The following is a 57,671-nucleotide window of genomic DNA, read 5'->3' on the forward strand; positions in this document are numbered from 1 at the left end:
CCGGTGCAACCCTTTGTTTCCCCCTCCCCGGCGACTTCTCTTGCCTGGCGCCAGGCTTTACGGGGCGTCTTCTCCCCTAGTCTGGCTTTCAGGTTCTATCCGCTCAACTTCTTCACTCACTTCATCTACTCACTCATTTCAATCACCGTATAAATTTTGTAGATGGGATTATGATGTCTTCATTCTTCGCCCCACGAGGTGCCCCGCACCATTCTGAAACCCCGCGCCACCCGGCGAGCGCACGCGTGCTCAGCCTGTCGCTGCTGCTGGGTTTGAGTCCGCTTGCGGGTATTACTCCCGCTGCGCTGGCTGCGCCTCAAGAAGCACCCGTGCAGAACGCGCCCGTGCAGCAGAACGAACCCGCTCAGAACAAACCTGCGCAGAATAAACCTGCACAGGGTGATCAGCAGGATGCTTCCCTGCCGACCCTGCGCGTGTCCAGCGGTTCCCTCGACATTCTTCACGGCGGTACCGTGCACGTGGAGGGTACCGGGCTGAGCCCCGAGTTCTTGGCGCATCACGAACTGCGTAGCCTCACAATTGCCCCGAAGGGCTCTTCAACCTACGCCAACCCCTACCAGAAAGTCGATCACCGCGGCCTCGTCTTTGACGCCCCGAAACCAGCTGCTGACGGCAGTTTCAGCGCCGACCTGACGGTTCCGGCGAATAGCCTGCCGGCAAACCTGGAGTACGAGGTCATTCTCACCTACCGCCCCGTAGACGATGCGCACCCCTATGCGTGGAACACTGAGGATCGTGTCCGTACGGCGCTGCCGGTGGAGCATAACGTGCCGGAGGGTGTGCTTCCCTCCATCACCTATGATGTTTCGGCTATTTCTGAGGAGCAGATTGCTTCCGGCCAGCCGGTCGAGGTGACGTTGACGGGTACCGGTTTTCAGGATGTCAGTTCTGTAAAATTCACCCTATCCGAGCATGATGAGCAAGGAAAGGTCACGAACGATAATGTGGCTTCGCTTGGTGAGCTGAAAGCACCGGATACGGAAGAGAATCAGCGCATTTTCAAGGGCCTGATTCCGAACGGCTATTTCCAGAAGAAGATCACGATCCCCGCGGGAGTCCTGAAGTCCGGTAAGGGGTATTCCCTGGGTGTTTCCGGTGTAGAAACCCACGGGTGGCCTAAGCTGACGCGTAAGTTCCCCTTCGTTCCTGTGGGCAATAACCCCGCACACATGGCGTATCAGAATAATTCGTTCAGGAACACCCTGCCGAAGGTATCTGTTGCTGCGCAGAATTTTGATCCCGGTCAGGACCGCGTCTATAAGGTGACTATTTCTAATATTTCACCCGAGGTGGACCTGGGGTACTACCTTGATTCTGTGTCGATTTATAACGCTACTTCTGGTGAGCAGGCACCCTTTGCGAGGAATGATGTAGCGGGCCAATACGATAAGCAGGATGAGCTGGTGACCCGCAACGCTGACGGCACTCTGACCGTGGAGGTTGAGTATAAGGTTCACGGTGATTCCTCCTATAGGCCTTCTTCTCGCGGCTCAATGGCTGAAGTGCGTGCAGTGTTCTCGGACTCTAAGTATTCGTACGGTAGCCATAAGTTCACGGTGAGCACCCAGCTTCCGATGGCGCCTCCTGCCGCTGATGCTGTTGATTGGGAGAACCCGGCGAATGTTAAGTTGAAGGTCGATTCGGGCACCCTCAATATTTCTCAGGGCGGCACGGTGTCGGTGACCACTTCCCCGTTGAGCGCCGAGTTCCGTAAGAAGTACGCTTTCTACGAGCTGGCTCTGGTGACGCGCGGGTCGGTGTACGTGTATGAGGAGCACCATAGTTATCCGCCTCTCAACGAGTACGGCGGAATGCTCAAGGATCTGGAGCATCAGGTGCGGGAGAACCCGGACGGTAGCCTCACCTACACGTTTAAGGTTCCCCCGCAATACCTTGAGGTTGCCAACGGTACGCTCTTCGATGTGGTGATGTCGTACTACCCGTTGGATGATTTTGAGCCGGAACCTTCGAGTAGGTCGAACCGTTTGTATGCCCGCGCCCATATTGATGTGGTTCAGGAAGCGCAGCCGACCCGTGGGACCTACACCTTCAGTCAGTCCGCTATCGATAACCCGTGGAAGGATACGACGCTGCGAGTTGAGGGACGCCATGTCCTCTCCCAGGCTAGTGAACTGATTTCTAATGAGTCGCCGGTCGTCGCTATCTATGAGGCTGACCCTGCAACGGGAAAGATGGTGGGTCAGCCCGTGTTCACTCAGCAGGTGGACTACACGTACTCCGGGGTTAACTCCAGGTGGTTCCGCAATAACTATTTCAGCACGGAGCTGAAGATTCCTGCGGGTACGTTGAAGCCGGGCAAGCTCTACTTTATTGGTATGTATGGGGACGGGTTGCCTTACCCCGGCATGGAAGATTCTCCGGGCTCTATGCTGAATGATGTTGCTGAGTTCCTTCCGGTGCGTTCCCCCAATCAGGAAACCGCGCATCCTGCGTTGCACCTTGGGTCGGTGAGACTGAACCCGTACGCAAAGACGAACTCGTTTACGGTGCGCGCTACCGAGCTCTATGCACCGGGTGAAGGATCGTACCGCCTCTCGGTGCAGCACGTTGATGAGCAGGGGCGTTTGACCGGTCAGCCGGTGTTCCAGCGGGCGATCCCCGCTGAGCGCATCAAGGATGGCAGGGTGGAGCTGAATCTGACGATTGATCAGCAGCTGAGCTATTCGGGTGCGTATCGCCTGGTTTTGGAGAAGGTCACCCCCGGTAAGGATGGTGCCGCGGAGTCGGTGGAGCAGCTTGACGTCGAGGATATTCCTCTGAAGCTGACGCGTGAGGATGAGTTGCAGGCGGCTGAACGCTGGTTTGATGAGCGTCAGATTCTGCCTGGTCCTTCGCCGCAGTCCTGGCATAACGATATGACGCGCCGCGATGTGACGGTGGCGCTGTACCGCCTGGCGGGTTCCCCGAAGGTTGAGCTGCCTGCAACCAGTCCTTACGCGGATGTGGCACCGAGCGACCCGGACTACGCCGCGTACATTTGGGCTCGTCAGAAGGGCATTACCTTCGGTTGGGTGGATGGCAAGTTCCACCCGGATGTGCACCTTTCGACCCCGTCGACGGTGGCGTTCCTGTACAGGTACCAGAAGGCGATGGGTAAGGTCACGCCGAAGGCGCCGACCTCTCCCTCATTGCCACGTAGCTCGTCTGTGCCGGGCACCCAGGATGCGCCCCGGAGTACTAGCGGCTGGGAGCATAAGGCTCTTAAGGGTACCGCTTTCTGGCGTGAGGCTCAGTGGGCTGTTGATTACCGCGTGTGGGGTTACCGCGTTGACGGAGAATACCCTTATGAGGGTTTTGATAATTCTTCCATTTCCTCTGGTGATTTTGCGTTGATGCTGTACCGTATGGAGCACGGCGGTAGCCACCTCAGGTAACGCCCGGTCGTGGTGAGGGGGGGGGACCGGTGGGCTGGAATGTTCGGCATAGTTCGACTTTTCAGCCCGCCGGTACCGCCCCTCCTATTCGTTTCTCCAGAACGCTTCTTCTCCCCTGTTGAGGGTTTTCTTTTCACGCTTTATCCGCTCAACTTTTTCACTCACTTCATCTACTCACTCATTCCAATCACCGTATAAATTTTGTAGATGGGATTATGATGTCTTCATTCTTCACACCACGAGGCGCCCCGCGCCACCCGGCGAGCGCCCGCGCGCTCAGCCTATCGTTGCTGCTGGGTTTGAGCCCGCTTGCCGGTATTACTCCGGCGGCGCTTGCAACACCGACCCAGGCAGCACCCGCGCAGGCAGAACCGGAACAGGCAACCCCCGCGCAGGCAGAACCGGAACAGGCAACCCCCGCCTCCCCTACCCTGTTGACCCCTCCCACCCCTGCGGAGGATAAGAAACCTGACAACCCGGTTGGCATGAAGCTCACCTCGGGCACCCTCAATATTTCTGAGGGCGGCACTGTCTCTGTGACCACCGCGCCGCTAAGTGCCGAGTTCCGCGCGAAGTACACGTTCTTTGAGTTCGGCATTGTGGAGCGCGGTCAGAATTACCTTTGGTCACGTTATGGCGATCGCCTTCCTGAGGCGCAGTACGGCAGCAAGGTTGCCGACCTCCGTGCTGAGGGTAAGGCCCACGATAATCCTGATGGGAGCGTCACGTTCACTCTTGATATCCCGAAGCAGTGGATGATGGTTCCGGAGGGTACCCTCTTCGATGTGGTGCTGACTTACTACCCGTCCAATCAGTCGGAGCCGGACCCCTATTCTCCGTATGAAGATCCTCGTAGCACGGCGCGAATTCCTTTGCCCACGGTGCGCGACCCTGAGCCTAATCAGCCGACGTACCGCTACAGCATTTCTGCGATTGATAAGCCGTGGCAGGATACAACTCTGACGGTTGAGGGTTACCATATTCTCCACCCGAATATCGTGGGCGGGTACGACGGCCAAGCGTACGTTACTCTGTATGAGGCAGACCCGGCTACGGGAAAGATTATGGGACGCCCTGTTTTCTCTCACGTGGTTCCGATGACAGGCGACTGCTGGAATTACTGTATCGGGTTCCGTAATAACTACTTCGCCACGAAGATGACAATTCCGGCGGGTACGTTGAAGCCGGGCAGGCTCTATGTGATTGGTATCTACGGTTCTAATCTTCCTCACCCGGGCGAGGAAGACTATAACGGCAGCTTGCTGACCAGTGTTGCGCAGTTCCTTCCGGTGCGGTCTGGGCAACCGAGCGATAACCAGCCGAATCCTGACCAACAGTTGGCGCGTCCGGACTTGTACATTCCGTATAAGCGCGTCAACCCGTATCAGGAGATGAATACTCTCACCGCGCGCGTCTCTAATCTTCCGAAACTTACCGAGGGCTATTACCGTTTCTCGGTTCAGGCGACGGATATTTTTGGCGAGCCGACCGGCGAGAAGGCTTTGGAGCAGATTATCCCTGCTGAGCGCATCCACAATAGTGCCGCTGAGGAGACATTGAATGTCCCCGGTAGTACGCTGAATTATGAGGGGTCTTACAGGGTTGTTCTGGAGAAGGTGACCCCCGGCAAGGATGGCGCCGCAGATGCGGTCGAGCCGGTGGCTTCTGAGAATCTTGACCTCTTGGCGAATACTACCGAGGAGCAGAAGGCGGCTGTTGAGTGGGTTAAGCAGCAGGCTCTTCTGGACGAGAGTAAGACCGTTTTGAGTCGCCGCGACGTCACGGTGGCGTTATACCGCTTGGCGGGTTCCCCGAAGGTTGAGCTGCCTGCAACCAGTCCTTACGCGGATGTGGCACCAAGCAACCCGGACTACACTGCGTACATTTGGGCTCGTCAGAAGGGCATTACCTTCGGCTGGGCGGATGGCAAGTTCCACCCAGAGGCGAAACTTTCGACGCGTTCTACGTTGGCGTTCCTGTACAGGTACCAGCGGATGGTCGCGCCGGCTCCTGTGCCGGAGTCGAGCAGTTTACCGTCTTTGTCTGTGCCTAAGAATAGTAGCGTGCCGGATGATTCTCCCATCCGGGTTTCGCGCTCGCATTGGTCCGATTATGAGCGTACAGATACTGCGTTCTGGAGGGAATCGCTGTGGGCTACTCAGCAGTTCATCTGGGGTTATAAGGATTATTCTCGCCGCTACGCTGAGGATTTCAGTTTGGATTCTGTTTCTTCTTCGGAGTTGGCGGTCATGCTGTACCGCATGGAGCACGGCGGCAGCCGCCTCAAGTAGTTTCGGTGCGTGAAGTGGCTAGTGGGCTGTGTTCTTCGAGTCGTTGTGCCTGCAGGCTCAACAGCTAGACCAGTCCCGCCCCTAGCATCCTTTACAGGTACCGGTGAGAGGAATCGGGAGCGTTACCCGATGGGAATCTTCCCGTGAGTAGCGCCCCGGTTTCCCGGCCCTTGATTTACTCAACCTTTTTCACTCGCTTCACCTATTCACGCTTCACCTGTTCATTCGCTTCACTCACCGTACAGTTTTTTGTAGATGGGATAATGATGTCTTCATTCTTCACACCACGAGGCGCCCGGTGCCGCTCAACTGCGCCGAGCCACCCGGCGAGCGCCCGTGCGCTCAGCCTGTCACTGCTGCTGGGTTTGAGCCCGCTTGCCGGTGTTACTCCGGCGGCACTCGCAGCACCGGCTCAGGCGGCACCTGACCAGCAGGCGCAGCCAGCACAGGTAGCCCCCGCCTCCCCCGCCGCAGCTCAAGAAGATGCTGACGAATCCACGTCTTCGCTTCCGGAGGCGGATGATTCTCGCTATCCTGAAGTGGATGATCATCGCCATCCTGAAATGGAAGGGTTTAAAGTCTCTCCTGAGACTCTCAACATTTCTCGAGGCGGCACCGTAACGCTGACGACGCCTCCGCTCAGTGCTGAATTCCGTCAGAATTACGAATTCTACGAATTTTCTCTGGTTGATCGCGGTTCTTCGTACTTCAAAGCCGCGCATGCCCGCATTGACGGATACGCCTACTTTGGCTACCTCTTTGACCGTGAGCCCAACCCGAAGCAGATGGTAGAAAACCCAGACGGGAGCTACACCTTCTTCCTCAATATTGGGCCGTACATTATTGAGGCTAAAGAAGGCACTCTTTTCGACGTCATTCTGACGTACCACAAGAAGGGCCACCGGAAGGATTTTTGGCCGTCCGAATTCCGTTTTGTGGCGCGTGCACCTATTAATGTTGTGCAGGACCCTAAGCCTACCGAGACGACGTACATTTTCAGTGTGCCCGCAATTGATGACCCGTGGAAGGATACGACTCTGACGATTGAGGGGTTCCATATCCTTACGAGCGGTAGTCGAGAGGGCAAGGACGGCCCCGCGCTTCTGGCTTTTTATGAAGTCGACCCGAAGACCGGAAAGATTGTAGGCGAACCAGAATTCACCACTCGGATTCCGTACCCGGCTTCCCGTAGTGGAGAGCGCGTTTATTTCCTGAATTGGCATTTTAAGACGTCTATTACGATTCCTGGGGGAACGCTTAAGCCGGGTAAGGTCTATAAGATTGGTTTCTACGGTAAAGACCGTCCGGAGGATGAGAATTACCCCGGTGAGTTGCTGAATGATGTTGCAGATTTCATTCCGGTACGTTCGCTTAATAAGGAATCGGCTAGCCCTGAGATGTTTCTGAAGGCTACGACGGTGAGCCCTTATGATGAGGAAAATATCCTTCAGGTACGTGCCGTCGGCTTGAAGAAGCAGCCTGGGGTCTCTTACCGTTTCTCGGTGCAGTATGTTGATGAGCAGGGACATCTAACCGGTCAGAAGACGCTGGTGCAGGAGATTGCTGCTGAGAGCATCCATGACGGCACGGTGGATGAGAAGCTGAACGTCCCCGGTGAGGCACTGAATTATGACGGCTCGTACAGGCTCTTCTTGGAGAAGGTGACTGCTGGCAAGGACGGTACGGTTGAGTCGGTTGAGCAGCTTACTTCGAAGGATCTGCAGCTGCAGTTTACGAAGAATAAGGAGGTCAACGCCGCCTGGGCATGGTTTAAGCACCGTCAGGTTCTTCCTGAGTTTTCTTCTTTGAGTGAGGGACGCGATATGACGCGCCGCGATGTGACGGTGGCGTTGTACCGTCTGGCGGGTTCCCCGAAGGTTGAGCTTCCGGCGACGAGCCCTTATGGAGATATCGCTCCGGATGACCCGGACTACGCGGCGTACATTTGGGCTCGTCAGAAGGGCATTACGTTCGGTTGGGCGGATGGGAATTTCCACCCGGAGATGAACATGCACAATTATTCGACGGCGGCGTTCCTGTATAGGTATCAGCGTTCGCGCGGTATGGTGTCTCCCGGCTTGCCGACTGCCGCACCGCAGTCTCGTAACGGTAGCCTGCCGGGGTCGGATGAATCTGAGGTGAGCGCTAACCCATGGGTTCTAGATTTGGAGGAGGGTAGCGCTTTCTGGCGTGAATCTCGGTGGGCTGTTCAGCAACGCATTTGGGGCTACACCAGGGATTGGGAACACGAACGCTTTTTCATGGAGACAACGTCTGTCTATGACTTGGCGTTGATGCTCTACCGCATGGAGCACGGCGGTAGCCACCTCAGGTAGCACCCGGTCGTGGTGTTAGCTACTTTGGTTGGCTTTCGTCAAATAGGCGACTTTACGACTCTGTGTATGTGCCATTTTTATTGTGGGTGACTTTTATGTTGCCTTGCCCACCGCATTGTGAATATTCTCAACCTGCAGAGGTTGCATAGGTGCGAATTTTTCGAATGCGGTGGGTTTTTTGCGCTTTCTTTTTTGTACAGTGACCAGTGTTTGTGCTTATCAGCACAATATTTAGGCATATTTTCCATATCATGCACATACTTTTTAAAGCTATACTTCACCTTAAGACATGCGATAAAACACACAGTCATTTTTCGCGCTGATGACCTTTCAGGTTCCAGCACGTCTTAACTATTTGCTACGGTGTTTATGCGCACCACACTCGATGCGTGACACCGATAAAAACTGATTGGATAACAATGTCCTCACTTCCCAACCACATGCGCTTTGCGCTACCCAAAAATATGGCCAAGAGCGGCTGCGCCCTCACCCTTGCGGGCGCCATGCTTTTGCCCCTCTCCCCCGCATTTGCGGCCTCTGCTGCTACCCCGGTAGCAACCCAGGGTGTTGCGCAGGGTGAGGTTCAGGGTGCTCAGCGCTTGCAGGTTACCTCCGGCACTTTTGATATTCTCAAGGGCGGCAACGTGACCGTTAGCGGCTCCGGTTTCTCCAAGGACTTCGTTAAGGGCAAGTCGTTCCGCCTGTACGTTGTTCCGAAGGGTGAAAGCATTGCTTTCCCGCCGCACCGTCCGCGTGATTACCCCTTCTATGTTCAGGATGTTCCCGCCTCCGCTTTTGCGGCTGACGGCACCGTGAACCTGACTGCTTCTATCGGCGCTAACTATCTGGAGGCCAATGGCTCGTCCTTCGATGTTGTGCTCGGTTACCGCGATGACGCTGAAGACGGCTGGATTCCCGCGGACGAGGTCCGTACCGAGCTGAAGGTTGCGGATGTTCCCACCGTTGATTCCCCGACCCTGTCGTACGGCGCTTCGTCGGTGAATGCTTCTGAGAACACTAAGGTCACCGTGAACGGTGCCGGTTTCGATAACATTTCGTACAACGGTAGCGAGTCGCTGATTGTTGCGGTTCGTGCGGTTGATCCGGCGACCGGTAAGGCAACCGGCCCCGCGCTGGCTCAGTCGGAGGCTAAGTTCACCTCCTACTCTGCTTTCTTCGGTCAGTACATGGGTTACACCAACGGCCGTTTCTCGACTGTTCTGGACATCCCGGCGGGCACCCTGAAGTCCGGCAGCTCCTATGTTGTGCAGACTTTCGAGTTCAACGTTCCGGAAGATAATGATGAGGCGAACAGCCAGGCGCTGAGCACTCAGGCGTTTGTTCCGGTGAACGGCGAGAACATTAAGAAGGCGTCGCCTTCAGTTTCTTTGAGCACTGACAAGGTGGATCTGAGCTCTTCGACCACTATCCGTGTGAAGGGCAAGAATTTCAGCGTCCCGGCTGGTGCTACCGTGAACGTGCTGTTCTCGGCTGCTGAGGCTGACGGCAACCCGACCGGTGAGGCTCTGGAGAGCATCACCCTGAACGCTGACCGTGTGGCGACCGGCGCGTTTGAGACGACCGTTAACGTTGACGGCACCAAGCTGGATGCTGATAGCCACTACGCTATTTTCGTGACCGTGAACTACGCTGATGGTGGTAGCGAGCGCATCGCGGCTGATTACCTGACTCTGACTGGTGAGTCTGCTAACAAGAAGGCTCGTGAGCGTTTCGCAGACGTTCCGGCTGCTCACGCGAACCACAAGGCTGTTCTGTGGGCTGCTGATCAGAATCTGATTGATTCTCGTGAGAAGGACTGGTTCGGCGTTAATGATGATGCGACCCGCGGTGAGCTGACTGTTGCACTGTACCGTCTGGCTGGTTCCCCGAAGGTTGATCTGCCGGCTACTAGCCCGTACCCGGATGTGAAGACTGACGACCCGAACTACGCTGCGTACATTTGGGCTCGTCAGAAGGGCATTACTTTCGGCTGGTCTGATGGTAAGTTCCACGCGGATGCCGGCATTTCGAATGCTACTGTTGCGGCGTTCCTGTACCGTTTTGACGGTAAGAAGCCGGTTGCTGTAACTGAGGCGCCGTACACCGATGTGAAGGTCGGTTCTGCGTTCTACCGTGAGATTACGTGGGCTAAGCAGCAGAAGCTGCAGGTGTTCCCGGGTTCTGAGTACCACCCGACTGCGCTGGTGAGCCGTGGTGAGCTGGCTGGTTTCTTGATGAACTACAAGGTCCGCTAGAGCTCTATAGGGTCTGCTAGGGCTAGTCTCTAGGGTCTAAAGATTATGCCGGGCTGGCGGTGATGAGACGTTGGTTTTATCCCGCTGGCCCGGCTTTTCTGCGCCTCCTTCAGGGCGGTTACACGGTACTTATAGGACGCCTCGAGGGGTGTGAGTGGGGCTGTTGTCCGCTGCTGGCCCGCAGTTTTTCGGGGTATTTTTGCCGATTAACACGCTAGTGTGGGCTGTACCGCATGTGGGGCACACCTCATGCGGTACCGCTATTGGGCGTTTTTCTGGGTGTTCCGCTCCCCTTTTTAAAGATTGTTCTGTGGAGTGTAAATTAATATTTTTCAAGCTGTAGTTTATGCTTATGACTGTCGCACCCTTGAGCACGCACCCTTATCCGGCTGGGTGCGCGGAACTAGAGGGAGCCTATCACACACCGATACATCAACCACATTGAGGATTTATGTCCCAGGATTTTAAGCAGTCCTCTGATACTGCCCATAATTCTTCTGCACCTCTGCTGGCACCGGAGGACACCCCCGAGGCTTCTTCCCAGGCTGATTCGAAGAAGCATAGGCGCAGCCGCATTGAACTGGCTGTTGGCGCTGTGGCGCTGGCGGGTGTTTTGTATCTGCCTTTCTCCCCTCTTTTCTCTTTCTATGATTCGTCGGAGGCGCGTCTTTCGTCGGCGGATACTGCTGTGCCAGCGACCGCTTCGGCTACTTCTGCTTCTACCGTGGTGTCGAGTTCTTCGACTCAGGGCCCGAAGATTCTGCGTCCGTCCGTGACGGCGCCGGATGCGAACACTATTTTTGTTGATGCTTCCGAGGATTCTGCGTACTATGCGGGTATCCGTTGGGCTGTTCGTACTCAGACGATGGAGCCGGTTTCTGAGGACAATTTTGGTGCTGAGGATCCGGTGACTCGTGGCGAGTTGATCACCATGTTCTATAGGCTGGCGGGTTCGCCGGCGGTGACCCGTCCGGAGCATTCGCCGTATGCGGATGTTGATGAGTCTGACCCGAACTATGATGCGTACCTGTGGGCGCGTCAGGAGCGCATTACTTCCGGTTGGGTTGATGGTAAGTTCCATGCGGAGGCGCGCCTGTCGAATGCTTCTGCTGCGGCTCTTCTGTACCGTGCTGATGGTGCGCAGAAGATTCAGATGTCGGGTACTTCCCCGTTTAGCGATGTGTCGTCTGCGACTCCGTTCTACCGTCAGATTGTGTGGGCGTCTCGCCATGGCGTGTCGACGGTGTCTGAGGGTAATGCTTTTGAGCCGACGGCGCAGACGTCTCGTGGACGTGTTGCGATGATGATGTACCTGTATTTCCGCACTTCGTAGTTTTTACATTTCCTAGTTTTCGCACTTCGTTTTAGCGCTTTGCTTTAGCGTATTTGGCGGCCCCGTACTCCCGGTGGGAGTGCGGGGCCGTTTACGTACGCGGGGGGGGTGTTTCTGGGCTATGAAATACCGTGCGATGAAATATTTCAGAAGGTTCAAGTTTCTCTTGAGTAAAGTAGATATTTCTACCTGAAGGTTTGTTAGGGTGGGAATATCCCCTGTACCGATAGGGGGTACACTCGACCACTTCTCATTGGGTTGGCGCAGATTCGACGGCGCAGATTCAACAGATAATCCCCCATAGAAGACGCAATAATCAATCCAATGGGACATATTTCTAAGGATGTTCCATGTCCTCACTTCCGGGCTCTAAGCCTTCACTTCTGCATGCAACCCGCAGCTGTAGCGCGCTGGCGCTGGCGGGTGCGATTGTTCTGCCGATGTCTCCTGCGATTGCTCATGCTGCTGCGGATGCTCCTGCGGCGGCTGTTGCTGGTCAGCCGGATGATCGCGTCCGTGAGAATCCCGCTGATACTTCTGACGATTTCAATCCCCACTTGGGCTACCACTCATTGAAGAACACTGATCAGGATCAGATTCTAAACTTCTGGGGTTGGGGGTTCGGCGGCACTATTAACTCCCCGAAGGGTGTCCAAATCGTTGTGCGAGAGGTGGGCGTAAACGCCCCGGCTCTGGTGGTTAGCGACATCATTGAATATAACCACAAGGAGCTGGCTTTCACGTACCATGACGGCTACATAAACGGTACGGCGAAGATTCCGGCAAACACCCTGGATAAGTCAAAAGATTATGTTGTCGAGGTGTGGGGTAACAAGGGCTATAAGGACGGCGAGTTTATTGCCCCCGTCGTAGGTAAGGCACCCGAGGACCGCGGCACCCTGCTTGCTACCCAGGAGCTGGACTTCGAAGGCGGCGACAGCATGACGGCTGCTGATATTCCGGGTAAGACCCCGCAGAAGGTTACGTTCAGGTATCGGTACGACAACAAGGAACAGTGGCTGTACACGGCTGAGGGCGGCACCATCTACGTGAGGGGTTGGGGCTACACCAAGGAGTGGCGTGAGAAGCACGGCAAGGTAGTGTTTTACATTGCTACTTCTCGGGGTGTTCCTGACGACGGTGATTTCCTGCCTGCTAAGGATGTGTTGCTCCGTTTTGAGGAGGGTAAGGATTTCACCATTGCTGAAAACGGCACCCTGAATGCTCAGTTGACGGTTAAGCCCGGTGAGCTGCAGAACTACTATGAGCCTCGTACCCCCTTCCCCGGTGCCCCGAGTTATGAGAAGCGTTACGAGGTGAATTATGAGATTGGCATGTTTACCGAGAAACAGGGTCAGCCCCCGCTGACCCTTGATGATCTGCGGGCTGGCAAGAACGTGCTGTTTCATAGTGCGCTGTACACTCAGGCGTTCCGACCCAGCCCGTTTGCTCCCAAGGTGGAGTACAAGGCTCTGGGTGATACTACCGCTGATCAGAATATTTACTTCTTGGGTACCGGATTCTACGGCAAGTTTAACTTCAACAGGGGTGTTCAGTATGTGATTCGTGAGAAGGGCTCGAACACCCCGGTTCTGGCGACGAGCGACATTTTTGAGTATAACCACGACAGCCATTTTTCTGAGTTCAAGAACGGCAAGGTACGCGGCGTCGTGAAGGTTCCGGCGAATACTCTGGATCCGGCGAAGAAGTACGTCGTGGAGGTTTGGAGTAACAACGGCTACAAGAACGGCGAGAATGCCGGCCCTGTGGTGGGTAAGGCGCCTGAGGGCCGCAGTGAGCTGTTGGCTTCTCAGGACCTGAACTTCAAGGGGTCTGACGCTGCTGAGGGTAAGCAGCCCAGCCTGACTGATGAGCAGCGTAAGGAACGCGCTACCCGCGGCGAGCTGACGGCTGCGCTGTACGCTCAGGCTGGTAGCCCCAAGGTGAACCTCCCGGTGGTCTCCCCCTGGCCGGATGTAAAGACCACCGACCCGAACTACGCCGCTTACGTGTGGGCTCGCCAGAAGGGCATTACTTTCGGCTGGTCTGATGGTAAGTTCCACGCGGATGCTGGCATTTCGAACGCTACCGTTGCGGCGTTTACTTACCGTGCGGCGGGTTCCCCTACCCTTGATCATGACTGGCACTCGTACACTGATTTGGCCCCGGATTCTGCGTTTTTCCGTGAGATTGTGTGGGCTGGTCAGAACAAGGTTGCGCTGAGCACCAGCGGCACGTTCAACCCCAAGCATATGGTGACTCGCGGTGAGCTGGAGGTTCTGATGATGGCTTTCTAGGCTCGCTAAGCTGGCTCTGCTTACCGACTAGCCGTGCGAATAGCCCCGTGTTCCCGAGCAGGTTCTCTGTTTGGGAGCACGGGGTTCTTTTTTCGGGTTTAGCCTGCTGGGTTCTTTTTTAGCGGCTGGTCAACCTGTGAAAACCCTCAGAACCTTCAAGTCTCTCTTGAGTGTTCCTGACATCCGTTCAACCCTTTGCTAGGGTGAAAGTATCCCCTGGATCGACGGGGATATTCGACCACTTCTCATTGGGTTGGCGCAGATTCGACGAAGATTCCTCACCACCTTTTAGAAACTGCATCGGCGCGATGGGTTCGACCGATAAGGAATGATTATGTCCGCTCTTCCGAATTTCAAGGCTTCGTCCTTCTTCCGTGCAGCACGGGGTTGCGGTGCATTGGCGTTGGCTGGCGCGATGGTTCTGCCGATGGCTCCGGCGCTTGCTCAGAATGCTGCTGCGGATGCTCCTGCAGCTGCAGTGGCTGGTTCTCTGCCGGCTGACCCTGCTCCGAAGGCCGCTGTCCCCCAGAAGGCTGACGCTTTTACCCCTCACTGGCGTTACAACGCTCTGGCTGATACGTCTAAGGATCAGGAGCTTCTCTTCTCCGGTTGGGACTTCAACGGTGAGATTCAGTCCCCCAAGGGTGTGCAGATTCTTGTTCGCGAGAAGGGTTCGAACACCCCGGTTCTGGCTATTAGCGACGTTATCGAGTACAACGACCCCGAGTATGCGTTCCAGTACCAGCATGGGCTCCTCAACGGTAACGTTAAGATTCCCGCTAACACCCTGGATACTACGAAGCAGTACACCGTTGAGGTGTGGGGCAGCAACGGCTATGAGGACGGCGAGTTCATTACCCCAGTTGTCGGCAAGGCACCCGAGGGTCGCGGTACTCTGCTCGCATCTCAGGCGCTGAACTTCAATGGTTCTGACGGTTCGCAGGCTGCGGATGTTCCGGGCGCTAAGGCAACCCAGGAGGATACCCCGACGTTCGAGGTTCTGTACGATGGCAAGGCTCAGCTGCTGTACACCTTCGAGGGCGGTACCGTCCACGTGAAGGGTTCGGGTTTCACCAAGGAGTGGCGTGAGAAGCACGGCAAGGTGGCGGTTTACCTGGCCGCTTCTCAGGGTGTTCCCGATGGTAGCCTTCTGCCCGCTGATGATACGCCGCTGCGTTTTGAGGAGGGTAAGGACTTCACCATTGCTGAGGACGGCACCCTGGACGCTGAGCTGACGGTCAAGCCGGACGTGCTTCAGCGCTACTATGAGCCTCGCGATTACTTCCCCGGTATCCCGCGTTACGAGGTGCGTTACGAGGTTGACCTGGTTGCTGAGCAACAGGGTCAGACCCAGCTGACCCTTGAGGATCTGTGGGCTGGTAAGAACGTGATTCGCCGTATTGCGGTGCAAACTCAGGTGTTCCGTCCCAGCCCGTTTGCTCCCAAGGTGGAATACAAGGCTCTGGGTAACACTGCCGCTGATCAGGACATTTATTTCTCGGGTACCGGTTTCTACGGTGAGATTCACTCCGTCAAGGGTGTTCAGTATGTAATCCGTGAGAAGGGTTCGAACACCCCGGTTCTGGCAACCAGCGACATCATTGAGTACAACCACCACGACCGTGCCTTTGAGTATGTGAACGGTGTAGTGAACGGCACCGTGAAGGTTCCGGCTAACACCCTGGATACTTCGAAGAAGTACGTGGTGGAGGTCTGGGCTAATGACGGCTACAGCGAGAGCGGCGAGTTCCTTGCCCCCGTTGTGGGTAAGGCGCCTGAGGGTCGCGGTGAGCTGTTGGCTTCTCAGGACCTGAATTTTAAGGGTTCTGACGCTGTTGAGGATAAGAAGCCTAGCTTGACCGATGAGCAGCGCAAGGAACGCGCTACCCGCGGCGAGCTGGCGGTGGCTCTGTACCTTCAGGCTGGTGCCCCCGAGGTGAAGCTGCCGGAAGTCTCTCCCTGGCCGGATGTGAAGACTGACGACCCGAACTACGCCGCCTACATTTGGGTTCGTGAGAAGGGCATCAGCTACGGCTGGTCGGACGGCAAGTTCCACGCGGACGCAGGTATCTCGAACGCTACCGTCGCAGCATTCACCTACCGTGCGTCGGGTTCTCCTGCGGTTAAGGGCGATTCCCCCTACGTGGATGTTAAGCCTGGTGCTCCGTTCTATCGTGAGATTGTGTGGGCTAGCCAGAATTTGCCTACTGTGTACGGTGGTCACTATTTCCTTCCTAAGCAGCTGCTGACTCGCGGCCATCTGGAGACTGTTCTGACTGCTTTCCAGTCTCGTTAAGCTAGCTCGCTAAGCTGGCTCTGCTTATCGTCTAGCTGCACGAATAACCCCGTGTTCCCGAGCAGGTTTTCTGTTCGGGTGCACGGGGTTCTATTTTTGGGTTCTGTTCTCGGGGTTTAGCTTGCTGAGTTTAGCTTGCCGAGCTCAATTTTTAGTGGCTGGTCAACCTGTGAAAAACCTCAGAACCTTCAAGCCTCTCTTGAGTGTTTCCTGACATCTGTTCACCCCTTTGCTAGGGTGAAAATGTCCCCGAAACCGACGGGGATATTCGACCACTTTTCTCATTGGGTTGGCGCAGATTCGACGGAGATTTCTCACCCCGAAACCCTATGAAACTGCATCATCCCGGTGGGTACGACCCGTAAGGATGATGTATGTCCTCGCTTCCGAACTCTAAGTCTTCGTTCCTCCGTGCGGCGCAGGGTTGCGGCGCACTGGTGCTGGCTGGTGCGATGGTTCTGCCGATGACTCCGGCACTCGCCCAGGATGCGGCACCTGCTGCTAATGCACCGGCGGCAAATGCTGTGACCCCCAAGCCTGCGGCTCAGGATGTTGCCGCGCAGCCGACGTACTCCACCGACTATGACACCATTTTTTACACCGGTGAGGGCGGCACCGTGACCCTGAAGGGTACCGGTTTCACCAAGGAATGGCGTGAGCAGCACGGCACCGTTGTCTTCTACATTGCCGCTACGAAGGATCGCCCCGGTAACGCAGAGCCTTCAACCTCGATGCTTCGCTTTGAAGAGGGTAAGGACTTCACCATTGCCGATGACGGCACTTTTGAGGCAAAGCTGACCATCAAGGCTAAGGCTCTGGAGAGTTTCTACACTCCCATCGATTATTTCCCGGGTATCACCCTGGATGAGGTGCGTTACGAGACGGGTATTTTGACCGAGGCTAAGGGCCAGCCGCAGTCGAGCATTGAGGATATTTGGGCTCGCAAGAACGTTATCGCCCACCACCCGATGTACACCCGCGCCTACCATCCTGAAGTCATGGCACCTAAGTGGAAGTATGATGCTCTGAAGGACACCACGAAGGATCAGGAACTGCTGGTCCAGGGTGAGGGTTTCGTTGGTGAGGAGCTGCCCGGCCGTGAGGGTGCCATGTACGTGATTCGTGAGAAGGGCACCGGCACCCCCGTCCTGGCGATGAGCGATATGAAGTCCTACTATGAAGGTCCCGATGGCGTAACCCGCCTGGAGGGAGGCACTCTTTACCGCACCATCAAGATCCCCGCAAACACCCTGGATTCGTCTAAGCAGTACGTCATTGAGGCGTGGAGCGACTACGACTACGACCTCACCAAGAAGGACAGGCCTCTCATCACCCCGATTGTGGGTTTGGCGCCGGAGCACCGCGGTGTTCTTATGGGCCGTCAGGATCTGAAGTTTGAGGGTGTTCCGGACTTCATGGATGCTACTGCGCCCGCGCGAGAATACAAGACCTTCACCTCGAAGCTCACCTACCAGGAGCAGCAGCAGCGCGCTACTCGCGGCGAGTTGACTGCGGCGCTGTACGCTCAGGCTGGTAGCCCCAAGGTGAACCTCCCTAAGACCTCCCCCTGGCCGGATGTGAAGACCACCGACCCGAACTTCCCCGCCTACGTGTGGGCTCGCCAGAAGGGCATTACTTTCGGCTGGGCTGATGGTAAGTTCCACGCGGAGGCAAGCATCTCGAACGCTACCGTTGCGGCGTTCACCTACCGCGCAGCGGGTTCCCCGGCTGTTTCTGGTGTTTCTTCGTTCACGGATGTTAATCCGAGTTCCGCTTTCTACCGTGAGATTCTGTGGTCCACTCAGCAGTATGTCATTAATCCGGATTTCGGCTCTTTTAATGCGACGGACCTGGTGAATCGTGGTCAATTGGAGCAGATGCTGTTCAACTTCCAGAACCGCGCCAAGTAGAACGGTGCAGGGTAGAACCGCGCTATGTAAGACGGACTAGTTCTAAGCTGAATACCCCGTGTTCCCGAATGGTTTTTCTATTCGGGAACACGGGGTTTTCTATGCCCGTTTTCTCTGCTTTTTTCTGCACCTATTTTTGGGTGCTCGCGGAATCATTGCGGCACAGAATTCAAAACTTTCAACTATTCCTTGAGATTTCTCGCGACTTCTCATTAAGGGTTTGATATGCTGAGGCTACCCCCAAAACCGACGGGGATAATCAACGACTTTCTTATTGGATTAACACAACTTCGACGGTGAAGATTCGGCTGGGAATCATCCTGCAGGAATTGCAAACATCCAATGGGACGTACTATAAGGATGTTTCATGTCCTCACTTCCGAGTTCTAAGTCTTCATTCCGCCGTGCAACGCAGGGTTGTTGCGCGCTCATGTTGGCTGGCGCGATGGCTCTGCCGATGACTCCGGCGCTGGCTCAGGATACAGCGCCGGTCACTAACATTTCTGCCCCTAACGCACCGGTTGCCGATACCGCCTCCCCGGTTTCTCAGGACGTCACGGATGGCCCGTCTTTCACCATTGATTATGGGGAGGGTGCGGCTTTGTACACCGATGAGTACAACGAAATTACGGTGAGGGGCACCGGCCTCACCAAGGAATGGCGTGAGCAGCACGGCAAGGCAGTCCTTTACATTGCCGCCACAAAAGATCGTCCCGGCAACACTGAGCCTTCAACGTCGGTGCTTTTCTTTAAAGAAGGTTGGCGTTTCCCTATTGCCGATGACGGCACTTTTGAGGCCACCCTGACTATCAAATATGGCGACTTGGCTACTTTCTACGACCCCATCCGTTATGATGCCCCGAATTTCCGCTGGGAAGAGGTGCGTTATGAGATTGGCATCCTTACCGTGGGCGAGGATCAGCCGTGGCCGACCATTGAGGATATTTGGGCTCGTAAGAATGTAGCTATCCACCAGCCGATATATGCCCGTCGCCATCCTGAAATTATCTGGACCCATTGGAGGTACGATGCCCTGAAGGACACCGCGAAAGATCAGGAGGTGATGATTGAGGGTGAGGGTTTCAGCGCGTATGAGCTCCCCGGTCGTGAGGGTGTCATGTACACGATTCGAGAGAAGGGCACCGGCACCCCCGTCCTGCTCATGAGCGAGATGGAGCGCTACTACGAACGTAGCAATGGCGTAATGGCGCTGTGGGGAAACGCTGTTTACCGCACCATCAAAATTCCCGCGAACACTCTGGATCCGTCTAAGCAGTACGTCCTTGAAGCGTGGAGTGACTACGGCTATGTCAGCCAGACGGATAAGACTCTGATTACACCGATGGTGGGATACGCGCCGGAGCACCGCGGTGTCCTTATGGGCCGTCAGGACCTGAAGTTTGAAGGTCTTAAGGAATTCACGAATGTATCTTTACCCAAGCCCAAGTATAAGCACCTCTTCTCAAAGCTTAGCGATGAGGAACAGCAGCAGCGCGCTACTCGCGGTGAGCTAGCTGCAGCACTGTACCTTCAAGCTGGCGCCCCCAAGGTGAACCTCCCGGCAGTCTCCCCGTGGCCGGATGTAAAGACAGACGACCCGAACTACGCTGCGTACATTTGGGTTCGTGAGAAGGGCATCAGCTTCGGCTGGTCTGATGGTAAGTTCCATGCGGATGCAGGTATTTCACGCGCTACTGTTGCGGCGTTCACCTACCGTGCAGCAGGTTCCCCAGCTGTTTCCGGTGTTTCTTCGTTTACGGATGTGAATCCGAGTTCCGCCTTCTACCGTGAGATTTTGTGGTCTGCTCAGCATGGTGTCATTAACCCGCAGAGGGGTATTTTTGAGGCGACCACGATGGTAAATCGTGGTGAGCTGGAGCAGATGATGTTCATTTTTCAGAACCGCACTGACTATGGTGGGCTGGTTCTAGTCTGAGTCATAACCCCGTGCATCCTGAGAGTCTTCTTCTCACCGGGTGCACGGGGTTCAGCTTTTACCGGCTGATCAACCTGTGAAACGCCTCAAAACTTTCAAGCTTCCCTTGAGTGTTCTCTGACATCTACCTGAGGGTTTGATAGGGTGAAAATGTCCCCGCAACCGACGGGGCTTTCAACCACTTTTCTCATAGGGCGCGTGCAGATTCAACGGCGAATTCCCTACCCGCCGTTGAGCCCGCAGAGCCCTGCGAGAAACAACTTTAAGGATGTCTTATGTCCTCGCTTCCGAATTCTAAATATTCTTTCCTCCGCGCCGCTCAAGGTTGCAGCGCGCTGGCGTTGGCTGGTGCTATGGTTCTGCCGTTGGCCCCGGCACTGGCTCAGAATGCAGCTCCTGCCGCTGATGCCGCTGTTGCTGCCGCTACCCCGCAGGTAGCCGACCAGGACGCTGCGGCTACCCCGACCCTGGATGTGTCTCTCCCCAATGGTTACAACTACGACGGCGTAAACATCTTCCTCGTAACGACCGAGGGCGGTACCGTTCATGTGAAGGGCGCAGGTTACACCAAGGAGTGGCGCGCTCAGCACGGCACCGTGGCGCTGTACATTGCTCCCGCGAACTACGCGCCCTCCGGCTACGAGATTCCGACTTCGAAGATGCTGCGCTTCGTGGAGGGTCAGGACTTCACCATTGCCGATGACGGCACTTTTGAGGCTGATCTGAAGGTTGAGGCGTACAAGCTTGCTGCCTACTACTTCATCGATGATGACAACTTCCACGACCCGACCGGCGGCACCAAGTACGATGTCCTCTACGAAATTCGCGTGGTTGCTGAACAGAAGGATCAGAAGCCGCTGACCGCTCAGGATCTGTGGACCAGCAAGAACGTGGTGAGCACCCAGGTGCTGAATACTATGGGCGAGAAGCCGGCGCCGTTCGCACCGCGCCTGGGTTACAACGCTGTGACTGACCCCGCAAAATCACAGGATCTGAACGTTGGTGGCCAGGGGTTTAACGGCGATATTCACTCCGTTAGGGGCGTTCAGCTCGTGGTTCGTGAGAAGGGCTCGAACACCCCGGTTCTGGCAACCAGCGACATTATCGAGTTTGACCACCCCACCCAGTCTTCGGCGTACCGTGATGGCAACCTGAACGGTACCGTAAATCTTCCGGCAAACACTCTGAATGCTTCGAAGAAGTACGTGATTGAGGTCTGGGCTAACGACGGTTACGGCAATAACGGTAAGCTGATCGCACCGGTCGTGGGCAGGTCCACCAAGGGCCGCGGTACCCTACTCGCATGGCAGGACCTGGACCTGAACGGCACGAACGGTTATAGGGATGCTAACCTGCCCAACGCTCAGGACCCCAATGAGAACGATAACCAGAGCCCTGATCCTTCCGACGAGAAGCTGGAGACCCTCGCTACCCGCGGTGAGCTCGCAGCTGCCCTGTACATTCAGGCGGGCACCCCCGAGGTGAAGCTGCCTGAGACTTCTCCCTGGCCGGATGTGAAGACCACCGACCCGAACTTCCCCGCGTACGTGTGGGCTCGTCAGAAGGGTATTACCTTCGGCTGGTCGGACGGCAAGTTCCATGCTGATGCAGGCATTTCGAACGCTACCGTTGCGGCGTTCACCTACCGTGCGGCTGGTTCGCCCGCGGTTAAGGGCGACTCCCCGTACAGTGATGTGGCTCCCGGTTCGGCGTTCTACCGTGAGATTCTGTGGGCTCAGCAGAACAAGGTGGTGCTGAACGCTAACGGCGCTTTCGATGCTCAGTACATGGTGACTCATGGTGAGTTGGAGACTCTGATTGAGGCGTTCCAGGCTCGCGCTAAGTAAGGTCGTTTAGCCCGCCCGCATCCCCCTCGGGTTTTACCTTGAGGGCGCGTGCGGCGCGTCGGATAACTCTCTGGTTCCCCGTGCTCCCGAATGGTTTTCTGTTCGGGAGCACGGGGTTCACCTTTTAACAGCTACCGCTGTGTGAGATTTCTCGAAACCTTAAAGTATCCCTTGAGTGTTTCCTGACAATCGTTCAACGCTTTGATAGGGTGAGGATATCCCCGAAACCGAGGGGGATTTTCAACCACTTTTCTCATAGGGCGTGCGCAGATTCGACGGTAGATTCTCAGCCTGCCGGTAAGCTTGCGCAGCCCCGGAGAAATGACCCTAAGGATGTCTCATGTCCTCGCTTCCGAACTCTAAGTCTTCATTCTTACACGCGGCCCGCAACTGTAGCGCGCTCGTACTGGCGAGCGCGATGGTCCTGCCGATGACCCCGGCGCTGGCCCAGGATGCAACCCCCGCCGCAAACGTGCCCGTTGCTAATGCGCCGACTGCCAATACCCCCGCCCCTGCAACTCAGGATGTCGCGGATGAGCCGTCTTTCACCGTTGTCTATGAGGATTACTACTACCAGGACGGCCGTGACGTCTTCAAGCAAGAGGGCGACGGCCTGTACACCGGTGAGGACAGTAAAATTACGGTTCTGGGCACCGGCTTCACCAAGGAGTGGCGCAAGCAGCACGGCAAGGTAGTCATCTACATCGCACCCGAGGAGAACGTCCCCTACAACGCCCATCAGGTGACCGATACCCTCTTGCGGTTTGAAGAGGGCAAGGACTTCACCATTGACGATGACGGCACCTTTGTCGCCCCTCTGAATGTTGAGGCTAATACTTTGCCGAGTTACTACACCCTCACGGAGTATTTCCCGGATATGACTCTGGACAAGGTGCGTTACGAGGTTGGCATCCTTGCCGAGCCCGAGGGCCAGCCGCAGTCAACCGTTCAGGATATCTGGGCTCGCAAGAACGTTGTGACGCATCACGGTCTGAGCACCAATGATTATCACTTCGACACCTTCGCACCTAAGTTGAAATACGACGCTTTGAAGGACACCACGAAGGATCAGGAGCTGCTGATTCAGGGTCAGGGCTTCGTAGGGACTGACATCCCCGGCGTTGAGGGCATGATGTACGTCATTCGCGAGAAGGGCACGGGTTCCCCCGTCCTGGTTATGAGCGAGATGAAGCGTTACGTCCACGGTGATGATGAATACGAGACGGGCCTGGAGGGAGGCTTCGCTTTCGTCAATCTCAAGATTCCCGCGAACACGCTGGATCCGTCCAAGCAGTACGTCATTGAGGCGTGGAGCGACTACGGTTACCCCAGCAAGACGGATAAGACTCTCATCACCCCGATGGTGGGTTTTGCCCCGGAGCACCGCGGAGTTCTTTTGGCGCACCAGGATTTGAAGTTTGAGGGTGTCCAGCGGTTCACGAATGCTTACGTACCCGTAGAGGAACGTATGTACTTTTCGACATCGCTGAACGACGAGGAACGGAATCAGCCCGCCACCCGCGGTGAGCTGGTTTCCGCCCTTTATGAGATGAAGGGCAGCCCCAAGGTGGACCTTCCTGAAGTCTCCCCGTGGCCGGATGTGAAGACGGACGATCCGAACTACGCCGCCTACATTTGGGCTCGTGAAAAGGGTGTTACCTTCGGCGGACCTGACGGAAAGTTTCACGCGGAGGACGGTCTCACGAATGCAACCGTTGCCGCAATGATTTACCGTGCGTCTGGTTCACCGGAAGTATCAGGTGTTTCGTCCTTCCCGGATGTTACGCCGGATTCCGCGTTCTACCGTGAGATTCTGTGGGCTACCCAGCAGAATGTTATTACTCCCGAGACCGGCATGTTTGAACCGAATCATGCTGTGACCCGCATTGAGTTGGAGTGGATGTTGTTTTATTACCGGCATCGTGTGCTGAACCCTATCACTACCGGCCTGTATCGCATTGCTAACTAAGTAGGCCAGGTAACTAAGTAGGCCGGGCCGGTTCTAGCCCGGGTACCTCGTCACAACAGACGGGGTGCCCGGGCTCTTACGCGCTGAGGGAATCCGCGCGGATTCTTCTAGAGTTCTCGCCCCTAGAATTCTCGCCCTAGAGTTCCCACGCGGGGGCTGCGGCGGTGCTTGCCGAGTGCGCCTCCTGACCGGTTGCCACGCCGGTGGAGACGGTGAAGTCCCACGGGTCACTGTTGAGTGCAGACAGCTTCGTTTCGATGGTGAAACCGCGCTCAGCGAGCAGGGCACACAGGCGGTTTGCCGCCGAACGCAACCACAGCGATTCGCTGGCGGCGTGGGAGCAGTCAATCAGGGCGATGTTGCTGCCGTCGATTCGTGCGGTTTCGCGGAATTCGCTGGCGGGGTGGTGGCGCAGGTCGGCGGTAATGTACACCTGTGCGTCGGTCGCGCGTACTGCGTCGAAGAGGGAGTCGCCGGCACCACCGCAGAGGGCGACGCGGCGGATCGGCTGGTCGGCGCGTCCGGCGATGCGCAGGCCACCGGCAGTTGCGGGCAGTGCCGCTGCGAGGCGTTCTGCTAGCTCCTTGAGGGTGATTTCTTCGGGTAGGGTGCCGAGGCGACCGGTGCCTACCGCGTGTTCCTGCTCGTCGAGCACCTGGGTTTGCGCTTCGGTGAGCGGTTCGCGGTCAATCAGGCCGATAGCGTCGCAGAGCGCTTCGTTCACACCTTCGACGGCGGCATCGGCGTTGGTGTGCGCGCCGAGCAGGCCGCATCCGCCTTCGATAAGGGTGTGCAGTACATTGCCCTTGTAGTCGCTGTCGGGGATGAACTTTGCGCCGCGGAGCAGCAGCGGGTGATGGGTGATGAGCAGCTGCGCGCCTTCGGCTACGGCTTCTTCGGCGGTGGCGGTGAGGGCGTCTACTGCGAAGAGGACGGTGCTCACTTTAGCGGCGCCACGTCCGGCGACGAGGCCGGAGGCATCCCATCCGGCGGCAAGCTGCGGCGGGAAGAGCGTGTGGAAGGCATCGACGACTTCTGCGAGGGTGGGGGTTTCTAGTTTTTCAGTCATACCTCTATTGTGGCAGGTGGCGCGGCAGGGCAGGTGGCGGTTTACGCCAAAGCCCGCGGTAGCACAGGAATATTGTGCGGCCCTGCGGTGTTCTTCAAGTAGTGTGGTTTTATAGTTCAAGGAGGAATCATGACTGATGTTGTTCTTGCCGGCGGCTGTTTCTGGTGCCTGGATGCGGTGTACCGCCAGTTCCGCGGGGTTGAGGCGAGCGTCTGCGGCTACACGGGCGGCGAGACTCCCGACCCTGATTATCGTTCGGTATGTTCGGGTACGACCGGGTACCAGGAGGCGCTGAAGCTCAGCTTTGACCCGCAGGTCATTGACCTGGATACGGTGCTGGATATTTTCTTCACGAGCCACGATCCGACCAGCTGGGATCGTCAGGGTGCGGATACCGGTTCGCAGTACCGTTCGGTGCTTTTCTACGCGGATGAGCAGCAGCGTGAGGCGTTTGAGCGTGCGGTGGCGCGTGCTCAGCAGCTGTACCCCTCCCCCATTGTTACGGAGATTAAGCCCCTGGGCGTGTTCTATGAGGCTGAGGATTATCACCAGAACTATTACGCGTTGAATCCGGCGCAGGGTTATTGTGCGTTTGTGGTAAGCCCGAAGGTGGCTCAGGCACGCCGTAATTTTGCGCATCTGCTCCGTTAGTCGGTGCGTCCGGTTCAGTCGAGGCGTATTACGTTGTTCACCCCGTAGCTGTCTTTTGTTGTGTGGCAGCTACGGGGTGTCTTCGTATGCGCCCGGCTATTTGTTGTTCTCCTGTGCTTTACGGTTGCTATAAGGTGCGCCCGGTATGATGGGGGTGTCGACTCATTCCCCCCCTCGTCCGTTGACCTCTTCGAAAGACTGCTGATGACTAGCCCCTCTTCTAAGCCCGTCGCTTTGAGCCGCCGCGCCGTGTTGGGTGCGGGCGGTGTTGGTCTTGCCGCTGTGTTGTCTGCGTGTGCGCGTACGGTGCATCCGCCAGTTGATACTGCCGCCTCTGAGTCAGCGAGCGTGAGCCCCTCTGCTTCGCCGGCGTTGCCGTCTGCGAATAAGTCGTATCAGGGTAAGGTCACGTTCGATAACTTTGAGAAGAACGGCGAGTATGTGCCTGCCACGGCTGAGAAGAAGGCGCAGAATGTGCCCAAACCGATTATGCCGGAGAAGGTGCAGGAGCTGAGCATTGACGGTATTTATGCGCTGATTGGCTATTGGATTTCTAGCTTTAATTATTTGGCGTTGACGGGTGATATTGAGCCGTTGAAGAAGACGGACCCGAGTAGCGAATACTATAAGGAGCTTGAGCCGATGGTTAAGCTCTATGAGACGGGTCGCGGCTGGCTTTACGATACGAGTGAGCCGATGTCTGTGTACCTGTTGACGGATACTCCCACGCAGGTTGAGGGCGACCGTATTCGTTATTTCTGGCGTGCTCGTTCCCTGGTTGATCAGAATGCGAAGAGGCATCTGACGGAGGGTGATAACCGCGATAAGTCGCTGGCTAGGGCAGAAGATTCTCAGGGTCAGGCGATGAGGATTGTTGTGGAGTATAAGGAGGGTGCTTGGTTTATGAGTACCCAGAAGGATAAGGATGCTGGTAAGAGCTCGGATTCTGCGAGCCCCTCGGCTTCCTAGTGCACTAATTGCAGCTTTTTGGGTTTATTCTACTCAAAAGTATATGAATAGCAACATTTGATAGTCATTCACGCACTTTAGGGTATGATAGGGGTGTCAACTCACTCTATTTCCTTTGTTGACCTCTTTTGAAAGGCCAATTATGATGAGCCCTTCCCCCACCTCTGTTGGTATGTCCCGCCGCGTGGCACTGGGTGCAACCGGTGCCGGCGTACTGGCTGCATTGACTGCGTGCGCTAGCGATATTCGCCCGCTGGCTGACGGTAGCGCATCCAGCTCTCCTTCTGCTTCTGCAAGTGCGTCCGAAAGCGCATCCGCGAGTGCCTCGGCTAGCGCTTCAGCTTCTGCTTCTTCCGGCAAGTCCTACAAGGGATTTGTGAAGTTCGATAACTTCGAGAAGAACGGCGAATACGTTCCTGCCACGGCTGAGAAGAAGGCACAGAACGTGCCGAAGCCTCTCGTTCCGGGGAACATGAACGATCAGAACGTTGATGGCTTGTACGCGTTCATCGGCTACTGGCTGGCGAGCTTTAACTATGCGCTGATGACCGGCGATGCTGAGCCGATGAAGAAGGCTGACCCTGCAGATGTGTATGCGAAGAGCCTGGAGGAATTTACGTACATGTACGAGAGCAATCTGGGCTGGATGTACGGTACGGATACCCCGGTTACTATTGAGCTGATTACTGGTTCACCGCAGAAGGCGTCCGGTAGCACTACCCGTTACAACTGGCCGGGTTATATGAACTACAGCCCTGATGCGAAGATTCATCGTGAGGGCAAGTCTGACCAGCCCCTTAAGACGGATTCCAGCCAGAAGGGCCAACTGATGAAGGCTGCTGTGGAATACAAGGACGGTAAGTGGTTTATGCTCACCGGCAATGAAGGCTCTTCTTCGTCGGCTTCCGGTTCTTCTTCTAGCTCTTCTTCTGTCTAGACCCCACCATAATGGTCAGGCGTAACGGCTTATGATGAGCTTCTCCCCGCCCGCGGTAATGCACCGTGGGCGGGGTTTCTTTGTGCCGAAACTCTGCGGAAACCCAGGGCAGGAAACCCAGGGAACACCCAGGGGAAAACCCCGCGGATGTTCGGGTTCGGCGGAGGGCGCCTCGGGTACGCTTAACGTATATACATTGACGTACTACATGTGGTCTTTACCTGCAGGTTGTGAGCCCGTGCTGACGGCTTTGAGGGTGAAGGTTCCAACGAAGGACTTCCGATGACTACTTTCTTCACTCGACGTACTGTCCTGGGTGTTGCTGTTGCTGGCGCGCTTTCTGCGTTGACTGCGTGTGCTAGCGATATCCGTCCGCTGGCTGGCGGCACCGGCTCGGCTTCTCCGTCGGAGGCGGCGACCGCCTCCGAAACTGCTTCCGCGTCGGCGTCTGCGAGCGCTTCTCCTTCGGCGTCTGAGAGTGCTTCTGCTGCTTCGGGTCTTCGCTCTTCGGGCAGGAAGTATAAGGGCATCATCACTTTCGAGAATTATGTGGAGAACGGCAAATATGTTGCGGCGACCGCTACGAATCCGGCTGAGAATGTGCCGAAGCCTGCGCCTCCTGAGAATTTCAAGGAGCACAGTGTTGATGGTGCGTACGCTTTCTTGAGTTTCTGGCTGGCAAGCTTGAACCATCTGATGATCACGGGTGACCCGGAGCCGATTGAGATGGTTTACTATAAGGGCTACGGCTGGGAGAAGTATCAGAGCACAATCAAGCTGTATGCGTCGGGTGCTGGTTGGGTGTACGGTACGGAAACTCCGTATATTGTTGAACTGCTGACTGATGCTCCTCGTGAGGTTCCCGGCAGCAATAATACTGCCTTCATTTGGGAGGGCCTCGCCCATATGGACCCGAAGATGAAGCGGCATTATAGGAGTCAGCCTGATAAAGAGACGAGCGCTGAAGAGTCGAAGAAGAAGGTCGCGAGGTTCCGTCTGGAGTACAAGGACGACAAGTGGGAGCTGTCTAGCGCCGCTTAGTTGCTGTCTGGCGGAGGGTTTCCTCTCGTGGTGATTTCTCATGGTATAAGACCCCGCACCTGGTAAAACGCTGGGTGTGGGGTCTTAATTTTCTGAACATGCGAGGTGGTCACAGGGCGATCTGGTGCCTCTCGGGTAACCTTAAATGTGTATACATTGACGTACTGATAGGCCTGTACGGGGTGCGTATGCCCACCACGGTGTGTGGCGTGATTTGCTTTGTATTGGCTCCAACGAAGGGCTTCCGATGACTACCTTCTTCACTCGACGTACTCTCCTGGGGGTTGGTGCGACCGGTATTCTTGCGGCGCTGACTGCTTGCGCTAGCGATATTCGCCCGCTGTCGCAGGGTTCCGGCGGTTCCTCCGGTTCGCCTTCTGCTGCTGCTTCTGGTGCGGCTTCTTCTGCGAGCGCCTCTGCGTCGCCTTCGCCCACTGATGATCACACTCCCGGCTCGTATGTTGGCCCGATTAAGTTCAATAACTACGAGCGGAACGGCACCTACATTGCGGCGAGTGCGAATGCGCCGGCGCAGAACGTGCCGAAGCCTCTTATCCCGGAGAAGATGAAGGAGAACAGCCCCGAGGGCGCCTACGCGCTGATGGGTTATTGGCTTGCTTCCCAGAATTATCTGATTCTGACCGGCGATGTTGAGCCGCTAATGAAGGCGGATCCGGCGAAGGCCTTTTTGAAGAACTCTAAGACCATGATTAGGCTCTATGAGTCGGGTCTGGGGTGGATTTACGGTTCGGATCAGCCGTACAAGATTGAGATTGCGGAGAACGAGCTTCAGCCGGTTGCTAATAAGCCGGACCGTTATGAGTGGCTTGTGACCGTCGCCTATGATCCTGCCGCTAAGTACCACATTGAGGGTGAGCCTGATGCGACTATCGTTGAGGAGGAAAAGACGATTCCTCGCACGACGAAGTTCATCATGGAGTACAAGGAAGGCATGTGGCGCATGCTCCTGGACAACAACAGCTAAATTTCTTCATCTTCTGACACACATTACTTAAGGATTTTTTTCATGGCTACTTTTCTTTCTCGACGTGCCGCACTAGCTGCTGCTACCGGCGCCGGCGCGGCTGCGGCGCTGACTGCCTGCGCTAGCGATATCCGCCCGCTGGCTGATAGCTCCGCCTCCGGTGAGGCTTCGCCTTCGGCAAGCGCTTCTGAGTCTGCAAGCGCCTCCCCCTCGGCATCTGCGTCTTCTTCCGCTAAGAAGTCGTACAAGGGCGCGGTGAAGCTCGACAAGTACGAGAAGAACGGCGAATACGTTCGAGCAACTGACGCTCAGAAGGCGCAGAACGTGCCGAAGCCTGTTGTTCCGGAGAAGATGCACGAGGCGACCATTGAGGGCATGTACGAGTTCCTCTGCTACTGGGTGGCAAGCTTCAACTACATGTTCATGACGGGCGATTACGAGCCTCTCAAGAAGGCTGACCCCGAAGGCCGCTATGCGAACGATCAGGCCAATGCCGTTCTTATCTACTCTTCCGGTAAGGGCTGGGTGTATGACACGGATGCACCGGTTACCGTTCAGCTGCTGACTGATGCTCCCAAAAAGGTTGCAGGCGGCCCCAACCGCTACGATTGGCTCGGACGCATCATCTATGATCCCAACGCAAAGGCTCACGTTGAAGGTCATGACCCTGTTCCCCTGGTTGAGGGATCGACCAAGAGCGAGGCAACCAATTTTCCGTTTGACTATAAGGACGGCGCCTGGTTCTTGCTTAGTGATGAAGAAGCCGATTCCCCCTCTTCAGAGGCGAGTAGCGCTGGCGCCTAACCCGCGTTTCTAGCCACTTATCCTAGCCATTTATGGTGATGAGAGAAGCCCCCGTATGCAGTTGAGGCTACGTGCGGGGGCTTCCCCTTTTTGCTTGCATGGCTTTTGTTTGCATGGCCTGCGTACGGCCGTGTTGAACTGTTCCCCCAGACGAGCAGGTGCACAGGATTTGAATGTGTCAACAAAACTGCTCGGGTACGCTTAAAAGCACACGAACAAACTATTGAGGGGTTCTCATGCCTACCTTCATTACCCGACGCACCGCCCTGGGTATCACCGCTGCCGCCGCGCTCGCCTCCTTGACTGCCTGCGCCAGCGATATTCGCCCGCTGGAGGACCCGAGCGTGGTTGACCCGATGCGTCCCTACAATGGCGATTTGAAGTTCGATAGCTACAAGTCCACCGGAACGTACCGCCCCGCAAGCGCCACGAAGAAAGCGGAGAACCCGCCCATGCCCGTCCCTCCCCAGAATATGAAGTCGAAGACGACCTCGGGCATGTACGCGGCACTGGGCTACTGGGTCGCATCGGTGAATTATCTGACCATTACCGGTAATAATGAACCGTTCAAGGACGTAGACCTGGACGGTATCTACGTGCAGAAGATGAAGTCGTATGTAGAGTTGTACGCAAAGGGTGAGGGGTGGATGTACGGCACCGAGACGCCGCTCATGGCTGAGCTGACCGAGGAGACCCCGCAGAAGGTTGACGATCAGCAGTACCGTTGGAAGGGTATTGTCCGTGGCCATAAGGATGCTGTTCTCCATTACGTACCCGAGGACAGGGACATTCGTGTGGGTGAGTCGAGCGGTGATTCCAGTAACGATGAGGTCACTTTTGTGTTGAATTATCGAGACGATGCGTGGATGGTCACCGTTGAGACGAAGAATTCCTCGACGACTTCTCCCGGTTCCTCGGGCGGAAGCGATTCTGGCCTCAACGTTTAGGATGCAGTGGCATAGACACCGACACCACGTACGCCCAACAAACAGCACTTTTCGTTAGCTAACGCAGTTTTTGTAGTATTTTCCCAGGTTTGATACCCAAGAAATCATAAACATATCCAAATACACTAAGGTACCCTGAAATAGATACACCGATAATCTATTGAAGGGTACCTTATGTCTACCTTCGTGACCCGACGCGCCGCCCTTGGCATCGCCGCCACCGCAGCGCTCGCCTCCTTAACCGCCTGCGCAAGCGATATTCGCCCGCTCAGCGACCCGAGCACGCCCGAGGAACAGCGCTCCTACAAGGGCGACCTGAAGTTCAACGGCTACGAATCACGCGGCACCTACGTTCCCGCAACCAGCTCGAAGAAGGCGGAGAATCCGCCCAAGCCTGTCCCTCCTGCAGAGATGAAAGCCAAAACGACGGAGGGCATGTACACCGCCATAAACTACTGGTTGGCTTCTTTCAATTACCTTATGATTACCGGCGACATTGAGCCCTTTAAGGCTGTGGATATAAACCGAAACGATATCTACAAGGCCGAACCTTTCGTCGAATTTTATGAGAAGAACACTGGCTGGGTGTACGGTACTGATGCGCCATTCTCAGCAGAGCTAACCGAGGATGCTCCGCAGAAGGTTGACGAGCAACAATACCGCTGGCTGGGTGTTGGCCGTTACAACAAGGAAGCAAAGATCCACTACACAGATGGTAGAGAGCTCACCATGGCCTCATTGAGTAGCGGCCCTGGTGATTATGAGTTCTTCTTTATCTTGGAGTATCAGGATGGTGCCTGGACGGCTCGGAATGAACCAGCCAAACTTACAACGAGCTCACCCAGCTCAAGCGCGAGTAGCTCCGGCGCCTCCGTTTAGAACCCCGGTCATATCGTAGTCGGGCGAGAGCCATAGGTCCCGTGTTTTTCGTCATCTACCGCCGTTTTTACGGTCATGGAGGCGCACACAGCATTGGGCTGACCGCTCCCCTGCGATATTCTGGAATTAGTTCATTTCCGGCACATACTTTATTCACCTCAGAAAGAGCCCCATGTCTACCATGTATACCCGCCGCACCGCCCTGACCGCACTGGGCCTGGGCACCGCAGCGCTTCTTGCCGCTTGCTCTTCCAAGTCTTCCTCCGAGTCTTCAGCGACCGCGAGCGCATCCGCTACCGAGTCTTCGACCGCGAGCGCTAGCGCGACCGCATCCGTCTCCCCCACCGCTGAGGCAACCACCACCGTTGAGCCTGGCCCCAGTATGAAGGGCGAGGTTGTTCTTGCCGACTACTCCTCCACCGGCACTTTTGAGCCCGGCACCAAGGAGCACAAGGCTGTCAACGTTGCGATCCCGGTTGAGCCGGCGAAGCTGCGTGAGAACAGTGTTGAGGGTCTGCACGCGTTCATCGCGTACTGGCAGGCTACCCTGAACTACCTGCTACTGACCGGTGACGGTACCCGCTTCACGAACATTGACCACACCGGCGACTACTCGACTGTGGCTGAGTTCTTCCAGAGCATGTACGCTTCGGAGAGCGGCTGGGTTATTGGTTCGGAGCGTCCGATGATTCTGTCACTGACTGCTGACCGCCCGACTAAGGACACCCGCACCGGCTACTACACGTGGGCATCCGAGATGGTGATTGATGGTGCTGAGGGTGCTGGCGTGTACAGCAAGACCAATGATCGTGTGCAGCCGCTGACCGAGGTGTTCAAGTACCCGGGTAAGCCGGTGGCTGGCCAGATTGTGGCGCACTACCAGGACGGCACGTGGCGTATGGTGCGTCGTGCTCCGGGTACTGCGTCTGCTTCGCCGGTTCCGTCACTGAGCCCGAGCGCTTCGGCTGAGGGTGCTGCGTCTGCAGAGGCGACCGCTGCTTCTGCTGAGGCATCGGCACAGTAGGTTCTGAATCCCCTATACCACTGAGAAGCCACATGTGTTTCAAACACATGTGGCTTTTTGCTTTTAATCTTTCTTGGATAAGTCAGGCATAAACAAAAAGCCTTGATTCCGAAGAATCAAGGCTTTTTCCTAGTGTGACCCCAACCGGATTTGAACCGGTGACGGAGGGTGCATGATGCCGAGCGCGCGAGGAAATCCATCATGCCCCGGAGTGCCGCGACGTAAGGAGCGGCGCCGTGAGAGGCTCACGGCGGCACCATAGAATCTGGGCTCAGTTTTGCCCGATAAACAAATAAACCCTCAGCCAGAAGACTGAGGGTTTATTTCCTAGTGTGACCCCAACCGGATTTGAACCGGTGTTGCCGCCGTGAGAGGGCGGAGTACTAGGCCGCTATACGATGGGGCCGTGAGATTTACATCTCTTTTACCAGGTCTCCCTGGCAACACATATAACTATACAGAGGTTCCCAGAAACAACAAAATCGAAAAGCGGTGAATTGAGTCACATATTTTACACCGAGTGCAAGACCCACCATATAGGCTCTTTTCCAACTACACCAGGCACTCCCCCAGCAGCTTCCACCGCCACCACACCCCGCCTCCACCCAATAAACACCTTACAAAACGCCACGGCATCAAGGCACAAAAATGCGCCCCGCACAGTGTACGGGGCGCATCCCACTCAAACTAGAGCAAGAAACTATGCCTTACGGCGGCGAAGCACCATCACAGCGGCACCAGCGATCAGCGCAAACGCACCGACAGCCGCCAGGCTCAGAACACTCTGAGCACCAGTCTTAGCCAGCGAGCCCTTGCTCTGAGGCGCAGACTTGGTCGCCGAAGCGCTCACCTGAGAATCAACGCCGGAGCTCTTAGGCTGAGACTCGGACTTCGCCGACGAAGAGTTCTTCAGCGGCGCGGTCTTCGCAGTGGTTCCCAGCTGGTCGTTAGCTTCCTCAGCCTTCGAAGGTTCACCCTTCGACTGCTCAGCCGCAGGCTTCTCTGCTACTGCAGATGCAGATGCGGAAGGCGACGCCGAGGCAGCGGCAGGGAACGCCGGCTCATCAGCCTCATTGCGGTTATCTGCATTGCCGGCATCCTTCGCATCATTAACAATCAGCGAAACAGCCGAATCATAATTGCGGTTGGTAGCCACATCAGAACCAGCAGTGACGGTGCCGAGCAGGTAGCCCTGGCTGTACTGCATGGTGTTCGCAGGAACACGCAGAGTTGCCTCGAAGGAGTACTTGCCGGTACGTGAGTTGTAGACGAACGCGCTCGCCGGAACGATAGTAGACACCTTCTGGATGTTTGCCAATTCGCTATCGGTCAGCTTGTCATAACCCATCGACCACTCACCCTCCTTGACGAGGAACAGGCGGAGACCTTCGGCCGGCGGCTTATCATAGTCGTAGCCGGACACATGGAAGGTGTAGGGGCGGGTAATGTCGACGGTACCCTCAGCGAAGTTCAGGGTGGGGTCAATCAGCACTGCAGTAGCCTGCTTCGGGTAGCCCTGGAAGGGAACCTTTGCGGGATTAATAGTCGCGGTGGAGGTGAATTCACCCTCGGAAACCTCAGCGTAGAACTTCACGATGGAGTTCGGAACCAGCTTCTGCTGCGAGGAAGGAACAGTCTTGCCGTTACGATCCACGGTCGCCTTGGAGGTGTAGGTGTCGGTCAGGGAGCCGTCGCCGGTCTTCGCGTTCAGCACGTAGGGTACTGCCGCGGTGGTGTTGGCGATGTCCTGCTTATCCACTGCGATGACGGAGCCGTCCTCGGCGATGGTCAGGTCGTTAGCCTTACCACCGTTCATCTCAACCTCACCGATCACGCGGTCGGTCTTAGCGTCGAAGATAGCGATCTTACCGGTGCCGAAGTCGGTCACGTACACCAGGTCACGCGCCTCATCGTTCTCCATGGACAGGGCCTGGGTGCCGAACTTGACGAACTTCTTGAACGCGCCGGTAGTCAGGTCGTACACGGAGATACCGGAGTTCACGCCGTTCACACCCTGAGAGGAGACGTAAATTTCGTTCTCGGAGTGGTCAATGGTGACGTCAGAGGGGCGAACCTCAACGGAGGAGTTCTCGCCGCGGGTCTGGATAACCTGCTCGGTCTTGAAAGTGTGGGTGTTGATGACGAAGACCTTGCCGCCGGTGCGCTCAGGCACGTACAGCTTGTCGCCGTCAACGGTCATGTTCATGCCAACATAGCGGGTACCGCCATTGGGGGTACCCTCCAGCTGCAGCTTAGTAACTTCGAAGGTCTTCATGTCGATAGCGGACACATAGTAGCGGCCGGTCACGAACACCTTGCCGGAGTTGTGGTCCACCAGCACGGAGCGGGGGTGCTCAATCCAGTTCGGGTCACTCTCAGAGATACCGTGGTTAGTCCAAACCTGCTCCATGGTGTTCTGGTCGAACACAGACAGGGAGTTGTCAGTGGTGTTAGTAACCCACACGGTGCCGGACACATCATCAACAGTGATACCGTACGCGGAAATGTAGCCGAATTCGCCGTTCTTATCCAGCTCGAAGGGAAGCGCTGCTACTTCTTCAATCTGAAGAGTGTCCGCGTTGACACGAGCAATAGTGGAGGCGAGGTTGCTATTACCGCCCACGCCAACCATCCAGATTTTGTTGGTCGCCTTGGAGTAGGCAACCTGGTACTGGCCGGGCAGGCCCTGGGTAATCTGCGCGACGGATGCGGAGGTGTCAACAACGCGGCTCAGCGATGCGGTGGAAGGAGCCGATGCGCTAGAGGCGGCGGTCTGATGTGCGTTATTCGGTGCTGCGAAGGAGGCAGGAATCATGGCTGCGCCGGAGATTGCGAGCGCGAGGGAGCCAACGGCGAGCCCCTTCAACGCCTTGCCCGAGGAGGGAGTGAGGTTCAATGTGTGTCCTTCAAATGTGTAACGGAAGTGCTCACATGCCGCATGCGAATGCTAACGAGACACCCGTGAATATGCGGTGACATATTCGACGGCACGAAAAGCAGAAATGCAGGTAACGCATAAATTTACCTACCTTCTAATCCTCAGTGTTTTCCCAGGAAAATACAAGCAGCGACGTGGGCGTGTTTTGTATTTTTATGAATGAGCCCCTAATTCGCCTCCAGTATCACGTGAAGGTTGAGTTGTTTCCGAGGTTTTTCCTTGCTCTTGCAGGCAAAAACCCTGGCTACAAGGGGTGTTGTGATGCTTTTATATTTACACATTAATGTAAAAATTTAGGTGAGGTGCGCCAGCAACATTCACTGCGGGCCACACATTTTTTCGACATTCAAAACCTATATTTTTACAGGCAAGTGCACATATATAAATATGTTTTAAAACCCCTGCCCAGTATTAGCCCAAGCAGACAGGCAAAAGGCGGGTACCCCTCCCCCAGATTCGAAGAATCCGAAAGAGAAAATACCCGCCTTCTCACGCGTTTCGAGCATTCAAGCCCGAAAACTAAACGCTACACTTTATGCCTTGCGGCGGCGCATCACCAGAGCAGCACCCGCAATCAGCGCCACAGAAGCGAAAGCAACCAGCGGCATCACAGCGTTAGCACCGGTGTTCGCCAAAGCGCTACGCGAAGAGCCAGCCTGCGAAGAACCAGCCTCGCTCTTAGCAACCGAGGAACCACCGGTAGAAGAATCGGAACCGCCATTCTTCACAGCCGAACCGGACTTATCAGCCTTCACAGCATCCGGAGCAGACTTGGAATCCTGTGCACCAGTCTTAGCATCAGACTTGGAATCAGACTGAGATGCCTGATCCTTAGAGGTCTGATCCTTAGCCTCTGCGGTGTTCTCGGACTTAGCATCAGACTTCTTGTCCTCAGACTTAGCGTCCTCAGCCTTCTTGTCCTCAGCCTTCTTGTCCTCAGGCTTCGGATCAGCCGGCTTCGGATCAGCCGGCTTCGGGTCAGCCGGCTTCGACTCCTCAGCCTTCACACCGGTCACCGTCGGGTAACCCGCAAACTGAAGCGAAGTCGGGGTGATACCCACCGGAGCTGCGCTCGCGTCGGTGTCCTTCACACCAACCTTGAACTTCAGAATCGAGTTAGCCTTCAGCTGCTGAACCGATGCGGGAACGTCGTTACCCTGGCGGTCCTTGGTGGGCAGGGTGGTGTACTCGCTGGCGGTGGTGATCTCGCCGGTGGTGCCGTTGAGCACGTAGGGCAGGGTCACCTTCTCATCGCGGTCCTTCTTGTCGAGGACCAGCACGGAGCCGTCCTTGAGCAGGGTCACGTCGTTCGCGGCTGCGCCGTTCATCTCGACCTCGCCGATGACCTCGTCAGCGCGGCCGTCGAAGACAGCCACCTTGCCGGTGCCGAAGTCGGTCACGTACACCAGGTCGCGATCCTCATCGTGCTCCAGTGCGAGCGCCTGGGTGCCGAACTTGACGAACTTCTTGAACTCGCCGGTGGTCAGGTCGTACACAGAGATACCGGAGTTGACGCCCTTCACACCCTGAGAAGAAACATAAATCTCATTCAGCGAGTGATCCACCGCCACGTCGGAGGGGCGAACCTCAACGGTGGAGTCCTCACCCTGAGTCTGGATGGTCTTCTCAACCTTGAAGGTCTTGGTGTCCACGACGAAGAGCTTGCCACCGGTACGCTCGGGAACGTACAGCTTACCGCCGTCCAGGAACAGGTTCATGCTCACGTAGCGAGTACCGCCGTCGGGTGCGCCTTCGAGCTGAATCTTCTCAACCTGCTTGGTCTTCAGGTCGATTGCGGAGACGAAGAAGCGGCCGGTGACGAACGCCTTACCGGACTCGTGGTCAACCAGAACGGAGCGGGGGTGCTCGATCCAATTCGGGTCGCCTTCCTTCACGCCCTCGTTAGTCCAGATGAGCTTGAGGGTCTGCTGGTCGTACACTGCCACGGAGTTGTCGATAGTGTTGGTGACCCAGACGGTGCCGTCCACGTCATCAACAGTCACGCCGTATGCGGAGGTGTAACCGTACTGGCCCTTGTCGTTCTTCTTCACGGGCAGCTCGGCGAATGCCTCGGTCTGCAGGGTGTCTGCATCCACGCGTGCCAGGGAGGAAGCGAGGCCGCCGCGTGCACCCACGGTGGGGACGAACAGCTTGTGGTTCTTCTTGGAGTAGCCGACCTGGAACTGGCCGGGCAGACCCTGAATGATGTTTGCAACGCTACCGTTTGCGTCCACGGTGCGGTGTGCCTCGGTGGAGGGGGCGGTAGAGTCGGTTGCCTTGGTCTTGGTGGCGGTTGCCGGGTAGCCCTGGAACTCGCGGGTTTCGGGGGTGACCTGCTTGACCTCGGAGTTATCGCCTGCGGTTGCGGTGACCTTGAACTTCAGGATGGAGTTCGCCTGAATGTCGGAGGTCTTGGCGGGAACCTCGTTGCCCTGCTTGTCCTTAGAAGGCTTGCTGGTCACCTTGTTGGAGGTGCTGACGGTGCCGGTAGTGCCGTCGAGGACGTAGGGCACGGTTGCGGTTGCGCCAGCCTGCTTGTCCACAGCAACAACGGAGCCGTTGGGCAGCACGACCAGGTCGTTTGCCTTGCCGCCGTTCATGGTGACCTCGGCGATCAGCTTGTCTGCTGCACCGCCGTCAATCACGCCGACCTTGCCGGTGCCGAAGTCAGAGACGTACACCAGGTCGTTCGCCTCATCGTTATCGAGCGAGAGCGCCTGGGTGCCGAAGGGGATGAACTTCTTGAACTCGTAGGTGGTCGCATCGTACACGGATACACCGGAGTTCTCGCCCTTCACGCCCTGCGAAGAGACGTAAATTTCGTTCTGCGAGTGGTCAATAGCCACGTCGGAGGGGCGAACCTCGCCGTCCTTATCGCCCTTCACAGAGATGGTCTTCTCGACCTTGAAGGTCTTGGTGTCGATCACGAAGAGTTTGCCGCCGGTGCGTTCGGGCACGTACAGCTTACCGCCGTCCACCAGAATGTTCATGCTGATGTAGCGGGTACCGCCATCGGGTGCGCCCTCAAGCTGAATCTTCTCGACCTTCTTGGTCTTCAGATCGATAGCCGAGACAAAGAAGCGACCGGTCACGAAAGCCTTACCCGACTCGTGATCAACACGCACCTCGCGGGGGTGCTCGATCCAGTTCGGGTCGTCCTTGCTCAGACCCGCATTGGTCCACAGCTGCTTCATGGTCGCCTGATCGTACACGGCAACGGAGTTATCGCGGGTGCTGGTCACCCACACGGTACCTTCCTCGTCATCGACGGTGATACCGTACGCACCCTCGTAGGAGTAGCCCGAGTCCCCCTTGATAATGGGCAGCTCGGCGACAGCCTCAATCTTCAGGGAGTTTGCGTCAATGCGAGCAATCGTAGAAACGTGCTCGTCGCGGTCAGCGGTGCCCGCAACCCAAATCTTGTTGGTCTTCTTGGAGTATGCGACCTGGAACTGGCCGGGCAGGCCCTGGGTGATCTTTGCCATCGCCTTGTCGGTGATGGTGCGAGCTTCGCTGCTCTGGCTTGCTGCCCGGGTGGATTCTGCCGCGAACGATGCGGGGATGGCGGCAACGCCGGAAATTGCCAGTGCCAGCGATCCAACGGCGAGGCCCTTGAATGCCTTGCTCGAAGCGAGGTTCATATGTATGTCCTTTTTCGTGGGTGGTGTGTAAAGGTGCGTCTCTCCCCCACCGATGGGTGGTGAGGTACCGCGTTTTTCCTGCTCTCTGATGTGGGTTTCGTGGGCCCACGAGGAAGGAAACTAGTCTTCACACAGTATTTAGTAAGGCAACCATTAACTTACCTTCTAGGTAATACTTACTTAGCGCACAGGATTTTTCAAGATTTCAGGTATATATGACGCAAAATTTCATATGCCAGGCACAGCCTGTCACTAAAACTCCCCGAGGTGCGGCAATATAGCAGCGAGGCGCAACGGGGCACAGCAAAACCCCCGTCTCCAGCAAAGCCAGAAGACGGGGGTTCCACACACCCCAATACACAGTGCCGAAGTGACACGGTGCCGGGGTGACTAAAAATTAGGAGACATACGAGAAGTCAGTGAACAGCAGGTTCTGCAGCTTGTAGCGGCGAATGAAACGAGCCAGCTCCGCGCGAGTAGTCGGCGCGGTCGGGTTAAACACACCCGAAGCATCCAGCACGATGTCGTTCGCGCCAGCCCACGCAACGTAACGGTGCAGAGTACCCGCACCGAGCACGTCGCGGAAACGAGAACCAGTGCCCTCCTTCATTTCGGTCAGCTGAACCTCCGCGTTGTACTGGAACAGCACAGCCGCCAGCTCCTCGTGAGAAACCGGTGCGGTCGGGTCAATCTTGTCGCCACCGGTGAGCGGCTCGGTGATCTTGCGGTCACGAGCCCAGTGCAGCGCGTTCGCGGTCGGGCGGCCTGCCGCATCCGCGAAGGGTGCAACATCCGAGTTTTCGCTCACGCCAGCGTGACCTGCAGCGTGGTTCAGCAGAGCAATAAGCTCCTCGCGGGTCACAGGGCGGTCCGGCTCAAACGCGCCAGTCTGCGGGTTCGGCATCAGCCACTTCTTCTGGTTCGCCATGCGGATATCCTCAGCGAACGGGTGGTTATCCGGAACATCCTCGAAAGAAGTCTTCAGGATCTTGGTCTCAGCCAGGGGGATGCGCGCAGCAATCTGGTGGGTGATCTCCTGACCCCACGGGTCGGAGCAAATATCCAGCTGCAGGGCGTGATCAACACCCTCACCCTGCATCAGCTCGATGGGGAACTGGTCGCTACCGCTGAAGCTGTCAGCGTCACCGTCAAATTCGGGGGTGAGCGGCCAGGAGCGCAGAGTTTCGAAAGAGTCGTTACGAACGTAGCCGTGGCGTACGGTCAGGGTGGTGCCTTCGGTGAGGAATTCGCGCAGACCGTGTGCAGTGTAGTTGACGGTCATACCGGTTTCAGTGATGGTGGCGCGCTGAATAACGAGGCGCGGGCCTTTAGTTTCCTCGGTTGCCGGGGCAAGGTTTGCGGGGGCTTCGTCTGCCTGAGCGGCCTGTGCCTGCAGGGTCAGTGCGCCTGCAGCGGCGGCGGCAGAAGCACCCTTTACGAAGAATCGTCGTGAGAGTCGATGGGTAAGCAAGGGCATGATTGTCCTATTCAGTTCTTGTTTGAGTTGAGTGAGTTACGGGTGGCAGGACGCGTGGACAGCGGCGTAAACGGTGAGTGAGGCCGATACGGTGGTTCCCTCCCCTGTGTGCGTGAGTGAGACGCAGCGTACGGGGTGCGGGTGTCTGTCGGGCGGATGCGCGGTGAGTGAGACCGGCACGAGTTCCCTGACCCAGTCATCTAGCGTACCTTAAGGTCCCGTTTAAAGCGAAGACGAAACGGCGGTGATTTTACGCCCATTTTCGGTATTCAACGAAGTAGGGGCGTTATCTGGCAACGTTTGCCGGAAGTTGGCATGGGTTCTTGATGGGGCGGCTTTGAATTGCTCTACGCCAAAGTGTTCCGGGATGTGGAATATGTGGGGTTCTGAGGTTTTGTGTGCGACACGCTGTTTCAAACCCTTTTCAAAGAGTTATAGTTATTGGTACCCTATCACTGTTTCTATATCCTAACAAAGGAGTTACCCATGGAGGCCAAGGAATTCTCTGAGAAGGCCCTCCTCTTTTTCGCCAAGTCCAAGTACGCCGACCTCTTCGGCGTGGCACTGGTCATCGCCATCGCAATCGCCTCAGGATACCTGAGCACCAACCTCGCCAAATACGTTGACTGGGGCCCGATTACGAGCTTCATCCCCCTCGGCGTGATTTCCGTGATTAACGTGGGTATTTCAATGATGTCTACCCGCCTGACCGGCCGCCTCTCCAACGTTGGCAACGTGCTCGGCATTATTAACACGGCGCTGTCCGGAGCGATCGACTACATTCTGGGCAACAAGGCAGCAATCATCACCTACCCGGTGACCTTCATCGTGTACACCTTCGCGATTCGTAGGTGGCAGAACTCCGAACGCGGCAAGGCTCTAGAACCGCCGACCGGCACGAAGGGCCAGCTGATTATTGGCGGTATTGTGGCGGGTTCGTTCGCGTTCTCCCTGGTCACGAACTACATTGGCTACGGCGGCAAGACCTCGTTCCTGTTCTGGATCACGACCGTAGTGTTTGGCCTGTCCCTGTCAGCGAACATTCTGAACGCGCTCAAGCTCACGATGCAGTGGCAATTCTGGTTCCTGTACAACACCGTGCAGTGCATCAAGGCGCTGACCCAGGGCAACTTCGCGAACGTCGGCAAGTACATCTTCTACATCATCAACAGCGTGGCAGCGCTCCTGCTCTGGACCCGAAACGGCACCGCATCCAAGGGAGCTGTAGCGGCGGTGGCGTAGGGGTGCTCCCCCGGGTACGCTAGCGCACTAGAGCACTAGCCACCACATATCCGCTGAACGATACACAGAGGGAGGGGCCCTCCGGCAATACGACCGGAGGGCCCCTCCCCTGCATTTTGCGGGCATACTTGCCGGCTTCGATAAGCGGCTAGGTTAGCCCATCGGAATCGCGCTACCCTTCAGAACCTGACGCTCAGGAGCCGAATCACTACCCACCTTCACAATGGGGAAAGCAACAAACGCCTGAACACCCTTCTCACGAAGAATCGCCTTCTCATCCACCAACTCAGACACGAAAATGTCAGAGCTCAAAGAACCGCGTTCCATCGCCTTACCAACCTCGTCAACCACCCGGCGGTAAGGGTGGCTGCGCAGGACGGTTCGCAACCGGGCGGGCGTAACCTTTCCGGAGGATACCGGAAGAACCATGAGCCGCGGGTGCAAAGCGTTGTACGGGTACGCACCGGGGGTCACGCCGATTCGGTGGACCTGATGAATCACCGGGAAGTTCGCAATACCCACCAGCGCACAGAAGGCGAGCGCGGTGTCCGTCGGCTGCGGGACGGTGAAGCCGGTTCCGGTTCGGGAATCCGGTTTCTTGTCCAGCGAGTCGTACAGGGTCTGTCCAGTAATACCGCTGAGCATCGCGGAAGGTTCCCAGGTGGCCAGGTCCGCGCACATCAGGCGCAGGCGGTCCTTGACGAACTCCTGTCCTTTGTTGCGGGTCTTCATCTCCCAGCGAGACGCGCCGTGATCCGGGCGAGGTGCCTTGGCTTCAAAACGCCAGTAGGAAGGTTCGCCCAGGCCGGAGATCCAGAGCAGAGACAGCAGGTCGTCACGTTCCATCAGAGCGTCCAGATGAGCCTGTCGGGTCTTCTGGTGAGAAGCCCAGTCGTCCGGGTACTTCTCCGCGTCGATTCCTCGAAAACGCGGTGAGAACGGGGAGAAAACAGCGGCTTCCTTACCCGCACCGTAGGACTGGTCAACGTTCACCCAGCTATCTTCAGCAGCCAGGGAAGAAACGTAGGAGTGCACGCACTCGGCAATTTCTTCTTCTGACACGCCTTCAGCATGCATCTGAGCGCGCGGCTGACCTTCCTGAGACCAACCGACAGTAACGGCTCCAGGGTGCTTCTGCTCCACCATCAGGGACAGCCCGTAGAGGGCAAAATGGGTCAATGCCGAGGTGTAGTCACCGGCAATAGTCAACATTGCCATTAGTGTCCCTCCCGTGAAATCTGGGCGTCTGCTGCGCGTTCTACAGCTTCAAGGTAGGCGGTAGCGTACGGGCCATAGGTGCGGCTCGTCTGCTCCATGAGGTTATCCCAGTAACCGACGTTGAAGAGTCGGGTTGCCTGTTCCTTGAGTGCCTCGTAGTCCGTTCCCTCGGGCAGGTAGCCTTCCTTGAGCAGGAAGCCTGCGTCGTGGGCGAAGGAGAACCGGCCGTGACCGTGGCTGCACCCAATGATGCGCAATACCAGGTCGCGGTGCTCCCCCACCTTTTCGGGCGAGGCCGCAACCATGAGTGCAGACAGCTGCTCGTGACGCCAGCCCCTCGGCAGGGCGCTACGGCTACGGGCGCGGTACGCCTCTGCCACGGAACGGTGGCCACTCTTTGCAAGCGCCTCGGCATCCGGGTCTGCACCTAGCATTTGCTGGAAGCGCAGGTCGCGTTTGCCCTCGTCGTGGTACTTTGCAGCCAGTTCCAGTGCCTCAGAGAATTCCGGTGCCAGGCCGAGGTTCTCGGCAAGCTGGCGGGTACGCTCAGCAACATCGTTCTGGTGGTCGTCCAGAAGAACGGGAGCAGCCAGCACCAGTTCCTGAGCGATATCGGAACCTTCAACAGACTCTTTGCCGGTCACTTCGGCGTACCAGGCGATAACTTCCTGACCGCCCTCAGCCTCGGTAGAAAGCTCAGAAGCAATCATCTTCTTGCCATCAGTGCTCTGGCTGTCGAGCAGTTCCGCCGCCTCTTCGGGAGAGAGACCCAGGTATTCCCTGAAGTGTTTCTCACGGTCCGCGCACTTCTCATACACGTAGAGCTCGGCCACGTAGAGCTCGGCATCATCGAGGAAGGGCACAGCCTTCAGCTCGTCCTTCTTAGAAGGCAACTCACGCTGAGTCACGGCAATGCCCTGGTTCGTGAACGGAACACTACCCATGTCAAGAAGCAGAACGTCACCAGGAGCCAACGACTGACTGCTCTCTGCTCCATGGTCAGCATCCTGCCACAGGGAGATTTCGCCCTGACGGTAAAGGAACTTACGCGGCTTCACGCCGTGCTCATCCTGGTAGTCCAGAATCTCCTGGAGAATCTTCAGATTCGCGGGGAAGGTTTCCCGGTCGCTCGGTGCGAAGTAGCTAGTCTTGAGAATCTCCATGGCGGCAGAAGTGTTGCTCGGCAGGTTATCGCGCACGATAACACCACCCATTGCGGTTTCTGCATCCAGGGAGTCGTGCAGCCACAGGTCAAGGTCCGGCTCATCGTAGGGATTCTCGTCGGTACGCGAGAATTCCAGCAGGTCAGGCCATTCCGGGCGCTGGTAAAGCAGACGCTCCGGGGAGGACTGCACCGGCGGGTTCTTCACCATTGCGGCGGGGTTCACCGACGGGTTCTCAGCACCGTTGAGCGCTTCGAGCCATGCATACGCATTGCTCAGGTCGACCGCCTTGTAGGGAGGCGCATCCTTCTTCACCAAGTCACTGCTCGCAGGCTCAATAACGACGACCTTGGAATCCGTACGGTGGCCCAGACGGTTAACACGGCCGAAGCGCTGCGCCAAGGAGGAAGCAGGAGCCAGCTCAGTCACCAGGTCAGCAAAGTCAACGTCAATACCGACTTCGAGAGTCTGGGTGGCCACAACAACCTTCACGGACTCATCGCCTTCGGTAATGAAGAGACCGGAGTGTTCCGCCTGCAGATTCTTCAGGTCGTACGGGCGCATGCGTCCTACGAGAAGCTGAACCTCATCCTTTCCAAGCGCCTTATTCTTAGCAAGTGCTTCCTTGATAGAGATAGCCGTCCGCACATGATTGACGATACAGCCGACAGTGTATGCTTTCTTGGAGCTTTCACCCGCCTCACGGTGAGCAAGGCGCTCCATAATGGCGTCCACAGCGGCATTCACGGTCGGAGAGTTACCGGGCTTGCCGTCCCACTTATCAATGGGGTGGAGCACCAGTTCCTTATGCGAGTAGACACGGCGGTGCAGCTCTTTATCATTCGGCGTATCGAGAGCCTCAATGTCAACGCCCAGGGTGGTCGATTCGCTGTCCTCAGTGGAGGGGGTAGCAGTCGTCTCAACCACCTGCAGGGTGGGAACGCCCAGGTCAGCCTCATACTTCTGCAACTCGGCAATGCGCTGAGTGGTGTGCAGCAGCTGACGGTTCATATGAGCCTCGTCGAGCACCATGACGGTGTCCATGGTCAGCAGAGCGGTCTCACGCGGGCGGGCGGCCTTGGTGCTGCCGTAGCCGCGGAAGAGCGCTCGCGAACCGTACATGTCGGGAGTTGCGGCAATGATTGCGCAGGCCGAAATGTCGGTGACCGGCAGGTTGCGGTTCGAGAGTTCGCCACGGATGTGGCCAGTCTCGAAGGGTTTGCTCCCCTTCTCGTCGTTGCGGGTCTGGAAGCTATGAAGAGCTTCAGCAACCCTACGCAGAATATCGGGCTCACCGGATCCGTCAGTGAGTGCCTTCCCCATGCGGCCGAGAATCTTGTCGGCACGGGTTGCCTGACTGTCGACCAGCGCGCGGCGTCCCACGGTCACGCAGAGGCGACGGGGAACGCGCGGCGCGGCGCCAACCGCTGCAAGCGCATTCGCGAAGAGGTGGATATCAACCACGGAGGACTTACCGGAGCCGGTCGGTGCGTTAATGCGTTCCGGCCATACGCCGTGCTCGCAAATGTGGTCGAGTACCTCTTCCTGCCAGCTGAAGGGGTCGTACCCTCCGTTGAGTGCGGCAAAGAAGTCACCGAACTCATCACGAGTGATGGAGGGTAGCGCGGTAGCGGGGCTAGTCATGCTTTTCCTCCTTCTTGCGGCGGTCGTATTCTTCGGTGGGCACGTCGAACGGAACCAACAGACCGCCGCCCATGTGGCGGGACTGGCCGATGGCTACGAGGGTCGTGTCCGTTGCCAGGTTGCCGAGGTCTACGACGCCGCGCCACGGCTCTGCGGGCAGAGTGCGGGGCAACTTGTAGGCGTAGGCGGCGGGGTTCTGGGTTACACGGTGGGCTTCCAGAACCTTGGCCTCTGCCTTTTTAGCAACCTGGTCCCTCAAGCTGCGAATTCGTTCGCGTGAGGTTTCAGCCTCGGGCGCTTCGAAGCTGTCACGCCACACATAAGCCATGGAAAGCAGAGCGGCGTCAGCGAACGTCCAGGCCTTCGTCTCGGTCTTCTTCGGGCGGTTGAAAACGCGCGATTCGGGAACGGCCGCACTGAGAGTACGCCACAGACGCTTGTACCCGGTCTTGGGAGCATCCCAGAAACCTTGCGCCGGCAGGCGCTTCTGGCGAAGCTTCACGGTCAGTCGGGGGAAGTCCTGAGCGTAGAGAGTTTCTACGCTCCTGAGTGCGATACCGAGTTCTACTGCCTCATCGGTCGGGGCGCTTGCCGGGACCAAGACGAGCAGGACTCCCTTAGACTTCACCTCACGACGCAGATAGTCGGGCAGGTAGCGGGCAGGCAGGTACTGCAGCGCCAGGCTGTTGGCAGGCTTGTGACCCTTGGGGTACCTGCCGGTGATGAGGCTGGGCGCACCGAATCCTGCGGCAGCTACGAGAGCCTTGTGCAGCAGGGAGCATGCCTTGACGTACTGTTCGGACTTCAGCTCTTCACCGTCTACTTCGAGGAGCCACAAGTATTCCCAGGGGCTGGTGGAGGTTTCAGCCTCCACAGGCTGGTACTTGATAGATCCGAGGCCTGCGGTGGGTACCGGGGAGGGGCGCATCGTGTCGCTCGCGGCGGTCTTGTCGCCTGCCTTGGTAGGAACCTTGACGGGGTACGCTTCTGCGTGAGCACGCATGAGCGCGTCAACTCGACCGGGTACGGGTACACGGACGGGCATGCCGCCTGCTTCGAAGGGGCCCGACTTAGTGTCGATAGTGTGGGTGGGTTCCACGTCTCCGGTGTAGAGGGCGGTGAGGCTGCTGGCTTCTCCGAGGGAGGGTACTTCGCCGCAGAGCTGGGTGATGGTTTCCGCGATGTCTGCGGGTACCTTATCGTACTGCCAGCCGATGGTGTCGGATACTGCCCAGCCGTCGGATACGGCGCGACGTTCGGTCTGCCGCCCATCCTTCTCGGAATATGCCACTTCGCGGTACATGAATCGGCTCATCTTGTTGGGTGAGCGGTACACGGGGCACATGTCGGGAAGCTGCAACCCGGTCGGGGGGTTCTCCTCAAGCCATTTGAGGGCCTTGAGAGATTCGTCTGAGGGGGCAAGCTGCCCGTTTTCGATAATTGCGTGAGGTCCCTGCGCGGCCGCGCTGAGGAGCGCGGCCTGCAAGCGGGCAGGGTCGGGGAAGGCGTCGGGGCTTCCGTCTGCCTTGTGGCCCTGGTATACGCCGAGCGGGAACCTCGCGAGAATTCCGAGGTTCGTCATATTATTCAGCGTCCTCCGCGGTGGCGTTCTTAATGATGATGGGGTTACCCTCGACGTTGAAAGTCTGGCCATTCCAGTCAGCCACACCAGCCTTCTTGGCGTTCTCGATAGCTTCGAGGAGAAGCTGGTCGGTGTGTTCAACGGTCAGGGGTGCGAAGGTCTTCTTCTTACCGAACCGCTGGTCGAGGGTGACAACGGGTGCGGCAGATTCAATCAGGTCACAGTTGGCACGGATGTAGAGCTCACGCTCGGCACGGGCGATAGCGTTGAGGCCGAGCGCGGCGAGGAGTGCACGCGCAGCAACGTTCTTGGTTTCGTCCTGACCGAAGCGCAGCTGGCGCAGGGTGGCGAGGCTCAGTACCCAGGAGCGGATGATACGGTGGCATGCGACGGCACCGGTTTCTTCGAGCGTGGGCGGGATGCTACCCAGGCCGAGAGTGGATGCGGAGATGCGGGCGTCAGCCTTGGCCTTCTTAATGTCGTTGCGACGAGCTCCGACATTGCCCGGGCTCAGTTCCGCTTCCTGGTCGTTCACCAAGGATTCCATGTCCTTAGGCGCAAGCTTCACGCTGGCGGCTACGGCGTCGACGCGGGCGCCGCCACGGCGTGCCTGTCGGTGTTCAGCGCCAGGTTCCTGGTCTGCGAGGACGCCGATGATTTCACCGACGAGGGCGCTGCGCAGGCGGACCTGATGGCTCTTGCGAGTGGAGTCCCATGCACCGAAGAGGAGCGCTGCGGGGGCGGTGTTGAGCAGTGCGCTCATGTCTGCGGGGGTACTGTTGCGCAGTGCGCGGTACTGGTCGTTTTCGGTGATGAGCTTGTCGTCGATGGTGCCGGCGCGGAAGTGGCCGTCGAAGATGCGGTGCGAGAGCTCCATGTCGCTGTATTCTACGGGGCCGTTTTCGGTCTGGTAGGTGACGACGGCGCGGGGAATCTTGACGACTGCTTCGTCGCCGTACTGGCGGCCCTGTTCGATGGCGGCTTCTGCGCGGTTGAGTTCGGACTGCTTGCTGTCGATGAGGACGACCTTCTGAGGCTGGCCCTTGACGTCCTTTTCAGGTTCCTTGGATTCATCCTCGTTCTCGGATTCGTCCGGGTTCTGAACCTCTTCCACAATGTAGCGGGTTTCGTATGCAAAGACAGACTTACTGTCATTTCCCTTACCATCAACGAACTTGGCGGGTGCCACGGATGCGTGGGGGCCTGCTGCGGGTTCGAGTTCGGTGATGGAGGTGATGACGGAGCCGCCGCCGAGCTTGACGTTCTCGATGAGGTCGGCGAGGGTGATGGTGGTCTGGGACATGTTTGTCTCCTTAGATAGTGTGTGCACATCTCGCGTCGACGCGTGGGTTGTGCACGATTTTTTGTTGTATAGCTTTAAGCTACTCTGCTTTTTCAAATAGTGCGCGCGTTTTCGTCACGCCACTACTTCAAGGACGGTAATGCCCCTGATTCTGCACCGTAACCGCCTTGTTTAGGCACTATTCAGCGCAGCTCCAGGGGCACTTAGTTGCATAAGCGGGTCAGTATATAGAAGGGGCTAGAGTCTGGCCCTGTTTTCTTGCTATACTCTGGGATTGAGTTCTGCGGCAACAGAACTCAAAATACCCCGCTTATTGCGGTATCAACGTACTTCAAAGCCGCCTACTGCGACTCCGTCGTGGTAGGCGGCTTTTGCACATCCCCTGACACGTGCAGGGTTACATGACTATGAGGGGTAAGAACGGTAATTACCGTTCCACCGTGACTCATAACCGAGACATGAATATGGGCAGATTCCTCCCCAATGTTCAGAGGCAGAGCGCTTATAGCGGCCCCATCGCCCAACATTTCTTCAGAATGTGCATTTCGAGGAATACCCGGCTCGGGAAGGTATCCCACACGAGCCAGGATAGGCTTGAGCACCATTTCAATCAGCACAAATGCAATAAGATTCACAATCACCCCCGTGGCCATCGACGTAGCCTGCGAGATGGGATCAGCTCCGATGGTCAGCATTACTGCCAACTTCCTTATCGCCGCTTCAAGTAGACTGACTGCACCAGATTTTCCAGGAGTCGGACTGAGGTTCAAGCGACATAATCAGCCTCAGTCGCTCAAACGTACCACACCCTCCTCGAATAGTCAAAATCATGAAAACCCTCGAGCCCCCTAAGATTTCTAATGGAGGTATATTTTTTTAGTCCCCCTTCCAGAATTTTTCTCGAAGGGGGACAACACAGAAAGCTCTCAAAGAGCCCGAATAGCTCACATTGAGAGATGCGTAAGAAAGGTTGCCCCTTGAGAGTACTACTGGAGTCCTCAATGAATGCTCTCACCACAACGGGCGCGAGGAACAGATAGGAAGCGCATACTTCGAGGGTTTTGCAACCTCCTCTATTATCCCACTCCCTCAACCAGTCCGCAATCGAACTCGTCATTCCCCTGCTCCCCTGCCGCGCGTTGCTACAGGATGAGGGCATCCGATTCGGTCGCTTCACCGAGTCGCTCCGCTATCGGTAGATTCGTTGGTCTGGGTTGGAAGTCGCTATCGGAGAGTGTCTCTGCTTTTGCGCGTTGAAATCTTAAAGGGAACTGCCCCGGTCTGGAGACCATGACAGTTTCCAGAACGGGGCAATGTAACCCGCATTGGGCACCTGGGTTTAGGAGTAGGTTCCTTCGAAAGTCCCCGCCCGAAGGCGGAGAAATGCCGGAACATTGCCCAGCGGCTCAGCGGTTTTATCGCCTCAATGAAAGCCCCTCCACCAGGAGAGAACATCTCATAATATGCACCTGACTTATTGAATGTATGAGTCCTCAATGAAAGTCCCCACCCGAAAGCGGGGAAATGGGCTTGATTTGAGCTCAGAGACCCTTGATGGCTGGCCTCAATGAAAGTCCCCGCCCGAAAGCGAGGAAATAGCTAGCTAAAAACTAGCATGTTATGGCGCAACAGAGACTACTACGGCACGAGACTCTCGCGGATTACGTACCCAAAGTGTACATCACGCAATATCTATGCTTACCGCAGCATCGTCATCCGAAGGCGGAGAAATTAAGCCGCGACCAGGCCCGAAATGCTGGACTTGCCGCCTCAATGAAAGTCCCCGCCCGAAGGCAGAGAAATCGCGTCCAACGAGACAGCCTACTTCTTCGGCAGTCAGGCCTCAATGAAAGCCCTTCCAAAAAGGACGGGAAATGCCGATCGCGTCGATAGCCTCCTTAGTCGTGCCACCGCCTCAATGAAAGTCCCCGCCTGAAGGAGGAGAAATACGGCGTCTCGACGTTCATTGCTGGAGGTGTCCTTGCCTCAATGAAAGTCCCCACCCGAAGGCGGAGAAATCTCAATCCCAGGAAGCCATAATCAGCCTCAACAGGCCCTCAATGAAAGTCCCCGCCCGAAGACGGGGAAATCGCTTGCGCGGGTCGCGGTAGGGCAACGCGCATGAGATGCCTCAATGAAAGTCCCCACCCGAAGGCGGAGAAATTTTCGCTCACGCAGAGACTCGGGATAAGGCTATCGAGCCTCAATGAAAGTCCCCGCCCGAAGGTGGGGAAATCAGGAAGGCGTACACGAAATCGCCGGGCTCCTGCCAGCCTCAATGAAAGTCCCCGCCCGAAGGCGGGAAAATAAAAGTATACCAAGCAGCCATTCAGACATTCAGGCATTCAAACACTATTGACAAACCAAAAACATCACGCGAGCGACACGCTAAGATTACGTCACGTGCCAGGTTCTCGCGGAGACAGACAAAGCCTCCAAAGGCCATTATCCCCACCTCTGTTACCTGTCCGCAATCGAACTCGTCATTCCTCCGCTCCCCTGCCGCGCGTCGCTAGCGAATGAGCAGCACGCGGCTAGAGAATGAGTGCATCCGATTCGGTCACCTCGCGCGCCCGGCCAATGTAGCTGAAGGTCGGCTCGTCAAGGCGGGCCAGCAGCCCCAGGTCGCAGAAGAGTACCGAATCCTCATCCGGATCGATAAGGTCCTGAACCTCATCTTTGATGCGCCGAACCTTAGCCGGGGCCGCATCCACAATGAAGACGCTGTACTGAATTCGGTCCCCATAGCTAAGAATGAGCTTGGCCAGCTTGGCGCGCCGCCGGTCGCTGGGCACATCGTAAGCAATGAGTGTTCGTCGGGCGTCATCACGCATTATCGTACGGTCACCCCCGTGTACTCGCGGGTGGTTCCGTTGATGACGCCCAGGAGCATGCGGGCCTGCACCTCAATAGCGCGGCGCCACGTCACCGAGTACCCGTAGGTGGGGTGGGTAATCTCTGTGGCCATGCGCTTCTCGAACGCGGCGATGACGGTCTTCCGCCCTTCGGGTGTGAGCCGGTAGCTGCCACCAACCGCGGTGAAGGTCGACGCCTTGACCTGCTTCCTATTGATAAGAGACACCACCACAGAATCCGCGATGACGGCACGGAACTCTTCCATGAGGTCAAGCGCGAGCGCCGGCTTATTGCGAGAGCTGCTGTGCAGGAACCCGGCGTGAGGGTCAAGCCCGCACGTGAGAATCGCACGAATACACTCCGAACTGAGCATACCGTAGGCGTAGTTCAGCAGGATGTTGATGGGGTCGTTGGCTCCTCTCCCCTGCCGCCCGGTCCAGGTCCAGCCGAGTTCGGTGAGCACGTCTTCTTTGAGCATGGTCGCGAAGTTGCCGAAGTAGAGCGAGGCGGCTTCACCTTCGAGGCCGAGCATCTCCGGGATTGAGGTAGCTTGCGGCGTGTGCTTCTGAATGTCTCGCATGGTGCGGCATACGTCTGCGGCGTGTCCGTTGCGGCGTAGCAGGGTGGCTTGGTTTGAGATTTTGCTGGCAATCATGGCGGCCGCTATGGGCAGGTGCCCCTGCGCTGAGAGTACGTGCTGTTGCACGCGGGCTAGGCCGTTGGGCCCGGTGCCGGGTTGTGACCAGCCGTAGACCCTGCCGGTGCTGGAGCACCAGATGATGGTGCAGTTGCGCCACATGAGTTCCCGCAGGAGCGCGGAGGAAACGTCGATGTTTCCGTGGACGACGAGGCTGTGCACGCGTTCGAGGGGGACACTGCTGATTGTTTCGCCGAGGTGCTGCACGATGAGGCGCCCTTGCTGGACGGTCGCTCTTGATCCTTGCGTGGTGAGGTGCGCTACTTGGCTGTCGGGGTTGCTAGCGACGACGCGGGTAATGTTTTCTTTTCCGTGGGATTCGTCGGGTAGGCACACCGAGATGTGGGAGCACCAGCTACAGCGAGGTGAGTCTTCGAGAGGTTGCGGTGCTGTTGGGTTGTCGATGAGTGCGCGGGTGGTGTGCACGTATTCTTCTGCGGTGCGGATGTCTTCATCTGAGATGTCGACGGGCACGGTTTTGTTGTGGTTGGTGAAGTGCACCGCACATTCGCTGACAGTTTCGCCGGCTTCTTCGAGGCAGATTTTTTGGAGGGCGAGCTGCACCCTGTGGGCGGGCGTAACGGATGCATTGCGGCGTACGGGGGTTGCTTTGTATTCGATGATGCGGGTAGAACCGTCTTCTTGCGGTTCGAGGGCGTCGCACCGTCCGGTGAGCCCGAGACGTGTTGATGAGATGGTGACTGCGCGCTGTTGCGTGCCACGGGATGTTTTGGGGTCGTCGACTCGTTTGTGGGCGGATTGCCCTTCTTGCATTTGTGAGGTGTCGGTCTTTTCGCCATTGGATTCGATCCATGCGCGGCGGGGGCAGTACACGGTGTGCATGACGAGTGAGATAGGAAGTTCGTCGCCTGCACTGTAGGGGGTAGACATCGGTGTCTCCTTGGTGTGAGCGAATATGGTGGGCAGTCAGCATTGGCTGCTTGGTTTTGAGGGTAGCACCGCGGTGGGGTGTTTTGGCTTATCAGCAAGTTTATGACGCAGATTCGGCGTGTTGAGTTTTTCTGCTGGGCCCCATGGAGGAGGCGGGTAGCAGCTGGTGGGTGGGGCTTGCGGTTGGTGTTTTGACCTGGTTGCTTCCTGCGCGGCAAAAAGGAAAAGCTCCGTTCCTGGACTGTGATGGGTCAAGGAACGGAGCAGGAATAGGTTAGGGAAAGTCCCTACAAAAACTGTAGGGAAGGTTGAGGTGTTTCCTGCGCAAGCAGGGATGAGCCGCCCTCAATGAAGGTCCCTAGGAAAAGGAAGGGAAATACCCATTGACCCGGAGGCATGCCCTCCACGGTGTACCCTCAATGAAAGTCCCTCCAAATAGGACGGGAAATTTGACTGAAAGTGCTGTCAAGGACCTTTTTCGCAACACCTCGATGAAAGGTCCCCGCCCAGGGCGGAGAAATGTAGCCTGCAGTATCAGCCTGGCGAGCTTCCATAGACCAGCCTCAATGAATGTCCTTCCAAAAAGGAAGGGAAAAGCCAATACACCATGGGGTCACCATAAAGGTGCGCCAGACTCAATGAAAGTCGCCACCCGAAGGTGGAGAAATTGAACCCACGCATTCGTATCCGTGCCCACTAGCCCGCCTCAATGAAAGCCCTTCCTAAAAGGAAGGGAAATCGCGCCGCTGACGGACGATAACGGCAACCCAATCGAGCCTCAATGAAAGCCCCTCCAAGAAGAAGGGAAAATTCGCCGTTGCGCTCAGGGAAATAATATCGGAACACCTCGCCTCAATGAAAGCCCCTCCAAAAAGGAAGGGAAATGTTCAACTTCCACACCACGTAGCTGGTGCATTCGCCGCCTCAATGAAGGTCCCTACGGAGAGTAGGGAAATGATGACCTGACCGCCCCTTGCCTGAACCTCGTCCACGCCTCAATGAAAGCCCTTCCCAAAAGGAAGGGAAATTCCCGTGTAGGGAGGTGGGAGGTCAAGAGCATTGGCCTCAATGAAAGTCCCTACAAAACTGTAGGGAAATCATAGCCAGCTCGCCCGTAATCGTGTTAATGTCCACGCCTCAATGAAAGTCCCTCCCAAAAGGAAGGGAAATTGGAAGAGCGCTACGGTGCAGAGGTGCCGCTAGACTTGCCTCAATGAAAGCTCCTCCAAAAAGGAAGGGAAATCGTTGCCTTGAAGGGTACGCCGTCGGAGGTGACGCCGCCTCAATGAAAGTCCCAACAAAAAGGTAGGGAAAGGGAAATGGGTAGGTTACCTCTCCACCCGTGAGTCATTCTCTGGCCTCAATGAAATTCTACACCTCAAGGTGCAGAACAAACGGTCCAGCAGTCGTCCTGGGGGTCGTCACAACAGTCTGTCTTCTTGAAAGTCCCCACAACAAAGTAGAAAAATCGGCGGGATATCCGTCTGTGCTACAGCCTGCTGAACTTTTCAGTAAAAGTCTCCGTTAGAAAACGGAGAAATCTTTTGATTACGGCCAATTTGCCGTGGACTACATGCCTCAATGAAAGCCCATCCAAAAAGGAAGGGAAATCACCGGTGCAGTACATTTGCCACTGAACCTGGTCGCGGCCTCAATGAAAGCCCCTCCAAAAAGGAAAGAAAATGATTCCAGGGCGTGAGGGAGTGCCGAGGCTGAGCCCGCCTCGATGAAAGCCCTCCCAAATAGGAAGGGAAATCGACCTCTCGGGTAGCTTCGTCCGTAAAGCCTACACACCTCAATGAAAGCCCCTCCAAAAAGGAAGGGAAATGGCCTTGCCTTCCAGCAGCCAGCTAGGGCCAGACATGCGGCCTCAATGAAAGCCCTTCCTAAAAGGAAGGGAAATCGGCGAAAGGTCGCGGCCTCGATAAGCTGTGCCCGGCCTCAATGAAAGCCCTTCCCAAAAGGAAGGGAAATTCGCGACTGAGAGTCCAGCCGGTCGCTTCCCCGATGAGCCTCAATGAAAGTCTACACCTCAAGGTACAGAACAAACGGCCCCGCGGTTATCCGGGGGATATTGATCTGTCTTATTGGAAATCCCCACAAGCTGATGGGAATAATCTTTTCAGATTTCGGGGCAAACGTCTCGGTGAGGCCTTAATGAAAGCCCTTCCCAAAAGGAAGGGAACTACCGTTGCACTCAGAGAAATAATAGCGGAACACCTCGCCTCAATGAAAGTCCATCCAAAAAGGAAGGGAAATAGCTTGCACAGCACCATCCAACTCCTCCTGACCGGCCTCAATGAAAGCCCTTCCGAAAAGAAAGGGAAATACAGGTAGCAGCTCGAACCTCGGGTCTGCGTGCCCGCGCCTCAACGAAAGCCCCTCCAAAAAGGAAGGGAAATGGAAGCTGCGGCTGAAGGTGAAGTGTACGTTCCAAAGCCTCAATGAAAGCCCCTCCAAAAAGGAAGGGAAATCCGGCTTCGGCAAAAGAACCGTTTGAATGGCCTACAAAGCCTCAATAAAAGTCCCTACACAACTGTAGGGAAATCCAACAGGCCACTAGCAACCATATAGTTCAGCTGCCCTCAATGAAAATTCCTACGAAAAGGTAGGGAAATCCAGTGCAGCGGGTAGAAATCTTCTCCGCAAAACCGCCTCAATGAAAGCCCTTCCGAAAAGGAAGGGAAATGGTCACACAGGCAGGGTCATTACGTCCCGCAGTGGCGGCACCTCAATGAAAGTCTACATCTCAAGGTACAGAACAAGCTGTCCCACGGTCATCTTGAGAGGACGTTGATCTGCCTTACTGAAAGTCCCTCCAAATAGGAAGGGAAATGATGACCTATATCGGGCAGGCGATGCTCAAGGGCTGGCCTCAATGAAAGTCTACACCTCAAGCTGCTGAACAAACGGTCCAGCAGTCATCCTGGACCATCACAACAGTCTAGTTTCTTGAAAGTCCCTACAAAGTTGCAGGGAAATATGGCGTAGCCGCTGGTTTCGCTCATCCACAGTTGACCTCAATGAAAGCCCATCCAAAAAGGAAGGGAAATCCCTCTGCTCAACCTCCCGGGGCTCCAGGCTCTGAGGCCTCGATGAAAGTCCCTCTCAAAAGGATGGGAAATGCACGCCCTTACTAATCTTACCGCCTCGGTCATAAGCCTCAATGAAAGCCCCTCCAAAAAGGAAGGGAAATTCTTCTAGGGTGGTGCGTAGCGCGTCAAGCTGCTCGCCTCAATGAAAGCCCTTCCAAAAAGGAAGGGAAATTTCCAGCCAAGCCGCCCGTCAATGTCGCCGGTGGTGGAGCCTCAATGAAAGCCCTTCCAAAAAGGAAGGGAAATACAACAACCCCTCAGCCGCGCCTCCCGGTCACAAGCCTCAATGAAAGCCCTTCCAAAAAGGAAGGGAAATAACAACTGCCCCTACCCCATCCCCTTCGAAGCAGTGCCTCAATGAAAGCCCTTCCGAAAAGGAAGGGAAATGCCGCATGATTTTCACGCAGGCTATTTTGCGCGCCCGGCCTCAATGAAAGCCCTTCCAAAAAGGCAGGGAAATGTGATTCTCCAAGGGGCCGTAGCCTACGTTCTGCTTTGGATTGGCCTCAATGAAAGCCCTTCCGAAAAGGAAGGGAAATACATTGGCCAAAAAATGGTCTATTTCATCTCCGGTGCCTCAATGAAAGCTCTTCCGAAAAGGAAGGGAAATTCGACCCCAGAACATTCTCAGCCTCCACCAAATCCGCCTCAATGAAAGCCCTTCCGAAAAGGAAGGGAAATGATGTAGCTGAGCCACACGTAGCCGTTGTTCGCGACGCCTCAATGAAAGCC

General features: G+C 56.6%; 33 protein-coding genes and 1 tRNA gene. 22 read left to right on the top strand and 12 right to left on the bottom strand.

What is annotated here, in order from left to right; genetic code table 11:
• The first annotated feature begins 170 nt into the window (after window positions 1–170).
• The 11 genes from RM6536_RS00245 (at window position 171) to RM6536_RS00295 (ending at window position 23,886) form a co-directional block, all read left to right on the top strand.
• Window positions 171–3,416: a hypothetical protein gene (locus RM6536_RS00245; RefSeq protein WP_060823565.1), complete on the top strand. Its 3,246-nt coding sequence runs from the start codon at window positions 171–173 to the stop codon at window positions 3,414–3,416.
• A 215-nt stretch (window positions 3,417–3,631) separates the two neighbouring features.
• Complete coding sequence (locus RM6536_RS00250) at window positions 3,632–5,707, top strand: hypothetical protein (RefSeq protein ID WP_060823566.1); 2,076 nt, start codon at window positions 3,632–3,634, stop codon at window positions 5,705–5,707.
• A gap of 263 nt (window positions 5,708–5,970) precedes the next feature.
• Window positions 5,971–8,043, top strand: coding sequence for a hypothetical protein (locus tag RM6536_RS00255; RefSeq protein WP_060823567.1), 2,073 nt, complete (start codon window positions 5,971–5,973; stop codon window positions 8,041–8,043).
• A 419-nt stretch (window positions 8,044–8,462) separates the two neighbouring features.
• Entirely contained in the window at window positions 8,463–10,298 is a 1,836-nt protein-coding gene (locus RM6536_RS00260; protein ID WP_060823568.1) for an S-layer homology domain-containing protein, read from the top strand.
• A 451-nt stretch (window positions 10,299–10,749) separates the two neighbouring features.
• Window positions 10,750–11,631, top strand: a complete 882-nt coding sequence (locus RM6536_RS00265) for an S-layer homology domain-containing protein (protein WP_060823569.1) — start codon at window positions 10,750–10,752, stop codon at window positions 11,629–11,631.
• 350 nt (window positions 11,632–11,981) lie between these two features.
• A complete protein-coding gene (locus RM6536_RS00270; protein ID WP_060823570.1) occupies window positions 11,982–13,928 on the top strand; it encodes a hypothetical protein in 1,947 nt (648 codons plus the stop codon).
• A 334-nt stretch (window positions 13,929–14,262) separates the two neighbouring features.
• A complete protein-coding gene (locus RM6536_RS00275) occupies window positions 14,263–16,224 on the top strand; it encodes a hypothetical protein (protein ID WP_060823571.1) in 1,962 nt (653 codons plus the stop codon).
• Window positions 16,225–16,598: 374 nt separating this feature from the next.
• The gene (locus tag RM6536_RS00280) at window positions 16,599–18,134 is read left to right on the top strand and encodes an S-layer homology domain-containing protein (RefSeq protein ID WP_060823572.1); all 1,536 of its coding nucleotides are present in this window, start codon (window positions 16,599–16,601) and stop codon (window positions 18,132–18,134) included.
• A gap of 367 nt (window positions 18,135–18,501) precedes the next feature.
• The gene (locus tag RM6536_RS00285) at window positions 18,502–20,070 is read left to right on the top strand and encodes an S-layer homology domain-containing protein (RefSeq protein ID WP_060823573.1); all 1,569 of its coding nucleotides are present in this window, start codon (window positions 18,502–18,504) and stop codon (window positions 20,068–20,070) included.
• A gap of 275 nt (window positions 20,071–20,345) precedes the next feature.
• The gene (locus tag RM6536_RS00290) at window positions 20,346–21,917 is read left to right on the top strand and encodes a hypothetical protein (protein WP_060823574.1); all 1,572 of its coding nucleotides are present in this window, start codon (window positions 20,346–20,348) and stop codon (window positions 21,915–21,917) included.
• A 340-nt stretch (window positions 21,918–22,257) separates the two neighbouring features.
• The gene (locus RM6536_RS00295) at window positions 22,258–23,886 is read left to right on the top strand and encodes an S-layer homology domain-containing protein (RefSeq protein ID WP_060823575.1); all 1,629 of its coding nucleotides are present in this window, start codon (window positions 22,258–22,260) and stop codon (window positions 23,884–23,886) included.
• 136 nt (window positions 23,887–24,022) lie between these two features.
• Here the strand turns inward: RM6536_RS00295 and RM6536_RS00300 are convergent, their stop codons facing one another.
• Window positions 24,023–24,955 carry a Nif3-like dinuclear metal center hexameric protein gene (locus RM6536_RS00300; protein WP_060823576.1) on the bottom strand — a complete coding sequence of 311 codons (933 nt, stop codon included), beginning with the start codon at window positions 24,953–24,955 and terminating at the stop codon, window positions 24,023–24,025.
• A gap of 129 nt (window positions 24,956–25,084) precedes the next feature.
• Between RM6536_RS00300 and msrA the strand changes: the two genes are divergently transcribed.
• From msrA to RM6536_RS00345, 9 genes are all read left to right on the top strand, one after another.
• On the top strand, window positions 25,085–25,606 hold the full coding sequence (gene msrA, locus RM6536_RS00305; RefSeq protein WP_060823577.1) for a peptide-methionine (S)-S-oxide reductase MsrA: 522 nt from the start codon (window positions 25,085–25,087) through the stop codon (window positions 25,604–25,606).
• Window positions 25,607–25,810: 204 nt separating this feature from the next.
• Window positions 25,811–26,575: a DUF6318 family protein gene (locus tag RM6536_RS00310; RefSeq protein WP_060823578.1), complete on the top strand. Its 765-nt coding sequence runs from the start codon at window positions 25,811–25,813 to the stop codon at window positions 26,573–26,575.
• A gap of 142 nt (window positions 26,576–26,717) precedes the next feature.
• Window positions 26,718–27,512 carry a DUF6318 family protein gene (locus tag RM6536_RS00315; protein WP_060823579.1) on the top strand — a complete coding sequence of 265 codons (795 nt, stop codon included), beginning with the start codon at window positions 26,718–26,720 and terminating at the stop codon, window positions 27,510–27,512.
• A gap of 282 nt (window positions 27,513–27,794) precedes the next feature.
• Complete coding sequence (locus tag RM6536_RS00320; RefSeq protein ID WP_060823580.1) at window positions 27,795–28,553, top strand: DUF6318 family protein; 759 nt, start codon at window positions 27,795–27,797, stop codon at window positions 28,551–28,553.
• Between the two features lie 247 nt (window positions 28,554–28,800).
• On the top strand, window positions 28,801–29,538 hold the full coding sequence (locus RM6536_RS00325; protein ID WP_060823581.1) for a DUF6318 family protein: 738 nt from the start codon (window positions 28,801–28,803) through the stop codon (window positions 29,536–29,538).
• A 42-nt stretch (window positions 29,539–29,580) separates the two neighbouring features.
• Window positions 29,581–30,342 carry a DUF6318 family protein gene (locus tag RM6536_RS00330; protein ID WP_060823582.1) on the top strand — a complete coding sequence of 254 codons (762 nt, stop codon included), beginning with the start codon at window positions 29,581–29,583 and terminating at the stop codon, window positions 30,340–30,342.
• A gap of 236 nt (window positions 30,343–30,578) precedes the next feature.
• Window positions 30,579–31,289, top strand: coding sequence for a DUF6318 family protein (locus tag RM6536_RS00335; protein ID WP_060823583.1), 711 nt, complete (start codon window positions 30,579–30,581; stop codon window positions 31,287–31,289).
• 174 nt (window positions 31,290–31,463) lie between these two features.
• Window positions 31,464–32,168 (top strand): DUF6318 family protein, encoded by a 705-nt coding sequence (locus tag RM6536_RS00340; protein ID WP_060823584.1) that lies wholly within the window; start codon window positions 31,464–31,466, stop codon window positions 32,166–32,168.
• Window positions 32,169–32,340: 172 nt separating this feature from the next.
• On the top strand, window positions 32,341–33,192 hold the full coding sequence (locus tag RM6536_RS00345; RefSeq protein WP_060823585.1) for a DUF6318 family protein: 852 nt from the start codon (window positions 32,341–32,343) through the stop codon (window positions 33,190–33,192).
• A gap of 333 nt (window positions 33,193–33,525) precedes the next feature.
• Here RM6536_RS00345 and RM6536_RS00350 read toward each other — a convergent pair.
• From RM6536_RS00350 to RM6536_RS00365, 4 genes are all read right to left on the bottom strand, one after another.
• Window positions 33,526–33,598 (bottom strand) — tRNA-Glu (locus RM6536_RS00350).
• A gap of 294 nt (window positions 33,599–33,892) precedes the next feature.
• Window positions 33,893–36,088 carry an LPXTG cell wall anchor domain-containing protein gene (locus tag RM6536_RS00355; RefSeq protein ID WP_060823586.1) on the bottom strand — a complete coding sequence of 732 codons (2,196 nt, stop codon included), beginning with the start codon at window positions 36,086–36,088 and terminating at the stop codon, window positions 33,893–33,895.
• A 575-nt stretch (window positions 36,089–36,663) separates the two neighbouring features.
• The gene (locus tag RM6536_RS00360) at window positions 36,664–39,771 is read right to left on the bottom strand and encodes a DUF5074 domain-containing protein (RefSeq protein ID WP_060823587.1); all 3,108 of its coding nucleotides are present in this window, start codon (window positions 39,769–39,771) and stop codon (window positions 36,664–36,666) included.
• Between the two features lie 397 nt (window positions 39,772–40,168).
• Window positions 40,169–41,248, bottom strand: coding sequence for an S-layer homology domain-containing protein (locus tag RM6536_RS00365; protein ID WP_060823588.1), 1,080 nt, complete (start codon window positions 41,246–41,248; stop codon window positions 40,169–40,171).
• Between the two features lie 486 nt (window positions 41,249–41,734).
• Here RM6536_RS00365 and RM6536_RS00370 point away from each other — a divergent pair, with 486 nt between their 5' ends.
• A complete protein-coding gene (locus tag RM6536_RS00370; protein WP_060823589.1) occupies window positions 41,735–42,490 on the top strand; it encodes a nicotinamide mononucleotide transporter in 756 nt (251 codons plus the stop codon).
• 153 nt (window positions 42,491–42,643) lie between these two features.
• Here RM6536_RS00370 and RM6536_RS00375 read toward each other — a convergent pair whose 3' ends face one another.
• The 7 genes from RM6536_RS00375 to RM6536_RS00405 all read right to left on the bottom strand — a co-directional run bounded on the left by RM6536_RS00375 (window position 42,644) and on the right by RM6536_RS00405 (window position 53,844).
• The gene (locus tag RM6536_RS00375; RefSeq protein ID WP_060823590.1) at window positions 42,644–43,708 is read right to left on the bottom strand and encodes an aldehyde dehydrogenase; all 1,065 of its coding nucleotides are present in this window, start codon (window positions 43,706–43,708) and stop codon (window positions 42,644–42,646) included.
• On the bottom strand, window positions 43,708–46,515 hold the full coding sequence (gene cas3u, locus RM6536_RS00380) for a type I-U CRISPR-associated helicase/endonuclease Cas3 (protein WP_060823591.1): 2,808 nt from the start codon (window positions 46,513–46,515) through the stop codon (window positions 43,708–43,710). The genes RM6536_RS00375 and cas3u overlap by 1 nt, the downstream gene beginning before the upstream one ends.
• Entirely contained in the window at window positions 46,508–48,097 is a 1,590-nt protein-coding gene (gene csb2, locus RM6536_RS00385; protein WP_081094625.1) for a type I-U CRISPR-associated protein Csb2, read from the bottom strand. The genes cas3u and csb2 overlap by 8 nt, the downstream gene beginning before the upstream one ends.
• A gap of 1 nt (window position 48,098) precedes the next feature.
• The gene (cas7u, locus tag RM6536_RS00390; protein ID WP_060823592.1) at window positions 48,099–49,400 is read right to left on the bottom strand and encodes a type I-U CRISPR-associated RAMP protein Csb1/Cas7u; all 1,302 of its coding nucleotides are present in this window, start codon (window positions 49,398–49,400) and stop codon (window positions 48,099–48,101) included.
• A gap of 341 nt (window positions 49,401–49,741) precedes the next feature.
• Window positions 49,742–50,095: a hypothetical protein gene (locus RM6536_RS00395; RefSeq protein WP_060823593.1), complete on the bottom strand. Its 354-nt coding sequence runs from the start codon at window positions 50,093–50,095 to the stop codon at window positions 49,742–49,744.
• Window positions 50,096–51,934: 1,839 nt separating this feature from the next.
• Complete coding sequence (cas2, locus tag RM6536_RS00400; protein ID WP_081094626.1) at window positions 51,935–52,234, bottom strand: CRISPR-associated endonuclease Cas2; 300 nt, start codon at window positions 52,232–52,234, stop codon at window positions 51,935–51,937.
• Window positions 52,234–53,844, bottom strand: coding sequence for a CRISPR-associated endonuclease Cas4/Cas1 (locus tag RM6536_RS00405; protein ID WP_060823595.1), 1,611 nt, complete (start codon window positions 53,842–53,844; stop codon window positions 52,234–52,236). Before RM6536_RS00405 ends, cas2 begins: the two co-directional genes overlap by 1 nt.
• Before the next feature lie 3,480 nt (window positions 53,845–57,324).
• Here RM6536_RS00405 and RM6536_RS09195 point away from each other — a divergent pair.
• The gene (locus RM6536_RS09195) at window positions 57,325–57,594 is read left to right on the top strand and encodes a hypothetical protein (RefSeq protein ID WP_419865836.1); all 270 of its coding nucleotides are present in this window, start codon (window positions 57,325–57,327) and stop codon (window positions 57,592–57,594) included.
• The last annotated feature ends 77 nt before the right edge of the window (window positions 57,595–57,671 follow it).

The organism is Rothia mucilaginosa (assembly GCF_001548235.1).
Lineage (GTDB): Bacteria > Actinomycetota > Actinomycetes > Actinomycetales > Micrococcaceae > Rothia > Rothia mucilaginosa_B.

Excerpts from the sequence above, each read along its gene's own strand:
- RM6536_RS00265 (WP_060823569.1), top strand. The coding sequence starts at position 10,750 with ATGTCCCAGGATTTTAAGCAGTCCTCTGATACTGCCCATAATTCTTCT.
- RM6536_RS00375 (WP_060823590.1), bottom strand. The coding sequence starts at position 43,708 with ATGGCAATGTTGACTATTGCCGGTGACTACACCTCGGCATTGACCCAT.
- RM6536_RS00365 (WP_060823588.1), bottom strand. The coding sequence starts at position 41,248 with ATGCCCTTGCTTACCCATCGACTCTCACGACGATTCTTCGTAAAGGGT.
- RM6536_RS00275 (WP_060823571.1), top strand. The coding sequence starts at position 14,263 with ATGTCCGCTCTTCCGAATTTCAAGGCTTCGTCCTTCTTCCGTGCAGCA.
- RM6536_RS00360 (WP_060823587.1), bottom strand. The coding sequence starts at position 39,771 with ATGAACCTCGCTTCGAGCAAGGCATTCAAGGGCCTCGCCGTTGGATCG.
- RM6536_RS00255 (WP_060823567.1), top strand. The coding sequence starts at position 5,971 with ATGATGTCTTCATTCTTCACACCACGAGGCGCCCGGTGCCGCTCAACT.
- RM6536_RS00325 (WP_060823581.1), top strand. The coding sequence starts at position 28,801 with ATGACTACCTTCTTCACTCGACGTACTCTCCTGGGGGTTGGTGCGACC.
- RM6536_RS00300 (WP_060823576.1), bottom strand. The coding sequence starts at position 24,955 with ATGACTGAAAAACTAGAAACCCCCACCCTCGCAGAAGTCGTCGATGCC.
- cas3u (WP_060823591.1), bottom strand. The coding sequence starts at position 46,515 with ATGACTAGCCCCGCTACCGCGCTACCCTCCATCACTCGTGATGAGTTC.
- RM6536_RS00250 (WP_060823566.1), top strand. The coding sequence starts at position 3,632 with ATGATGTCTTCATTCTTCACACCACGAGGCGCCCCGCGCCACCCGGCG.
- RM6536_RS00330 (WP_060823582.1), top strand. The coding sequence starts at position 29,581 with ATGGCTACTTTTCTTTCTCGACGTGCCGCACTAGCTGCTGCTACCGGC.
- RM6536_RS00270 (WP_060823570.1), top strand. The coding sequence starts at position 11,982 with ATGTCCTCACTTCCGGGCTCTAAGCCTTCACTTCTGCATGCAACCCGC.
- RM6536_RS00335 (WP_060823583.1), top strand. The coding sequence starts at position 30,579 with ATGCCTACCTTCATTACCCGACGCACCGCCCTGGGTATCACCGCTGCC.
- msrA (WP_060823577.1), top strand. The coding sequence starts at position 25,085 with ATGACTGATGTTGTTCTTGCCGGCGGCTGTTTCTGGTGCCTGGATGCG.
- csb2 (WP_081094625.1), bottom strand. The coding sequence starts at position 48,097 with ATGACGAACCTCGGAATTCTCGCGAGGTTCCCGCTCGGCGTATACCAG.
- cas2 (WP_081094626.1), bottom strand. The coding sequence starts at position 52,234 with ATGCGTGATGACGCCCGACGAACACTCATTGCTTACGATGTGCCCAGC.
- cas7u (WP_060823592.1), bottom strand. The coding sequence starts at position 49,400 with ATGTCCCAGACCACCATCACCCTCGCCGACCTCATCGAGAACGTCAAG.
- RM6536_RS00295 (WP_060823575.1), top strand. The coding sequence starts at position 22,258 with ATGTCCTCGCTTCCGAACTCTAAGTCTTCATTCTTACACGCGGCCCGC.
- RM6536_RS00310 (WP_060823578.1), top strand. The coding sequence starts at position 25,811 with ATGACTAGCCCCTCTTCTAAGCCCGTCGCTTTGAGCCGCCGCGCCGTG.
- RM6536_RS00315 (WP_060823579.1), top strand. The coding sequence starts at position 26,718 with ATGATGAGCCCTTCCCCCACCTCTGTTGGTATGTCCCGCCGCGTGGCA.
- RM6536_RS00260 (WP_060823568.1), top strand. The coding sequence starts at position 8,463 with ATGTCCTCACTTCCCAACCACATGCGCTTTGCGCTACCCAAAAATATG.
- RM6536_RS00405 (WP_060823595.1), bottom strand. The coding sequence starts at position 53,844 with ATGTCTACCCCCTACAGTGCAGGCGACGAACTTCCTATCTCACTCGTC.
- RM6536_RS00395 (WP_060823593.1), bottom strand. The coding sequence starts at position 50,095 with ATGCTGACCATCGGAGCTGATCCCATCTCGCAGGCTACGTCGATGGCC.
- RM6536_RS00245 (WP_060823565.1), top strand. The coding sequence starts at position 171 with ATGATGTCTTCATTCTTCGCCCCACGAGGTGCCCCGCACCATTCTGAA.
- RM6536_RS00345 (WP_060823585.1), top strand. The coding sequence starts at position 32,341 with ATGTCTACCATGTATACCCGCCGCACCGCCCTGACCGCACTGGGCCTG.
- RM6536_RS00290 (WP_060823574.1), top strand. The coding sequence starts at position 20,346 with ATGTCCTCGCTTCCGAATTCTAAATATTCTTTCCTCCGCGCCGCTCAA.
- RM6536_RS00280 (WP_060823572.1), top strand. The coding sequence starts at position 16,599 with ATGTCCTCGCTTCCGAACTCTAAGTCTTCGTTCCTCCGTGCGGCGCAG.
- RM6536_RS09195 (WP_419865836.1), top strand. The coding sequence starts at position 57,325 with ATGCCGCATGATTTTCACGCAGGCTATTTTGCGCGCCCGGCCTCAATG.
- RM6536_RS00285 (WP_060823573.1), top strand. The coding sequence starts at position 18,502 with ATGTCCTCACTTCCGAGTTCTAAGTCTTCATTCCGCCGTGCAACGCAG.
- RM6536_RS00340 (WP_060823584.1), top strand. The coding sequence starts at position 31,464 with ATGTCTACCTTCGTGACCCGACGCGCCGCCCTTGGCATCGCCGCCACC.
- RM6536_RS00320 (WP_060823580.1), top strand. The coding sequence starts at position 27,795 with ATGACTACTTTCTTCACTCGACGTACTGTCCTGGGTGTTGCTGTTGCT.
- RM6536_RS00370 (WP_060823589.1), top strand. The coding sequence starts at position 41,735 with ATGGAGGCCAAGGAATTCTCTGAGAAGGCCCTCCTCTTTTTCGCCAAG.